48 protein-coding genes and 1 tRNA gene (1 of these 49 only partly in view) are annotated in these 57,671 nt (G+C 57.4%); 17 read left to right on the forward strand and 32 right to left on the reverse strand.

Annotation, left to right across the window (positions count from 1 at the left end):
• The 5 genes from DL88_RS05705 to DL88_RS05725 form a co-directional block, all read right to left on the reverse strand.
• Positions 1 to 239, reverse strand: partial view of an ammonium transporter gene (locus DL88_RS05705; RefSeq protein WP_034993268.1) — the beginning only. 1,294 nt of this gene lie to the left of the window's left edge; 239 of the gene's 1,533 nt are visible here — the first part of the coding sequence; it begins with the start codon at positions 237 to 239; the stop codon falls past the left edge of the window.
• Between the two features lie 433 nt (positions 240 to 672).
• On the reverse strand, positions 673 to 1,011 hold the full coding sequence (locus tag DL88_RS05710; protein WP_034993270.1) for a P-II family nitrogen regulator: 339 nt from the start codon (positions 1,009 to 1,011) through the stop codon (positions 673 to 675).
• 587 nt (positions 1,012 to 1,598) lie between these two features.
• Positions 1,599 to 2,447 (reverse strand): acyl-CoA thioesterase, encoded by an 849-nt coding sequence (locus tag DL88_RS05715; RefSeq protein WP_034993274.1) that lies wholly within the window; start codon positions 2,445 to 2,447, stop codon positions 1,599 to 1,601.
• 256 nt (positions 2,448 to 2,703) lie between these two features.
• Entirely contained in the window at positions 2,704 to 2,949 is a 246-nt protein-coding gene (locus DL88_RS05720) for a Trm112 family protein (protein ID WP_034993277.1), read from the reverse strand.
• 246 nt (positions 2,950 to 3,195) lie between these two features.
• The gene (locus DL88_RS05725) at positions 3,196 to 4,545 is read right to left on the reverse strand and encodes a DUF763 domain-containing protein (protein WP_034993278.1); all 1,350 of its coding nucleotides are present in this window, start codon (positions 4,543 to 4,545) and stop codon (positions 3,196 to 3,198) included.
• Positions 4,546 to 5,269: 724 nt separating this feature from the next.
• Between DL88_RS05725 and DL88_RS05730 the strand changes: the two genes are divergently transcribed.
• The 8 genes from DL88_RS05730 to DL88_RS05765 all read left to right on the forward strand — a co-directional run bounded on the left by DL88_RS05730 (position 5,270) and on the right by DL88_RS05765 (position 14,790).
• The gene (locus DL88_RS05730) at positions 5,270 to 6,697 is read left to right on the forward strand and encodes an alginate export family protein (RefSeq protein WP_084704993.1); all 1,428 of its coding nucleotides are present in this window, start codon (positions 5,270 to 5,272) and stop codon (positions 6,695 to 6,697) included.
• A gap of 313 nt (positions 6,698 to 7,010) precedes the next feature.
• Positions 7,011 to 7,253 (forward strand): aldehyde dehydrogenase, encoded by a 243-nt coding sequence (locus DL88_RS05735; RefSeq protein ID WP_245270647.1) that lies wholly within the window; start codon positions 7,011 to 7,013, stop codon positions 7,251 to 7,253.
• Between the two features lie 450 nt (positions 7,254 to 7,703).
• Positions 7,704 to 9,986 carry a baseplate megatron protein TIM-barrel domain-containing protein gene (locus DL88_RS05740; protein WP_034993697.1) on the forward strand — a complete coding sequence of 761 codons (2,283 nt, stop codon included), beginning with the start codon at positions 7,704 to 7,706 and terminating at the stop codon, positions 9,984 to 9,986.
• Between the two features lie 20 nt (positions 9,987 to 10,006).
• Positions 10,007 to 10,627: a DUF2460 domain-containing protein gene (locus tag DL88_RS05745; RefSeq protein ID WP_034993284.1), complete on the forward strand. Its 621-nt coding sequence runs from the start codon at positions 10,007 to 10,009 to the stop codon at positions 10,625 to 10,627.
• On the forward strand, positions 10,624 to 11,490 hold the full coding sequence (locus tag DL88_RS05750; protein ID WP_034993287.1) for a phage/gene transfer agent baseplate hub protein: 867 nt from the start codon (positions 10,624 to 10,626) through the stop codon (positions 11,488 to 11,490). Before DL88_RS05745 ends, DL88_RS05750 begins: the two co-directional genes overlap by 4 nt.
• A gap of 8 nt (positions 11,491 to 11,498) precedes the next feature.
• Positions 11,499 to 11,963: a C40 family peptidase gene (locus DL88_RS05755; protein ID WP_034993700.1), complete on the forward strand. Its 465-nt coding sequence runs from the start codon at positions 11,499 to 11,501 to the stop codon at positions 11,961 to 11,963.
• Positions 11,960 to 14,047 carry a phage tail protein gene (locus DL88_RS05760; RefSeq protein WP_034993288.1) on the forward strand — a complete coding sequence of 696 codons (2,088 nt, stop codon included), beginning with the start codon at positions 11,960 to 11,962 and terminating at the stop codon, positions 14,045 to 14,047. Before DL88_RS05755 ends, DL88_RS05760 begins: the two co-directional genes overlap by 4 nt.
• A gap of 164 nt (positions 14,048 to 14,211) precedes the next feature.
• Positions 14,212 to 14,790, forward strand: coding sequence for a hyaluronate lyase N-terminal domain-containing protein (locus tag DL88_RS05765; RefSeq protein WP_051955643.1), 579 nt, complete (start codon positions 14,212 to 14,214; stop codon positions 14,788 to 14,790).
• A gap of 183 nt (positions 14,791 to 14,973) precedes the next feature.
• Here DL88_RS05765 and DL88_RS05770 read toward each other — a convergent pair whose 3' ends face one another.
• The 3 genes from DL88_RS05770 to DL88_RS20175 all read right to left on the reverse strand — a co-directional run bounded on the left by DL88_RS05770 (position 14,974) and on the right by DL88_RS20175 (position 17,022).
• A complete protein-coding gene (locus DL88_RS05770) occupies positions 14,974 to 15,423 on the reverse strand; it encodes a hypothetical protein (protein ID WP_034993290.1) in 450 nt (149 codons plus the stop codon).
• Between the two features lie 931 nt (positions 15,424 to 16,354).
• Positions 16,355 to 16,429 (reverse strand) — tRNA-Thr (locus tag DL88_RS05780).
• 110 nt (positions 16,430 to 16,539) lie between these two features.
• Positions 16,540 to 17,022 carry a hypothetical protein gene (locus tag DL88_RS20175; RefSeq protein ID WP_156970959.1) on the reverse strand — a complete coding sequence of 161 codons (483 nt, stop codon included), beginning with the start codon at positions 17,020 to 17,022 and terminating at the stop codon, positions 16,540 to 16,542.
• Positions 17,023 to 17,075: 53 nt separating this feature from the next.
• Here DL88_RS20175 and DL88_RS20180 point away from each other — a divergent pair, with 53 nt between their 5' ends.
• From DL88_RS20180 to DL88_RS05795, 3 genes are all read left to right on the forward strand, one after another.
• Complete coding sequence (locus DL88_RS20180) at positions 17,076 to 17,219, forward strand: hypothetical protein (protein WP_156970960.1); 144 nt, start codon at positions 17,076 to 17,078, stop codon at positions 17,217 to 17,219.
• 153 nt (positions 17,220 to 17,372) lie between these two features.
• Positions 17,373 to 18,668, forward strand: coding sequence for a UDP-N-acetylglucosamine 1-carboxyvinyltransferase (murA, locus tag DL88_RS05790; RefSeq protein ID WP_034993301.1), 1,296 nt, complete (start codon positions 17,373 to 17,375; stop codon positions 18,666 to 18,668).
• Between the two features lie 316 nt (positions 18,669 to 18,984).
• Entirely contained in the window at positions 18,985 to 19,431 is a 447-nt protein-coding gene (locus DL88_RS05795; RefSeq protein WP_034993304.1) for a host attachment protein, read from the forward strand.
• 30 nt (positions 19,432 to 19,461) lie between these two features.
• On the opposite strand, the gene hisA is transcribed toward DL88_RS05795, so the two are convergent.
• From hisA to hisB, 4 genes are all read right to left on the reverse strand, one after another.
• Entirely contained in the window at positions 19,462 to 20,190 is a 729-nt protein-coding gene (gene hisA / locus DL88_RS05800) for a 1-(5-phosphoribosyl)-5-[(5-phosphoribosylamino)methylideneamino]imidazole-4-carboxamide isomerase (protein ID WP_034993307.1), read from the reverse strand.
• On the reverse strand, positions 20,187 to 20,837 hold the full coding sequence (gene hisH, locus DL88_RS05805) for an imidazole glycerol phosphate synthase subunit HisH (RefSeq protein WP_034993708.1): 651 nt from the start codon (positions 20,835 to 20,837) through the stop codon (positions 20,187 to 20,189). The genes hisA and hisH overlap by 4 nt, the downstream gene beginning before the upstream one ends.
• Before the next feature lie 80 nt (positions 20,838 to 20,917).
• Positions 20,918 to 21,523, reverse strand: coding sequence for a DUF2628 domain-containing protein (locus DL88_RS19250; RefSeq protein ID WP_051955644.1), 606 nt, complete (start codon positions 21,521 to 21,523; stop codon positions 20,918 to 20,920).
• A gap of 117 nt (positions 21,524 to 21,640) precedes the next feature.
• Positions 21,641 to 22,228 carry an imidazoleglycerol-phosphate dehydratase HisB gene (gene hisB / locus DL88_RS05815; protein WP_034993310.1) on the reverse strand — a complete coding sequence of 196 codons (588 nt, stop codon included), beginning with the start codon at positions 22,226 to 22,228 and terminating at the stop codon, positions 21,641 to 21,643.
• Between the two features lie 592 nt (positions 22,229 to 22,820).
• Between hisB and hslV the strand changes: the two genes are divergently transcribed.
• Both hslV and hslU read left to right on the forward strand, forming a co-directional pair.
• Positions 22,821 to 23,414, forward strand: a complete 594-nt coding sequence (gene hslV / locus DL88_RS05825; protein ID WP_034993319.1) for an ATP-dependent protease subunit HslV — start codon at positions 22,821 to 22,823, stop codon at positions 23,412 to 23,414.
• A 57-nt stretch (positions 23,415 to 23,471) separates the two neighbouring features.
• Positions 23,472 to 24,779, forward strand: a complete 1,308-nt coding sequence (hslU, locus tag DL88_RS05830) for an ATP-dependent protease ATPase subunit HslU (RefSeq protein WP_034993321.1) — start codon at positions 23,472 to 23,474, stop codon at positions 24,777 to 24,779.
• 174 nt (positions 24,780 to 24,953) lie between these two features.
• On the opposite strand, the gene DL88_RS05835 is transcribed toward hslU, so the two are convergent.
• From DL88_RS05835 to typA, 3 genes are all read right to left on the reverse strand, one after another.
• Positions 24,954 to 25,586 (reverse strand): hypothetical protein, encoded by a 633-nt coding sequence (locus DL88_RS05835; RefSeq protein WP_034993323.1) that lies wholly within the window; start codon positions 25,584 to 25,586, stop codon positions 24,954 to 24,956.
• 204 nt (positions 25,587 to 25,790) lie between these two features.
• Positions 25,791 to 26,564 (reverse strand): L,D-transpeptidase, encoded by a 774-nt coding sequence (locus tag DL88_RS05840; protein ID WP_034993326.1) that lies wholly within the window; start codon positions 26,562 to 26,564, stop codon positions 25,791 to 25,793.
• A gap of 347 nt (positions 26,565 to 26,911) precedes the next feature.
• Positions 26,912 to 28,732: a translational GTPase TypA gene (typA, locus tag DL88_RS05845; RefSeq protein WP_034993330.1), complete on the reverse strand. Its 1,821-nt coding sequence runs from the start codon at positions 28,730 to 28,732 to the stop codon at positions 26,912 to 26,914.
• 208 nt (positions 28,733 to 28,940) lie between these two features.
• On the opposite strand from typA, the gene DL88_RS20185 reads away from it, so the two are divergent.
• Positions 28,941 to 29,405: a hypothetical protein gene (locus tag DL88_RS20185; protein WP_156970961.1), complete on the forward strand. Its 465-nt coding sequence runs from the start codon at positions 28,941 to 28,943 to the stop codon at positions 29,403 to 29,405.
• Between the two features lie 732 nt (positions 29,406 to 30,137).
• Here the strand turns inward: DL88_RS20185 and DL88_RS05850 are convergent.
• The 5 genes from DL88_RS05850 to DL88_RS05870 all read right to left on the reverse strand — a co-directional run bounded on the left by DL88_RS05850 (position 30,138) and on the right by DL88_RS05870 (position 37,314).
• Positions 30,138 to 30,974 carry a Cof-type HAD-IIB family hydrolase gene (locus tag DL88_RS05850; protein WP_034993335.1) on the reverse strand — a complete coding sequence of 279 codons (837 nt, stop codon included), beginning with the start codon at positions 30,972 to 30,974 and terminating at the stop codon, positions 30,138 to 30,140.
• 28 nt (positions 30,975 to 31,002) lie between these two features.
• Positions 31,003 to 32,571 (reverse strand): glucose-6-phosphate dehydrogenase, encoded by a 1,569-nt coding sequence (gene zwf / locus DL88_RS05855; protein ID WP_034993338.1) that lies wholly within the window; start codon positions 32,569 to 32,571, stop codon positions 31,003 to 31,005.
• Positions 32,568 to 33,776 (reverse strand): phosphogluconate dehydrogenase (NAD(+)-dependent, decarboxylating), encoded by a 1,209-nt coding sequence (gene gnd / locus DL88_RS05860; protein ID WP_280949195.1) that lies wholly within the window; start codon positions 33,774 to 33,776, stop codon positions 32,568 to 32,570. The genes zwf and gnd overlap by 4 nt, the downstream gene beginning before the upstream one ends.
• A complete protein-coding gene (gene tkt / locus DL88_RS05865; protein ID WP_034993343.1) occupies positions 33,676 to 35,769 on the reverse strand; it encodes a transketolase in 2,094 nt (697 codons plus the stop codon). Before tkt ends, gnd begins: the two co-directional genes overlap by 101 nt.
• A 1,239-nt stretch (positions 35,770 to 37,008) precedes the next feature.
• Positions 37,009 to 37,314 (reverse strand): hypothetical protein, encoded by a 306-nt coding sequence (locus tag DL88_RS05870; RefSeq protein ID WP_034993345.1) that lies wholly within the window; start codon positions 37,312 to 37,314, stop codon positions 37,009 to 37,011.
• A 109-nt stretch (positions 37,315 to 37,423) separates the two neighbouring features.
• On the opposite strand from DL88_RS05870, the gene DL88_RS05875 reads away from it, so the two are divergent.
• Positions 37,424 to 37,984 (forward strand): hypothetical protein, encoded by a 561-nt coding sequence (locus tag DL88_RS05875; protein WP_034993347.1) that lies wholly within the window; start codon positions 37,424 to 37,426, stop codon positions 37,982 to 37,984.
• A 301-nt stretch (positions 37,985 to 38,285) separates the two neighbouring features.
• Here the strand turns inward: DL88_RS05875 and DL88_RS19255 are convergent, their stop codons facing one another.
• Positions 38,286 to 39,839, reverse strand: coding sequence for a hypothetical protein (locus DL88_RS19255; protein ID WP_051955645.1), 1,554 nt, complete (start codon positions 39,837 to 39,839; stop codon positions 38,286 to 38,288).
• A 380-nt stretch (positions 39,840 to 40,219) separates the two neighbouring features.
• Between DL88_RS19255 and DL88_RS05885 the strand changes: the two genes are divergently transcribed.
• Positions 40,220 to 41,236: a ribose-phosphate diphosphokinase gene (locus tag DL88_RS05885; protein WP_051955646.1), complete on the forward strand. Its 1,017-nt coding sequence runs from the start codon at positions 40,220 to 40,222 to the stop codon at positions 41,234 to 41,236.
• Here the strand turns inward: DL88_RS05885 and DL88_RS05890 are convergent.
• Positions 41,223 to 42,287: a hypothetical protein gene (locus tag DL88_RS05890; protein WP_051955676.1), complete on the reverse strand. Its 1,065-nt coding sequence runs from the start codon at positions 42,285 to 42,287 to the stop codon at positions 41,223 to 41,225. The two genes, DL88_RS05885 and DL88_RS05890, sit on opposite strands and share 14 nt — an antisense overlap.
• 812 nt (positions 42,288 to 43,099) lie before the next feature.
• Between DL88_RS05890 and DL88_RS05895 the strand changes: the two genes are divergently transcribed.
• The gene (locus tag DL88_RS05895) at positions 43,100 to 44,914 is read left to right on the forward strand and encodes a hypothetical protein (protein WP_156970962.1); all 1,815 of its coding nucleotides are present in this window, start codon (positions 43,100 to 43,102) and stop codon (positions 44,912 to 44,914) included.
• Between the two features lie 40 nt (positions 44,915 to 44,954).
• On the opposite strand, the gene pncA is transcribed toward DL88_RS05895, so the two are convergent.
• From pncA to DL88_RS05945, 10 genes are all read right to left on the reverse strand, one after another.
• Complete coding sequence (gene pncA, locus DL88_RS05900) at positions 44,955 to 45,617, reverse strand: bifunctional nicotinamidase/pyrazinamidase (protein WP_156970963.1); 663 nt, start codon at positions 45,615 to 45,617, stop codon at positions 44,955 to 44,957.
• Positions 45,614 to 46,972 carry a nicotinate phosphoribosyltransferase gene (locus DL88_RS05905; RefSeq protein ID WP_034993351.1) on the reverse strand — a complete coding sequence of 453 codons (1,359 nt, stop codon included), beginning with the start codon at positions 46,970 to 46,972 and terminating at the stop codon, positions 45,614 to 45,616. The genes pncA and DL88_RS05905 overlap by 4 nt, the downstream gene beginning before the upstream one ends.
• A gap of 143 nt (positions 46,973 to 47,115) precedes the next feature.
• Positions 47,116 to 48,702 (reverse strand): efflux transporter outer membrane subunit, encoded by a 1,587-nt coding sequence (locus DL88_RS05910; protein WP_245270648.1) that lies wholly within the window; start codon positions 48,700 to 48,702, stop codon positions 47,116 to 47,118.
• Positions 48,703 to 48,709: 7 nt separating this feature from the next.
• Positions 48,710 to 49,786: an HlyD family secretion protein gene (locus DL88_RS05915; protein WP_034993353.1), complete on the reverse strand. Its 1,077-nt coding sequence runs from the start codon at positions 49,784 to 49,786 to the stop codon at positions 48,710 to 48,712.
• Positions 49,787 to 49,798: 12 nt separating this feature from the next.
• The gene (locus DL88_RS05920; RefSeq protein ID WP_245270649.1) at positions 49,799 to 51,487 is read right to left on the reverse strand and encodes an MFS transporter; all 1,689 of its coding nucleotides are present in this window, start codon (positions 51,485 to 51,487) and stop codon (positions 49,799 to 49,801) included.
• A 138-nt stretch (positions 51,488 to 51,625) separates the two neighbouring features.
• Complete coding sequence (locus tag DL88_RS05925) at positions 51,626 to 52,570, reverse strand: LysR family transcriptional regulator (RefSeq protein ID WP_210165275.1); 945 nt, start codon at positions 52,568 to 52,570, stop codon at positions 51,626 to 51,628.
• A 121-nt stretch (positions 52,571 to 52,691) separates the two neighbouring features.
• A complete protein-coding gene (locus DL88_RS05930) occupies positions 52,692 to 54,359 on the reverse strand; it encodes an OFA family MFS transporter (protein ID WP_051955648.1) in 1,668 nt (555 codons plus the stop codon).
• 138 nt (positions 54,360 to 54,497) lie between these two features.
• Positions 54,498 to 55,163 (reverse strand): winged helix-turn-helix domain-containing protein, encoded by a 666-nt coding sequence (locus DL88_RS19260; protein ID WP_051955649.1) that lies wholly within the window; start codon positions 55,161 to 55,163, stop codon positions 54,498 to 54,500.
• Positions 55,164 to 55,321: 158 nt separating this feature from the next.
• A complete protein-coding gene (locus tag DL88_RS05940) occupies positions 55,322 to 55,792 on the reverse strand; it encodes a DNA polymerase III subunit chi (RefSeq protein ID WP_034993360.1) in 471 nt (156 codons plus the stop codon).
• A gap of 234 nt (positions 55,793 to 56,026) precedes the next feature.
• Positions 56,027 to 57,649, reverse strand: coding sequence for a leucyl aminopeptidase (locus tag DL88_RS05945; protein WP_034993363.1), 1,623 nt, complete (start codon positions 57,647 to 57,649; stop codon positions 56,027 to 56,029).
• Between the last annotated feature and the right edge of the window lie 22 nt (positions 57,650 to 57,671).

Below are 57,671 nucleotides of genomic sequence, written 5' to 3' on the forward strand. Positions count from 1 at the left end.
TAGAACAGGGCGAGGCCCGGGATCGACATCATCAGAACCAGAGCGGTGGCCACGATCATCCACGCCGTGTCACCCTTGTTGGGAACCGGAGCAGCGGCCGTTTGCGCAAAGGCCGTTTGTGTCAGAAAGAGACCGGATATCAAGGCCGATAGGGCAAAGCCATGGCGTGGCCCCGCTCGTCGCTGCCCTGATGTTTCCCCGATTGAATGCAGGCGCCAGCGAGGCAAAACAAAATTCATGGCATAAATCCCCCTTTTCCGTGTATCGGGCCTGGCGGTTTCAGGAGCGACGCCGCAAGGATACAGAACTGAAACCGCCAGACCGGACGGGCCGGTTTCATCGACAGACTTAATTGCATACCGGAATAGATCGGCGGCCCGAGGTCCATTTCCGGTTGGGCCGGTCTCGCTTCCGAACGGGCGCGATGAGAACATTCCCATCGGATATAGGCCGGGTGACATTCGGCTGGTCAGCCTGCAATGACATTCCCGTCTTGGCACAGACATGAGGGCGATGCCGTCTTTTCCGGCGTGCCCCCATATCAATTGTCGTACCGCTCAAGCCATTTTCCCCTCCGCTGGACCCGCGTCGTGCTGTCACAGGGTTGAAAAGGCTCTTGTTTGATAAAGCGTCTCTGAAACAGCCTCCAGCGCTCCATCGCGGCTTATGAGGTCATAGCGCGTCGAGATCACGTTCGCCGGTCCGAATCCGCACAGCGGATTCGAGGGCGGTCACGAAGATCTTGCCGTCGCCGATCTGGCCGGTGCGGGCCACCGAAGTGATCGCTTCGATGGTCTTGCCGACGAGGTCCGTCGCGACGGCGACCTCGACTTTCAGTTTGGGCAGGAAACTGACGGCATATTCCGCGCCGCGATAGATTTCCGTATGCCCCTTCTGGCGTCCGTAGCCCTTGACCTCGGTGACGGTCATTCCATGGACACCGAGAGAGGTCAACGCATCCCGGACGTCATCCAGTTTGAACGGCTTGATGATCGCCATCACGATTTTCATGTCACTTACCTGTTTGCGCCGGGTCGAACGGAATTTCCGCGACTCAGGCTAAGGGAGAGAACCGGAAAGGTGGGTTCAGTGCCGGAACGAGCCCGAGAGCTCATCTCACCCGGACATGGCCTTAATTCTTTCGGCGAATCGTTGCGCTCCGCAATCATCATCAGCAACAAACTGCAATGTTCGAGCGCAATCAGCCTTATTATCAATCATGGTAGGTGAAAATGCATACCTTCTCCTCACAGGGAGAACCGCTCCCCGAAAACCGCGGGAGCGGATTGATATTTTTGACCCGCCCTGGCCGATAAGACAAGAGCGGACCCAGTGAATTGTCCCATGATCTCATCCGTGTCATGCGGAAAAGCAGTGGGAATTTATGCCATCAAAGCATTTTCGAGCACTTGGCGTCGCGATGCGACTCCTCATCTAGGAGAATGCTTTGGGGCATGCTGTTTTCAGGCCATCTTCCAGATATTTTCCAAGCTCAAGCTTTAGCAAGCCCGGAGGGTTGCCGCAATCGGACAATCTGATGGTCCCACACCAAACTTCTGAATCCAGGGACGGCTTGCATGGAGAATGCCTTATGAGGCTCATCGGCTGCGCTGGCGCATCAATCCTTCCTGGGTGACGCTGGCGACGAGTTGACCATTTTCGCTAAAGATGAAGCCCCTGCTGAGGCCACGGCTATGGCCGGTGAAAGGGCTTTCCGGCGCGTAGAGCAGCCATTCGTCGGCGCGCAAAGGCTGATGCAACCACAGGCCGTGATCGAGACTTGCTGCCTGGATCGTCGGCTCGAACAAGGCCAGGCCGTGGGCCGCCATCGCAGTATCGATGAGAGCGATATCGGACATATAGGCAAGGGCGGCATAATGGATCGCCGGATCATCGGGCAATCGATGTTTGACCCGCATCCAGATGAAAGGAAGATAGTCGCGGGTCTTGCGATTGAAATAATGTTCCGGATCGATAACCCGGATCTCGATCTGCTGTTCGGGAGCGAACCAGAAATGTGCCGCTTTCGGAAGTCCCGGTCCATATTGAGCGAGCAATTGCCTGGGATCGGGCAGCGCTGCCGGTGCCGGGACGCGGGGCATTGCATATTGATGATGCAGTCCCACCTCCGGGGTCTGGAACGAGGCCATGCCGGAAAAGATCAATTGGTTGTTCTGGAAACAATCGACACGCCGCGTCGTGAAACTGCCGCCGTCGCGCAGACGCGTGACCCTGTAATCGAGTGGCGTCGGTGCTTCTCCGCCAAGCAGGAAATAGGCATGGAGCGAATGCGGCGTCCGTCCGGGTGCCGTACGCAGACAGGTGGCGAGGGCCTGCGACAGAACGAGGCCACCGAAAACCCGGTTCCAGCTCGTTTGCGGGCTTATGCCGATAAATCTGTCCGGCTCGATCTCCCGGGGGCAGAGCCAATCGACGAGTTCGGTCAAAAGGAAGAACCTCCCTTATGCGGGCGGGGACGGGCGCAAGGCTGCTTCGACCCGCGGAATGCAAGGCGATGTAAGGGGTGAGGTCGTCTCGCTCGCAAAGAAACGGTCTCGATCCAACCTTACGGTAAGCGAGCGTCGGAACTCCCGCGTCAGGGCTCGTGCCTCATACCGACCGAGGATTGTAGGCGTCTCAGTCGCTTGATCAAGACATCGGCGGTTTCAGGAGCCCGTCGCCATCAGATCGAGAAACAGAGGCTCATCGGGCGATTGCCTCGTCTTCGAGCGGCCGTGCCTCCTCGGGCAGCATGATCGGGATGCCGTCACGAATCGGATAGGCGAGCCGGGCCGCTCGGGAGATCAATTCCTGACGCGCGGCATCATATTCGAGCGTCGTCTTCGTCAGCGGGCACACCAGAATTTCGAGAAGACGCGGATCAATACGCGTCGGCTCGCTGCCAGCTTCGGGCTGTTGCCTTGGTTCCTTGTCGTCGTTTGTTTGCATGAGCCTGAACGAAATTGATTAATGCGTTGCATCAAGGAACGGCTGTCCGCTGAATGCGGCTCCTTTCCAGAGCGGGGCATCGGCGCGGATAGTCTTTGTGCACTGCAATTTTTCTATCGGCTCACGTGGCCAAGGGCAAGGGCAGTGAGGGGTGGATGTGGAGCCTGTATGTTTGCTCCCCCTGTCGAGCGTTTCTATACATTCAAATCCAAAGCGGATGTTTCATCTCGAAAGGCTTCGATTGCTTTATCGACCTCGTGAACGCCGTGCCTGGGGTGTGCGCGCTACTCCATCGGCCTCCTCGGCCTTGGACTGGCTCTTTTCCGGCTCCCTTTCCCAGCCAAAAATGCTGCGGCCACCGTAATTCCAGGCCTTGTCCCGTTCCTGACTGAAAAGCTCGTCGAGCGCCGGCCCGGTCGCGCTTTTTTCGAAACGCCGCGTCTGGTGATCGAGGCGGCGGATGGCATCGAGCTTTTCGTCATTGCCCAATTTCGCCTTGGCAATGGCGGATTTCAAAACCTCGATCGTTTGGTCATAAACCTTGGTGGGAACCGGGAAAGGGTGTCTGTCCTTCCCGCCATGGGCTATGGAAAAGCGCGCCGGATCGGTGAAACGGCAGGGCGTGCCATGAATGACTTCGGCGACCAGGGCAAGCGCGCGCATGGTGCGGGCGCCGACGCCCGGCACGAGCAGCAGTTCGCTGAAATCCTTCGGCCCGCATTCGGCGGCGGCGGCAAGGGCACCATGCAGGCGTGGCAGCAAGACATCCTTGGCACGGACATCATGATGTGCGGGCATGACGAGGTGTGGCAGGAGCAATTGTTCCGGCCGATCCGACTGGATGTGATTTGAAGCGGCGGGGGAGGCGGCAAGGCTCGAGGGTAAGCGATGATGTTCAAGTGCCGCCATTTCGCGGGTGATCCGTTCCGGGCCTTCGCGGAGCAGAACGAGTTGCCCGCGCCGGGAGGCTTCCGCTCGCTGATCGACGAGATTGATGATTTCGCCCTGGTTGGTGCCGTCGATGGCCGAATGCGGAGTATCGACAAAGCTGGCGAGGGTTTCGGAAAGCCAATGATAACGCCTTGCTTGCCGTAAATCTCCATTCATACCCTGCTGCACCACGACCCAACGGCCGTCGTCAGTGACGATGAATCCGTGCAGATAGAGATCGAAACCATCCTGAACGGCGGCGCTGTCTACCTTTGCGACCAGCCGGCTCGCCTGGGCGAGCGCCGCGCCGTCAAGGCCTTTGCGCTCGCCGATCGCGATAAGTTGGCCGGGTGTCTCGCGCGAATGGCGTCCGCGTCCGCCGCAGACATGGATCCCGAGTTCATTTGACAGCGGTGTGAGGCCGCGTTTCAGCGCGCCGATAACACTCGTCGTGATGCCCGAGGAATGCCAGTCCATGCCCATGACTGAACCGAAGGATTGGAACCAGAAAGGATGCGCGAGCCGGCGCAGCAATTCGTCACGGCCATAATGATGAACGATCGCTTCGGCGATGACAGCACCGAGGCGCGCCATGCGCTCGCCAAGCCAGGCCGGAACCCGGCCGTTATGCAGTGGAAGATCGGCGCTGCCGGACCTGCGAACCATGACATCCTTCCTTGCCCTCCCGAACCCGGGCGAGGGCGAACCAGCCAACTGGAAAGCCCGTCTATATCAGGTCTCCTTGATCCCGACTGTCGGGATCAAGGAGACCTGACGGGAAGCCGCCCTCCCCGCAGTCGCGGGAAGCGATGCGCTTTGCGCGATGGCGATGTGATCATTTCATGGACCATGGCTTGCCGGTTTATGCGGGTGGTCACGTTATGCGGGCGGATATCTGGTAATGCCTCCCTGATGCGGATGTGCAGACGCTTCCGTTTGAAAATCGGCTAAAGCTGTAAAATATAGAACACAGATAAAGCTGCAAAATTCCCTGCAGATTATTGCGTTCTGGACGCCCTGATATGGAGTGGCGTGGACGTTTCTTTACCTTGAATGCGGCGTTTCACATAAATGTGAAGCCATACTTCGGCCTTTATTCACAGGCCGATCAAGGCTTTTTGCATGGGGTTCCAAGGTGATGGAGACGGAGTGGTTTCTTTTCTGAAATCAAAAAAATTTGAAACTAAACAAGAAGTTAAAGATGATCAACGGGTACCCGCGGGTCATTTCTCGGATGGTGTTTTTGTCCCACGCGAGGCATTTGTCCTGCAACGGCCGGGCTTGTTATACCGTAGTCTCCACAATATAGCTTGTCTTAAAGCTAAGCTTAAGATATAAATAAAGTAACTCCACAGACTTTATCAACTATACTATCGAAGAGATCCGGGCAATGTCGTCTCATGCAAGAAACTATATAAAGAGTGTCATAAAGCACTCACTGCCTTTCGCTTTGATCTGCCTCTCGCATCAAGCCTCGGCACAATATTTCGAGATCGACAAGGGCCCGTATCCGTTTCAGTTTACTGAGAGAAGCTACGAGTTCCTGCGTAACCCGGATATGCGCCGGACACCCCTCGACCGGATTCATTATATTCCGTTGAACATCACCAATGAATCCTTTGTCAGTTTCGGTGGCACGATCCGCGAGGACGGATGGACCTACCAGAATTCCCGGCATGGCTTTCCGACTGCGCCGCAGAACATGCATGATACGCTTTTGAACTCGCGCATGCTCCTCGATGCCTTCATACATATCGATGAGCATCTGGACGGCCTGGTCGAATTCGGCAGCTTCTACAGCCCCGGCCGCAACCAGCCTTATGGCTCCTCGGATGTCGCTTCGGCGAGGATTCAGCAGGGTTTCGTCGATATCAAAGAGAAGATCGGTACGGCCAATGTTTCGGCGCGATTGGGCCGTCAGGAATTCTTCTTCGGTTCCGGCACCTTCTTCTGGATCGCCAATCGTCAGAATATTCCGCGCAGCTGGGATGGTGCCCTTTTGGATGTCAAATCCGAGGGGAATCGCTTCCAGTTCTTTACTGGCCAGGAAACAGCTCCTGCCTTCGACCCCTTCGTCGAACACACTCATCCTTCCGATGTTACCGGTACACATATAACGACGCCGATTCTCGAGAAGACCTTGAGTGTCGATGAATATTATTATCATATCCATCGGCGTAATCAGACCTATGGTGGCGTTTCCAAGGCGACGGAATTCGGCGATCTGATCGGAATTCGACCTAACGGCCAGGTCGGTAATTTCAAATATGATGCGGATGTCGGCTATAAATTCGGCACGCTGGGGAGCAACCGCATCTCCGCCGTCGGTGCAATGGTCAATACCAGCTACATGTTCAAGGATGTCGATCTGCAGCCGATCCTTGGCCTTCAATTTGGTTATTTCAGCGGTAATAACGGCTATAACACGCATACGATCAGCACGTTCGTCGCTCCCTATCCGCGTGCTGCGACCTTGAACTATGCGGGCCATAATGCGCTGACCAACCTGATCGAAACGACGCCGTCTTTGATCATTAACCCTTCCAAGGAAGTGGCTTTCAGGATTGCCGGTCAGTTTCTGTGGCGCGCCTCGGTGCACGATTACGTTTATTATCCGACCTCGACCGCTTTGACGGCGACCAAGAACAATACGGCCCGCTACATCGGTACCAACCTGTTGGCCAGTGCATCCTGGCTCATCAATCCCAATACGAGGCTCTTCTTCGAATATTTGCATGAATTCGCCGGTCCCGCGATCACGCTCGCAGGCGGCCGAGGATCCGATATCGGCGTCCTACAGCTCGAATTCAACTTTTAAGCGAGAAATCCATTTCCAGATGGTACCAAGCTGTGCGGCACCCCACAGGGCCGCACAGCTTTGCCGTGTCCGTTCGATGAGCCCGCCGGTACTGCAGGGAATTGCGCCCTGCGCCGAAGTGACCGGGCGCTCCTGATTTCACGGCGATTCCCTCAATCGATAAACTGTTCTAAGACCGTGCCCGACGAAGGAGCGGAGATTCCGCTCCATCCTTTTATTCTGGTCCGGCTTATGCTGGGCGAGACCATGGCTCAGGGCTAAGAGGTAGGACGTGGCCGAGAAATGTATCGTTGACGAATCAAACCAGGACGACATGGGTCGAGTGCTCGGTTACTATGTCTATGCCGATACGGAAGTTTGGATGGAGGATGGCAAGGTGAGCCGCCGGGATGGTCCGGCTGTCATCACCCCGGATGGGATTGATCGTTATTATATCGACGGTAAGGAAATCACTCTCGAGGTCCGCGATTTTTTCGCCGAGCATCGGTGGAATCCCCAAAAGCAGCTGAATAAGCCGGAAAAACTTGCGGCCTTCCAGGAAAAATTCTGCAAATAGGCCATGGAGGACGCGCGGTTCAGCCTGTCCTGATTTGAACCGGCCGCAAAGAACCTTTCAGCTTCATGTCTGGGCGTATGTTTTTCGCTGGGTTCCTGAAGTCCCCTGTTTTTGCTGGGGGCTTTCAATCTCTGTCTAACTCTGTGTCTTGAAAGTCCGGCTTTCACCTTGGAGGATTTGCGAGCGGCTGCGCCGCCGCCTCCCAGGTTGGAGTGATTCTCGATCAGGAACAGAGCGTTCTCACGTCCTGGCATGTTTGATAGGGCGCAACGACGCTTCGCAAGGCATTGCTGAAGCGTATTTGACCGCAAGCGCGCCGCATATCCTTACACGATCCTCCGATCTGTTTGTCTTTTCGCCGTCTCGCGGTCGCTGCGTCCCCTTGTAACATCCTCATAATTCAAGGAAATCTCCACTTCATCGGGCATGGATGCCAAGCTGGGGCGGAGTATGGCTGGAGCGAATTTTGTCAATGGTGTTCATCTCCTCCCGGCGACGGGGGAGTTCGCCTATGATACGATTTCCTATTCTGGCTGCAGGAATGATGAGACGCAGTTTGCACCGCTGAACCTGTTCCATGATCAGTTTCTGGGCGCCAATAGCGGCAAAACCGATTTTTCCTATGCCATCGACCAGCTTCAAGCGGCCTATCCGCAATGCACCAGCGTTTCCCTGATCGCTGCCTGGTTCGGGGATTCGGTCGATGGCTCCACATGCCGCATTTATCCTTCGACGACCTATATCGGCGGTGCCTTCCAGGATAAATCCGGGCAGGCTGATCCCTGGCGTTGTTCTGGCCTGACGCAGCTTTCCGACGGGCTGATCCCGCTGCCCCGATCCGGTCAATCCTATGTCTATGGCGGCACGCCCTCCGATCAATCCTTGGTTCGGGCGATCCGGGCACTCAAGGCCCGTGGCCTGCGTGTCGTTTTCTATCCCTTCCTTCTGATGACGTCCTCCGGTGCGCCCTGGCGCGGACGGATCAGTCTCGCATCTGATCAATCAGAGGCGGCACAAACGGCCGTCACGGCCTTTCTCGGAGCGGCCAGCGCCGATCAATTCACACCGGATGCCGACAGTCTGACGGTCGTCTATTCCGGTGCGCCGACCGATTACACCTTCAGGCGCATGATCCTGCACTATGCTTCCCTCTGCGCTTTGGCAGGTGGTATCGATCTTTTTCTCATCGGATCCGAATTGCGCGGGCTCGAGCAGATACGCGGTCCGAACTGGACGCCTGCCGGTACGCTCGACACGGATGGCCACGCTGTGTGGGATTATCCTTTCGTTGATGGCCTGATCACGCTCGCCCGGGACGTCCGGGCTTTGTTCGATAAGGCGGGTTTGCCGCGTGATGGCGCGGGCAAACATAATCTCATCGGCTATTCCGCCGATTGGTCCGTCTGGATGGGCGTGCAGCACCAAGATGCTTCGGGCAACAATTTCGGCCAATGGCCGCATCTCGATCGGCTCTACGCCGATGACTCGATCGATGTTGTCTCCTTCGACAATTATCTGCCGCTCTCCGACTGGACGAGCGGTGATGGTGGGCTCGATCCTCTGTTTTGGAGCGATCCGCGCGAGGAGACATGGCCGCCATCATCCGATGGAATGAATGCGCTCGGCCTCACCGGCACGCCCATGCTGAAGTCTCTGGACTATCTCAAGGCGAATATTGAAGGCGGCGAGAAATACTATTGGTATTATAATGATGGTGTCAATCTTGGCCGCGGCTTTGTTCCAAAGGGCAGTGGACTGCAGGTTTCGTTGCCAGAAGGCGATCGCCTGGCGCAGCAACGCAAACCCTATTACGCCGGTCAGCAATTGCTTGCCAACAAACAGCTGCGGTGGTGGTGGAACAACACGCATCAGGCGATCTATGCTGACGGTGCAGACACGAGCTGGATTGCACGCGGGGCAATGACACAATGGGTTCCCCGCTCGAAGCCGATCATCTTCACAGAATATGGTTTTCCAACCTGTGATCGTGGCACCAACCAGCCGAATGTCTTCTACGATCCGAAATCGGTCGAGAGTTTCACGCCCTATTGGTCGTCCTGGGAGCCTGCGGAGGGCGGCGTCTATCGTCCGGTTCGCGATGACGAGCTCACGCTTCTCGCCCTGCGCGCGCTGCATGAATATTGGTTCGAGGACGGCAAGAACGAAACCTCTGACGCCGGTGTACCAATGATCGACCAGACATTCTGTCTCATCTGGTCTTGGGACGCGCGGCCATTTCCGACCTTTCCAAATCGGTCGGATATATGGGGGGATGCTACCAATTGGCGGGCTGGAAACTGGCTGGGTGGCAAGGGGCCTTTTCTGACGCCACCGATCGCCGACGAGCCGCCGGTTTTCGGTCCCTATCCGGCTTTTCCGAGCCTCTCGGGGCAGGGGTGGTCGGTGCATTATCAGCCGACCTTCGACACATTGGCGGCGCTGCATGTCGATGGGCGCGAGACCCGCGCCACGCGGCGCGCGAAGGCGCATTATACGATGACATTGACCTTCGATGTCCTGCGCGGCGACGCTTCCGCCGAATTCGCAGCTATGGCCGGTTTCTTCTTGCGTATGCAGGGAACCGACGGCCTTTTCACTTTTCCGATGCCCGAGGAACTCGGTGCGGGCGCAACAATGCTCTGCCGCTTTGCCGATGATATTCAGGACTTCGAGGAATTCATGACCCTTTTGTGGTCTGTCCAAAGCGTCAAGTTACAGACGGCGATGCCTTAAGCAATTTTGTGAGTGATTCAATGAGTGATTCCGCGAGCCTGCCGGTCTTTCCGCAGCTGCCTGGCCAGGGATGGTCTGTACACAAACGGCCAAGCTTTTCGACGCGTACGACCAGCCATGTCTCCGGCCGTGAAGTGCGCATACCGCTTTACACACAGGCTTTATATGAATTCGAACTGACCTTTGACGCGCTGGCGGCGAATGGCGCGTGGCCGGGGCTTGGCGTCAACTCACTGCAGAGTCTCATGGGACTTTACCTGCAATGTCAGGGTCAATATGGCACATTTCTCTATACCGATCCGACCGATAATGCGGCGACCGCGCAAGTGATTGGTGTCGGCGACGGTGCGAGCCTGAGCTTTCCCTTCCAGCGTGTACTCGGCGGTGCCGTCGAAACCGTTTCCTATGTCACCGGTGCCAGCAACATTATGGTGAATGATGTTGTGCAACAGGATGGCTGGTCGGTGACGGCGCCAAACAGCCTTGTTTTCACATCGGCACCGGCGTCGGGGGCCACTGTCAAGGCGGATTTCACTTTCGCCTATGAATGCCGCTTCCTTGACGATCAAAATGATTTCGAAAATTTCATGAATGGATTGTGGACGGTATCGAGTCTCAAATTCCGGAGCGTGAAGGCGTGAAGACCGTTTCGAAGGCACTCAGCGACATGCTTTCGGCCATGCATGCGAGCCGCGATGGGCGCATGCTCGTCGCCGATTGCTTTACCTTCACCCTTTCCAATGGTCTGATCCTGACAACGACCAATGCCGATGTGTCGATCACGCTCAACGGTTCGGTCTTTCGCGCCGATTCGATCCTCGTTGATGGTCTGGCCTATAAAGCAACGACCGGTCTTGAGGTGGATCAGCAGCATATCACCCTTGCAGCGCGTCCCAATGACACGATCGGCGGTGTCTCGATCCTCGCCGCTTTACGCAACGGGCTTTTCGACGGCTGTCGTATTCGCCGCGAACGCGCCTTTCTGACCAGTTGGGGAATGCCGCCTCTCGGCAGTGTCGTTCTGTTCGTCGGCCGTGTCGCCGCGATCGATCAACTCGGCCGGACCAGTGCGGAGATCACCGTCAATTCCGATCTTTCCTTGCTTGATATACAGATGCCACGCAATTTCTATCAGCCGCATTGCAACCATGTTCTTTATGATTCCGGTTGCGGTCTCGTAAAGGGCGCTTTCAGCGCCAACGGCACTGTGGAAGCGCAATCGACGGTAATGCAGATCGTCTGGTCCGGCTGTGAGCCTTCCTACCAGCAGGGTCTTGTAAGCTTTACCTCCGGTGTGAATACGGGTGTCACGGCGACGGTCAAATGGGCCGATACCCAGGCTTTCGGCCTCGCTTATCCACTCGATCAGGCTCCTGCGGCTGGCGATCAGTTCACGATCCATCAGGGATGTGACCACACCTTTGCCACCTGCGGATCGAAATTTTCCAATCAGGCCAATTTCCGCGGCTTCCCCTACGTGCCCGTGCCGGAAACGGCCTATTGAGGATGATCATGCCGGAAGCGGAAGAACGCGCGCTTGTCGTCGCCGAGGCGCGGCGCTGGATCGGCACGCCCTATCATTCCTGTGCGGACATACGCGGCGCCGGCGTCGATTGCGGCATGCTGTTGGTGCGTGTCTTCGTGGATACGGGGCTCACCCCGCCTTTCGATCCGCGTCCCTATCCGCCTGATTGGCATCTGCATCGATCGGAAGAGCGTTATCTCGGCTTCGTGCGTGATCATTGCAAGGAGGTCGAGGTGCCAGGTCCTGGCGATATCATCGTCTTTCGTTACGGCCGCTGCTATGCCCACGGAGGCATCGTCACTTGCGGCGATCCGCTCACCTTCGTGCATGCCTATTCGCCAGCGCGCGCCGTCATCGAGGACCGGCTGTCGCAAAATCCGCAACTTGATCAGGCGCGGCGCCAGCATCGGTTTTTCTCCCATTGGGCGCAAGAACGTGAGGTTTCGGCATGAGCTATTTCCGCACCAAAAAATCGGCGGCGGTGACGCCGAATTATACGGGAATGGACATTCAGACCTCGTCGAGTGCGCTGCCGATCCCGATCATCTATGGCACCACGCGCGCCGCGCCGAACATTCTCTGGCACGATGGATTTGCGAGCCACGCGCAACATTCCACGGCAGCGGGGGGCAAGGGCGGCGGTCAGACGGTTTCAAGCTATACTTATTCGACCTGGATCATGCTCGGGGTCGGTGAGGGGCCGATCAAGGCGATCGGCACGATCTACAACGGTCAATCGGTATTGCCCTATGGTGCCTATAATCTGGCACTCATGAATGGCGCCACGCCGCAGGATGTCTGGGGCCAGGCGCAGGGCGCCTTTTCCTATGCCGCGCTGCATTACAATGGCACAGCCTATATGGCTTCTTCCTATTATGATCTCGGTTCCAACGCTTCGATCGGTTCAATTGCTTTCGAGGTCTATGGTCTCTCCGCAGTGGCGACACCGCTCAACGCCTATGATTCCGACCCTGCGGCCATGCTTTATGATTTCCTCACCAATACACAATATGGCGTTGGTTTTCCGGCGGAAAGCATCGATGCCGCGGCGCTTTTCGGAGCCACCGGGGATGCCTCCTATCAGACCTATTGTATGGCGATCGGCATCGGCCTCAGCCCCGCGCTGACGACACAGGAAACGGCATCGACGCTGATCACGCGCTGGCTGCAATTGACCAATGCCACTGCCGTGTGGTCCGGCGGTCTGTTACGGATCAGACCCTATGGCGATGTGTCTCTATCCGGCAACGGATATGATTACATGCCTGATACCGCGCCTGTTTACGACCTCACCGATGCCGATTTCCTCTATGAGGATGGCCGCGACCCGGTCCAGGTGGCGCGCATTGATCCCTATTCGCTTGCCAATATACAACCGCTCGAATGTTTCGACCGCTCCAACCGTTATGCTGCGACGCCGGTGTATGCCTTCGATCAGGATGCGATCGAGCGTTTCGGCATGCGTATGGGCGCAAATATTTCGGCCCATGAGATCTGTGACCTTTCGATGGGTGTTCTCGCGGCGCAACTGATCCTGCAGCGGGCTCTCTACATCCGCAATACTTATACGTTCAAGCTTTCCTTTGAATATTGCCTGCTCGATCCGATGGATATCGTCACCTTGACGGATCCTGTCCTGGGGCTTGATCGCACTCCCGTGCGCATCATCGCGATCGAAGAGGATTCCAACGGCTCGCTGACGGTGACGGCGGAGGAATTTCCTGGCGGCATTGCGACGGCGACGCGCTATCCGGCACAGGGTGCGTCGGGTGCAGTCCTCAATCGCGCCGCCGAGGCTGGTTCGGTGAATGCGCCGGTGATCTTCGAGCCGCCATCGGCCTTGAGTGACGGCTCGTTAGAGGTCTGGGTGGCTTTGTCTGGAGCGCGTAATCAAGCGACCGGAGCGGAATGGGGTGGTGCTTTCGTCCATGTCTCTCTCGACGGCGCGAGTTACACACAGATCGGTGAGATTTCCAGTCCCGCGCGGCAGGGACTGATGACAAGCGCGCTTACCAGCGCAATGATAGATGGGCTGGATGTCACGCTCTCGCAGGGAACGCTTGCGAGCGTTTCCCAGGACGAGGCGAGGAATGTCGTGACCCTGTGCTACCTCGATGGGGAATTGCTCGCCTATACGAACGCGACGCTCACCGCATCTCAGAGTTATGCACTGTCGGGTCTCGTGCGGGGCCTGTTTGGCACCATGCCGATGGATCATGCTGTGGGCTCTGCTTTCGCACGGCTCGATGATGCCGTGTTCAAATATAGCGCTCCGCCTGGCTATATTGGCCAGACGATCAATCTAAAATTTCAAAGCTTCAATATCTTTGGCGCGGGCGTACAGGATCTGAGCGATTGCGCCGTCTATAGCTATCATCTGTCCGGTAACGGCATACGTGGACCGGTGACGGCGGCTTTGTTGCTGGGGACGAGCCTTGATTATGGGGTGATCGCCGCTGGTATTGGCGAAGCCGATGATTTCGGGACATTGTCGGAAGCATCCGTGACGATCATCGCCCTTGGATCCCTGCCGTGAGGCTGCCGCCCGCATGCGGCTATTCTACTCGGGGTGCAAAAAGTCTGATGTCCCGATGATTTCGGCGGACTTGTCCAAAGTATCGACGAGACGTGGATTCTTATCCGTTGCCGGCGGCCGAGGGCGCGCCGTCCACGAAGTTGCGGAGATCGGGAGCAAAAAGCATGGCGGTTCAGGTTCAATTGCGGCGCGGTGCGGCCACGGATATTGCCTCGTTTCGCGGAGCGCCGGGAGAAATCGTCGTCGATACGACGAACAACAGGCTTGTCCTGTGCGACGGAGTGACTGATGGCGGTGTTCCGCTCGCCAAATTGTCGGAGGTTGGCCAGGTGCCGGTCACCGCATCCGCAATCGTTGCGCAATCACAGCACGGTGCCACCACGCGTTTCGATGTCGCGGAAGAGCTGGTGACGCTGTCGGGTGCTACGAGCCAGTCCACGATCGTCATTCCCGAGCGGGCAATCGTCTTTGCCGTCAGCGTGCTGGTGGTCTCGGCCATTACCGGCGTGACGGGCTTTAATGTCGACGCGGTCATAGCTCCAGGTGGCAGCACGGATACGCCGTCGGGCCGTTTCGGCGTGGGCATCGGAATAGCCGCCGGTTCGAGTAATTCGGGTGTGATCGGCCCCACAGCCTGGTATCAGGCTTCCGCGATACAGCTTACCGCGCAAGGAGGAACATTTGCCGGGGGGACGGTCCGTGTTGCCATCCATTCCCTGACATGCGGCGTTCCTCAATCATGATCGCGAGAATGCGTTTCGCTGTTTTCTAATTAGGGAAACCGGGTGCAATACCAAATCCTCCGGAAAATACAGCTTTTCCGGAGGATTTTGCCGTCGTTACGATTGGCAGGAAACAGATGAGGTTTTGGATGCCTCAAAAAGTTCTCCGGCTATCGGGAGCTATCAAAGGACATTGAAACGTTTTTAGCGTTTCTTGAGACCCCATTGATTATCCTTAAGGGCGACTTTGCCTGCCTTGCGCAGCCGTTGCAGGGAAACGGAAATCGATTGCTTGCCGACATCACGATCACTCCGGATCGCATCTTCGATCGCGGCACGTGGCAGGGCGCCTTTCTCCGTGAGCAATTCGAGGACGGCTTCGCCGATAGAGCCTTCACGGACACCCGAGGGAGCGCTGGCCGCTGCCTTCGGCGCGGGGCCTCTCGACGTCTTGGTTTCCGCCTTGACGGCGGTACGAGAAACGGCGCGCGCGATAGTCTTGGAAGGCGTCTTGCCGGCGGCTTTGCCGCGTTGTCCACGCCCGGAGGGCTCGGCATCTTCGAGCGACGACAGCACGTCCTCGACGGACCGCAGTTTATCGATACGCGCTTCGAGTGCGACGATTTCGTGGCGAATTTGATCGATTGGTTTCATGATGCGATCCCCGTTTAACCCTCTCCTGGCAGGACGATTGCGAGACGCAATCGTCCTGAAGTCTGAATTCGCGTATCCGGTTGCAGGAAATCTCAAAAATTCCCACCGGAGCCGCGAACCATTCCGTGAAATGTTCATGGTGATCATGATCGGCAGAGGAGTTCTATCGAAGGTCTTCACGGCTGACGAACGGATGATCAGGATCACTGATTCGTTCACAATATATAGGATATATGTTTCTGTGAAGCAGGAATTGTCAATCCGATTGATGGAGCGACTTGTAATGAATACGTCAGCGATGCTGTAGTAAAAGGCGTATGTTACAATCAGTTTCTAGAAAAAGAATCTTTCGTCAACATCCCGCCTGCTCTAGCCGAAAGGATGATCCTGATCATCACCCACCGGTTCATTGAGACTGTGTGAATCAGGAGACATCGGAATTTCGCCGGTATGACACAGAGGTCACTCCCGAACGATTGGCATCGATCGGACAGAGTGCCGACGCATTCGACCCATGGCTGATAATACATTGACGGTAATAATATCTTTGGCGCGGGCTGGAGGGTCGCAGATTGAGCGATGACGCTTTTCAGCCGAGGATCGCGTCTCAGGTGCTGTCATTGTCGGAGAGGCGTTTCACGCCCTCATGCGCATGGGCTCTCCAAAAAGCGGACTGGATGGTGATCCATCGAGACGATGCCCGGTGTGGCGGATACGCCATCACGGATGCTGCGCCGGCATTGATCGCACGAGGATCTTTCGACCAATCAGGGTTGTCTCGGGCGGAATAAGGTGGGAGGCCTATCGAAGCGGGACCATGGGGCTGGACGCCGCACGAGTTATTCGTGTGTGGTCTGGCTGTTTTTGGTTGATTTGCTGGATCATCGACGCCGGGTCGCTACTCAATCATCTAACAATTCAGTTGGTTAGATGGTGCTGCCAGAGAGGATCGAACTCTCGACCTCTCCCTTACCAAGGGAGTGCTCTACCACTGAGCTACGGCAGCCGATGTTGCGGGGCATTGCGCCCGGCAGGCGGCTATGTGCCATAGGTGGCGGCGTTAGGCAAGCGGCCACCGCTTGTTTCTGCGGTTTACGGCCCGTAAAAGAATTTCCTTCAAGTTGCGCGGATGCTTGATCGCCTTATGGCGGAGGCTGTGTGGAGCGCGGGTTCGGCGGCTGCCTGTCCGCGATTCAGGCCGGCGTGCGGTGCTGCAAATAAGCCTGAGAGCGCGTTCGGACACTGGTGCTTTAGCGCATTTGCGCTAACCTTGAATCGTTTCATGATGCTATCATATTGAAAATACTTATATTTTTTTAGAGGGGTGTTTCTGGATATATCTGAAACACTCCAGGATGAGATTGCGGCCGGGGTCTGTCCATGGGGAAGCAAGGAGATCTTGAACAAAAATCCGACCGTGATGTTCGGGGCACCACCGCCGTTGCGGCGGAGGCTCGAGGCCATGAAACGGGTCCGGAAACCGGCGAAAGCATAGGTAAGATTGAACGGCAGCAAAGGCTTGCGGCGGCCTTGCGGCAGAACCTGCAGCGCCGCAAGGCACAGGTTCGCGAGCGTCGGAGCCTTGCGGAACAGGATCATTCCGAATCCGAGAGTCTTAATCCGGCCATGGAGACATCCCAAGAGAAGTCGCCGTGAGCGAGGCACTTCGTCGATGGTTACGCGCCGATGCGGTCTTTGTGTGGAAGCGGCGATCCGGCGCGCGCGCAGAGGAAGCGCATTGCATCGTTTGGCACGGCATGGAGTTTTTCCTCACGGAACGGTGGGACGGTCTGTAAGGCAAGATGTCTTGACCAAGCTTGTGCTTGTAGTGAAAAGGATTCCGGAAGCTTTTCGCCGTCGGCGAGTTTGTCTGGTACGGCCGAAAAACGCTCTGACTAAAAGCACTTTGACCAAAAACATTTGGACGATCAGTAAGAAACGGGGATTGGATGGATCGTATTCGCATCGTGGGCGGACCGACGCTCGAAGGAACTATCAAAATTTCCGGTGCGAAAAACGCCGCCTTGCCGCTGATGATCGCCTCGCTGCTGACGCCCGAGACGCTGACGCTTGAAAATGTGCCCGCGCTCGCCGACGTCAATATGCTCCTGCGTATCCTTGGCCATCATGGCGTCGATTATTCGGTCGATGGACGCCGGACCGGGGAGGATCCGCATGCGAGCCGGGCGATTCATCTGACCGCGCGCTCTATCGTCGATATTATGGCTCCCTATGATCTCGTCTCGAAAATGCGGGCGAGTTTCTGGGTCGTCGCGCCGCTTCTTGCGCGGATGGGAGAGGCGCGGGTGTCACTGCCGGGTGGCTGCGCCATCGGCACGCGGCCCGTCGATCTTCTGCTGATGGTGCTCGAAAAGCTCGGTGCCAGCGTGGAGATCGAGGCTGGTTACGTCCATGCCCGCGCTCCGAAAGGTCTCAAGGGAGCGGAAATCACCTTCCCTAAAATCACGGTCGGGGGGACCCATACAGCTTTGATGGCGGCCTGTTTGGCCGAGGGTCATACGCTGATCACCAATGCCGCGCGGGAGCCGGAAATCGTCGATCTCGCGGATTGTCTCACCAAGATGGGTGCGAAGATCAAAGGCGCTGGCCAATCAATTATCGAGATTGAGGGCGTGGCGAGGCTCGGCGGCGCGAGCCACCGGGTTCTTCCAGACCGTATTGAAGCCGGAACCTATGCGATTGCCGTGGCGATGGCTGGTGGCAATGTGCTTCTCGAAGGCGCTGAAGCCCATCTTTTGCAAAATGCGCTCGATACGATTGAACGGGCGGGCGCGGGCATTTCGGTCACCAATGAAGGCATCAGGATCAAGCGCAACGGGGCGGGCATCGAGGCCGTGGACGTGACCACGGCGCCGTTCCCGGGTTTTCCTACCGATCTTCAGGCGCAATTCATGGCACTCATGACCAAGGCCAAAGGGTCTTCCGTCATTACCGAGACGATTTTCGAAAACCGCTTCATGCACGTGCAGGAACTGGCCCGGCTTGGCGCCCGCATCCGCCTCGATGGTGATTCTGCCATCGTCGAGGGGGTGAGTACGCTGCAGGGCGCGCCGGTCATGGCGACCGATCTGCGTGCCTCAGTGTCCCTTGTCATCGCGGCCCTGGCAGCGGAAGGAGAGACCATGGTCAATCGCGTCTATCATCTTGATCGCGGTTTCGAACATCTCGAGGAAAAGCTCGGGCGTTGCGGTGCGATCATCGAGCGCATCACCAACGCCGCTTAAGGCGTTCCCGAGGGCTCTTGCGGCATTTCATATACCGCTATTGCGAAGGAATGAGTGGTACATTCTCACAAATCATTGGATTGACAGGATTTGCGAGAACGGAACCCGGAATTGCTGCGGAATTCGGGCAGGCCGGTCTCAATGAGCCGATTCATCGAGACTGGCATAAGAGCAGATGCGCTGTTTTGCAGCGGTCTCCTGCGCCAAAAGACTTGTTTTCAGACAGAACCGGAGCGCCTGCCGATCGTTCTTCTCCTGACGATTGCCGCCGTCTTCCACCCGAAGCCGGTGCCCAGAGGTAAGTCGGAGAAAGTCTATGGAAGAGATCAGGATTCCCCGCTCGAGCTGGATCTTGGTTTGCGACGGTGCCAAGGCGCAAATCCTGTGCAACGAGGGTGAGGCGAAGCGGCTCGATCTCAAGGAGGTCGAGGATTTCACGCTGCCGCAGGCTCCCGCCCGTGATCTTGGCACTGACCGACCCGGGCGCGTCTACCAATCTCATGGATCGGCGCGCAGCGCGACCGAGGAAACCGATTGGCATGAACGCAACGAAATCGATTTTCTGAGCGATATAGCCGATCTGCTCGACAAAGTGATTCAGGTGCGCGCCGTCAAAAATCTCATCGTCGTCGCGCCACCCAAGGCGCTTGGCATTCTGCGTGAGCGGCTTTCACCGGCGACCCGTGAGATCGTGACGGCGGAAATCGACAAGGACCTTGCCCATCTCCCGGCAAGGGACATTGCCGCTCATCTTTCGGCCTGATTCCAGCTACCTTGATCGGTTCCGCGCGGATTATGCCGCGCGGAGCAGGGCCAAAGCCGCGGCCGGATCGATCCTACCGTCATAGAGAGCCCGGCCGCTGATCGCGCCCGCGAGAATGGCGCAATCGGGCGCGGCAAGCCTTTCGATGTCGGCGAGCGAAGCGAGGCCACCTGAGGCAATGACGGGGATGCGCACAGCCTTTGCCAGCGCCAGTGTCCCCTCGATATTGAGACCGGCGAGCGCGCCGTCGCGGGCGATATCCGTGTAGATGATGGCTGCGACGCCGGCATCCTCGAATTTCTTGCCGAGTTCCACTGCCGAGAGTTGCGAGGTCTCGGCCCAGCCCTCGACGGCGACGAAACCGTCACGCGCGTCAATACCGACGGCGATTTGGCCGGGAAAGCGCCGGGCCGCGCGGCGCACGAGATCGGGATCGCGTACTGCTGCCGTGCCGATGATGACACGGGCGATGCCTTTGCCGAGCCAGGCTTCGATGGTCACCTCGTCGCGGATGCCGCCACCAAGCTGCACCGGCATTTTGACCCTGGCGAGAATGGCGTCAACGGCGGCCGCATTCATCGGCTTGCCCGCGAAGGCGCCATCGAGATCGACGACATGGAGGGCTGAAAAGCCCTGCGTTTCAAAGGCGGCGGCCTGCGCCGCCGGATCGTCGTTGAAGATTGTGGCCTTCTGCATGTCGCCCTGCAGGAGACGCACGCAGCGCCCTTCCTTCAGATCGATCGCCGGATAGAGAATCATGGCTGCCATTTCAGGAAATTGCCGATCAGGGCGAGGCCGAGCGCCTGGCTCTTTTCGGGATGGAATTGTGTTCCGGCCATATTGGCCTCGCCGATCATCGCGGTGACGGGCCCGCCATAATCGGTTGTCGCGATGAGGCTTTCCTGCCGTTCGGGACGGAATGCATAGGAATGCACGAAATAGGCGTGGAGGCCTTTTTCGCCCAGGGGAATGCCGGCCAGAAGAGGATGTGGCCGCGCGAGTTCCAGCGTGTTCCAGCCCATATGGGGAATTTTCAGGCTCTTGTCGGCGGGCGTCAGCGCCGTGACTTCACCCTTGATCCAGTCGAGCCCCTCGGTCGTTTCATGCTCGAGCCCGCGCGTCGCCATCAATTGCATGCCGACGCAGATACCGAGAAAGGGTTTGCCCGCTTTATGCACGGCCTCGGTCATCGCCTCGATCATGCCCGGCACGGCGGCAAGGCCGCGCTTGCAATCGGCAAAGGCGCCGACGCCCGGCAGAACGATGCGATCGGCGCGCAACACGGCGTCTGGATCGCTGGTGACGACGATCGAACCGGAAAAACCGGCCTCGCTGGCTGCGCGTTCGAAGGCCTTATGGGCCGAATGGAGATTGCCCGAGCCGTAATCGACGATGGCGACGCCGATGTGGGCGGGGGAGGTCGCGGCTGTGGATCGGCGCGGGTCGTCGTGCGATTGCGCTGACGGCGGCGGTTCTGGAATCATGGTCACTTGCGCGAACCTTCCGAGGGGAAAAGACCGAGAAGGTCGCGGCTGGTTTCACCCTCACGTGGCGTCATGGGTGTCGTCGATGGTCCGGAAGCGCCCGCCTGAGCCGGACGTGTGCGGGAGGTGGGAGAAGCTGCCGGGGGTGATGCGAGTGCAGGGATGACACCTGTTTCCTCAGCGGTTCGCGCTTTCGCTTCGATCAGGGAGAAGAAACGGGCTTCACCAGCGTCGCGATCCGACGCGACGACGATGTCGTCAAGGTGAAAACCTTTGCGGCGCAGCCGTTCCTCGCAAAGTCCGAAACCTTCAAGGCCGAGAAGCAGGGCAAGCAGAATCATGAAAGCAAAGAGCAATCCCTCGCCAAGGCCGGCGATCCTGATGAGGATGAAAAAGGTCAGAACGGCGAGGAACCAGATGCCGAGCGTGAGCCAGAGGCCGCGATAGGCAAGCCACAGCGGACCGAGCAAAAAGGCGCCGAAGGAAAAGCCTTGGCGGACGAAACGCACGCCCGTCAGACGTTCGATCCGCACCATCGCCAGTTCATCCTCCGTGGCATGCAGAGGCTCTTTTCTCGCGTGGGGGAGATAAATCGCGTAGATGGCCAAGGCCGCCTCCTCAATTCAGCATCAACCGGAAGATGTTACCGCATTGCGGACGAATTCGATGTGTTTCCAATGGATGGAAGAACGCATTCGGCTCGGGCGAATCCAGCGACGCCCGGTTTACAACACGCCCTTGGTCGAAGGAATCTCGCCTTTTTGGCGTTCATCGAGCGTCACCGCCACACGCAAGGCCCGCGCAAGGCCCTTGAAGGAAGATTCGGATATGTGATGGGCGTTTTCGCCATAAAGGGTTTCGACATGGATATTGGCGCCGACATGGGTGGTGAAGGCTTGAAAGAATTCACGCACGAGTTCCGTGTCGAAGGTCCCGATCTTGTCACGCAGAAAATGCGTACGGAAGACGAGAAAGGGACGGCCGGAAACATCGATGGCGACGCGCGTCAGCGTTTCGTCCATCGGCAGGAGGACATCGGCATAACGGGTGATACCGGCACGGTCGCCGAGCGCCTGACGGATCGCCTGGCCCAGCGCGATGCCGGTATCCTCGACCGTATGATGATCGTCGATATGGAGATCGCCCTTCGCGTGGATCGTTATATCGATCAGGGAATGCCGGGCGAGTTGTTCGAGCATGTGATCGAAAAAACCGATGCCGGTCGAAATTTGCGCAATGCCGCGTCCGTCGAGGTCGACGCTGACCTCGATTGCGGTTTCCTTGGTCTTGCGCGAAACGGCGCCGGTACGCATGCTGCCTCGTCCTCACTTCGTCAGACTCTGGTGCGTTTCGGATCTCTCTGAAATGCACCCGCCAAAAACAATGGATTTTCCAACCAATGGAATCGCGACGCGATTCCATTGGTTGGAAAATGCCCTCGAGCAGACCGCCGATCTTCCTCGGAGGCAGATCGGCTCCTTGCCGACTTCTAGCCCATCATGCCGTTCAAGGGGAAGGTTCAAGTGTGAAGTCAAGTAGAAATACCAAGCTCAAAAGTCCAGAAGAAGAATTGTTTCGATCGTGCCAGCGGTTACCTGATGCTGATGGTTTGCGCGACACGGTGCGACGAAAAATACAATGAAAGAAAAGACGCGGGCTCATTTCGCGGAGAAACGCGGCAATGCGGATGGATCCCGATAGGCCATTTGGCAAAGGGCAGTCTCGGGCACCGCTCGCTGACGATTTTCTCGTCGCCGGAAGCACTAGCGGGATTGGTCCAGGAATTAGCTTCGAGCTGGACTTTGGCCTTGCGGAAGACAGGCTCTTCCGGATCGACCCCTTGCGCAGCTCGCCGCTGCCTCATAGATGAGATTTTCTTAGCGACGACGAGGTTCTGGAGTTTCGATGCGCGATTATCCGCCTTTTTCGGCCGCTTTAGCGGGCCAGGGGCCTGAAAGCTGGCATGGCACGACCATTTTGATGGTCAAGAAAGGTGGGCGTACGGTGATCGGAGGCGATGGCCAGGTGACGCTTGGCCAGACGATCGTCAAGGGCAATGCGCGCAAGGTCCGGCGGCTTGCCAAGGGAGATGTCATTGGCGGCTTCGCTGGCGCCACGGCGGATGCCTTCACTCTGTTCGAGCGGCTTGAGGCCAAGCTGGAGCAATATCCCGGACAATTGATGCGCGCCTGTGTCGAACTCGCCAAGGACTGGCGCACCGACCGCTATCTGCGCCGGCTTGAGGCGATGATGCTCGTCGCCGATAAACAGGCGGGGCTCGTGCTGACTGGGAATGGCGATGTTCTCGAACCCGAAACCACCGGGAACGGGAGCGTCATGGGCATAGGATCGGGCGGCAATTATGCCCTGGCGGCTGGCCGAGCCTTGCTTGAGACGGAAGTGGACGCGGAAACGATCACCCGCCGGGCTTTGGAAATCGCCGCGGATATTTGCGTCTATACGAACCGCAATCTGATTATCGAAACGATCGAGGCCTAAGAGCTCCGAGCTGTTTCGGCGTCCGGTCTTTCCTCTATCTCTTACATTGTTGGCTTCATGTCCGATTTTTCCCCGCGTGAGATCGTTTCCGAGCTCGATCGTTATATCGTCGGCCAGCATGATGCCAAACGCGCCGTGGCCGTGGCGTTGCGCAATCGCTGGCGTCGCCTGCAGCTCGAAGGTCCGATGCGCGACGAAGTTTTGCCGAAAAATATTCTGATGATCGGTCCGACCGGCTGCGGCAAGACCGAGATAGCCCGGCGTCTGGCGCGGCTCGCCAATGCGCCATTCCTCAAGGTCGAGGCCACGAAATTCACCGAGGTCGGCTATGTCGGCCGTGATGTGGAGCAGATCATCCGTGATCTCGTCGAAACGGCGATCATCATGGTCAAGGCGGAAAAGCGTAAATCCTTCGAGACCAAGGCGCTCCAGGCAGTCGAGGAGAGATTGCTCGATGCTCTTGTCGGCGCCAATGCCTCACAATCCACGCGCGATGCGTTCCGCAAGAAATTGCGCGATGGTGAATTGGAAGACAAGGACGTCGACATCGAACTGGCGCAGCCCTCGCCCAACCTGCCGATGTTCGATTTGCCGAATATGCCGGGATCTGCCATCGGCGCCATTTCGATTGGCGATATTTTTGCGAAATCTCTCGGCCGTTCGACCAAAAGGCGGCGCAGTACGGTAAAGGACGCGCGCGAACCTCTGCTTGCGGAGGAGAGCGAAAAGCTGATGGATCAGGAGCAGATTGTCGCCCAAGCGCTCCAGGCAGTTGAAAACAACGGCATCGTCTTCCTCGATGAGATCGACAAGATTTGCGCGCGAGAAGGACGCGGCGGCGCCGACGTCTCCCGTGAAGGCGTTCAGCGCGATCTTCTGCCGCTCATCGAGGGTACCAGCGTTGCGACGAAGCACGGTACCATCAAGACGGATCACATTCTCTTCATAGCTTCGGGGGCTTTTCATGTCTCGAAGCCGTCAGATCTCCTGCCGGAATTGCAGGGACGCCTGCCCATACGCGTCGAACTGCAGCCCCTGAACGAGGACGATTTCAGACGTATTCTGACGGAAACGGAAGTGAGCCTCATAAAGCAATATGAAGCTTTGCTCGCGACGGAAGGCGTCTCGCTGATCTTCACACCGGAGGCTGTCGGGAGCCTCGCCAAGGTCGCGGTGCAGGTCAATTCAAACGTCGAAAATATCGGCGCGCGGCGTCTGCAGACCGTCATGGAACGCGTGCTCGATGAAGTCAGCTTCACTGCGCCCGATCGCGCGGGGCAGACAATTACGATCGACGCGGATTTCGTGGAAAAGAATATCGGCGATCTCGCGCGTAACACCGATCTGAGCCGGTTCATCCTTTAACGGCGATCCGGCAAGTCGGCGCCGTGTGAGGCAAGGCATTCACAGAATGTCCGTGACCGCGACGATAAAGCAATAAGGAAGGAAAGAAATCGCTGCTGAAGCAAACTGCTGTGGAACAATGAGGAGGCGATTAAGGCGGGCTACACGATTCCGCATCCCGCCATCACGCTGGTTTCATTGTTTTTCCTGCAGCTTTTGTTCCTGTTGTTGTTCATAGCGATCAAGCTTGCGGATTTCTTTTTCGCGTTTCTTCTGTTCCTCTGCCGCTTTGCTGTCTTCCTTCGCCGTTCCGGGAAGTCCGCTCTCGTGGTCCTGATGCTCCGTCTTTGCGCCTTCCTCGCGCGCCCGCTCATAACGGGAGGAGATGTCGTCTATACTCGGGACCGTGGTGGCATCCGGATTATTATTCTGTGTTCCGGAATTGACCGGCCATTTCTGCAACGGTTGGAAGGTCGTCATTTCACCTTCCTGGTTCATTTCGAGGCAAGTCAGCACTTCGACATAGCTCGGCATCACCGACGCGCTGGAGGCGACGCAATGTTCCCGGTCCTTCGGCTTGAATTTATGCCACATGGACTTCAATTGCTGGCGGGCCTGCATCTCGTCTTCCATGCAGCCGCGAAAGGAGCGTTGCATGTCGTCGCCGCTATAATTCTTGGCTTCGTTGCAGGTCGATTTGATGTCGAGCACGGGGACGCCGTCATTGGAATCGACGCTCTTGCGCTTTGCCGCTGAGGCCGGCAAGACCGGACAGGCGAGCAGGAGAATGGCGGTCAGGATCGTGCTACGCGACAGATAGGCTGGCATAAGATTCTCCTCCACACCTCGGACGACGAGGGGGAACCGGTACAATAAGGTGATGCGTCTAAAGCATCAAACCGGCAAAGAGAAAATATCGGTTTGATGTTCCACTTTCATGATGAAGCGTGGAAATGCCCGCTTCTTCCGACGCTTGTCCCACCATGTGCCAAGCCACTGAATCGGCTCCAGCCTGGCGGAAGGAGCCGTTCATCAGAGCCCAGCTACCTTGGCCGGCTGTTTGCTGCCGAGGACGACGACGCGCGCACCGACGGAAACGCGCTGATAGAGGTCGATGACGTCCTGATTGATCATGCGGATACAGCCGGACGAGACACTCTTGCCGATGGTCCAGGGCTCGACCGTTCCATGGATACGATATAATGTATCCTTGTTGCCCTGCCACAGATACATGCCGCGGGCGCCGATCGGATTGCCGGGACCACCCGCCATGCCGAGCCCGCTCTGCAATTGCGCCATCTTCTTTTTGAGTTCGGGTTGGCGCTCGTACATTTCCTTCGGCGGATACCAATCCGGCCATTCGCGCTTGAAGTTGATGGTCGCCTCGCCGGACCAGCCAAAACCTTCACGCCCGACGCCGACGCCGTAACGCATGGCCTTGCCGTCTTCTTCGACGAGATAGAGATAATGATGCGGCGGATCGATGACGATCGTCCCGACAGGCTCTTTCGTTGAGTAAGTGACTTCCTTGCGCAGGAAATTCGGATCGACAGTAGCGACCTTAATGCCTGAAACCGGGAATTTTTCGTCTTTGATCGGACCATACATGGAATCATAATTACCGGCCTTCACGACCGGATGTGACGGCTTATCCGAGCTCTCCGCCACTTCATCAGCGGGAACAGCTGGCTGGCTGGGGAGCGCCGCCTGCAGATCGGGTTCTTCATCATCGGCACAGCCGCCGAGCGCCAGGGCACCGAGTGCTAGGGAACCGATCAAAAGCAGATGGCGACTGGACATAAGCATGGGCGCAACGTCTAAGCTGGATGATGGACGCCTACAAGTAGAAAGAAACCGCTCCACTCGATAGTGCCAAGGAGACACAGAGAGGACTTTTATGTGTCGCTCCAGCGCAATTTGGCAAGTCTTTCTCTTGCAAACCTGTCTCTTGTGCGCGTGTTCCCGGCAAATCTTCCTCCCGGAAGTCTTTGCATGGTGAAATAAAGATAAGGGGAAATTGTTTCGCGGTGCGCCGGGAGCGAAACCCGCTCATCCGATGGCGGATCAACGGAATTTCCCTCTTGAGCGCGCCAGCACGCAGTCGCGGAGCGGAAGGGCGATGATCGAGGCTCATCGCCCTTTGATATTGGCGATTACGCGCTTTCTTTGGAGCGGGTGGCGCGCTTGCGGTCGTTCGGATCAAGCAGCGTCTTGCGCAGCCGGATCGATTTCGGCGTGACCTCGACGAGTTCGTCTTCCTCGATATAGGCGAGCGCCCGTTCGAGCGTCAGCTTGATCGGCGGCGTCAGCTTCACGGCCTCATCCTTGCCAGCGGCGCGGATATTGGTGAGCTGCTTGCCTTTCAGCACGTTGATTTCGAGGTCATTGTCGCGGGTATGTTCACCGACGATCATGCCGCGATAAACCTTTTGGCCCGGATCGATCATCATCGGACCGCGATCCTCGAGCTTCCACATCGCATAGGCGACGGATTCACCCTGATCGTTGGAAATCAGGACGCCGTTGCGGCGGCCGGTGATCTCCCCGCGCCATGGGGAATAGGAGTGGAACAGGCGGTTCATGATGGCGGTGCCGCGCGTGTCCGTCAGCAATTCGCCCTGATAGCCGATGAGGCCGCGCGTCGGCGCATGGAAGACGAGACGCAGGCGATTGCCACCCGAGGGGCGCATCTCGATCATATCGGCCTTGCGCTCGGACATTTTCTGGACGACCACGCCGGAATGTTCTTCATCGACGTCGATGACGACTTCCTCGACCGGCTCCAGCAATTGCTTGGCATCCTCGTCGCGCTGATAGACAACCTTGGGCCGGGAGACGCCGAGTTCGAACCCTTCGCGGCGCATGGTCTCGATCAGGATCGCGAGCTGCAATTCGCCGCGTCCCGAAACGATGAAGGATTCACCACCGGGAGAATCCTCGACCTTGAGCGCGACATTGCCTTCGGCTTCCTTCAGGAGACGGGCGCGGATCATGCGGCTCGTGACCTTGTCGCCTTCGGTGCCGGCAAGCGGCGAATCATTGACGAGGAAGGTCATCGACAGGGTCGGCGGATCGATCGGCTGCGCTTGCAGCGGCTCGCTGATTTCAGGAGCGCAGAGCGTGTCGGCGACGTTGAATTTCTCAAGGCCCGCAATGGCGATGATATCTCCGGCCTCGGCTTCCTCGATCGGCGCCCGTTCAATGCCGCGGAACGCGAGGATCTTGGAGACGCGGCCCTGCTCGACGACATTGCCGGCGCGGTCGAGAACCTTGACCGCCTGGTTGGGCTTCACCGAGCCAGAGAAAACCCGTCCGGTGATGAGACGGCCAAGATAGGGATTGGATTCGAGCAGCGTGCCGAGCATGCGGAAGCCGCCCTCGCCAATCGTTGGCGGTGGCACGTGTTTGATGACGAGATCGAACAGCGGACCCATGCCGTCTTGCGGCCCTTCCGGGCTATCGGCCATCCAGCCCTGTTTGGCGGAGCCGTAGAGAATTGGAAAATCGAGCTGTTCGTCAGTGGCATCGAGGGCGGCGAAGAGGTCGAAGACTTCGTTCACCACTTCGCTGATGCGGGCGTCGGGCTTGTCGACCTTGTTGATGGCGACGATCGGCTTCAGGCCAATCTTCAGCGCCTTGCCGACGACGAATTTGGTCTGCGGCATCGGGCCTTCCGCCGCATCGACGAGCACGATGGCGCCATCGACCATGGAGAGAATGCGTTCAACCTCACCGCCGAAATCGGCGTGGCCGGGCGTGTCGACGATGTTGATCCGGGTATCCTTCCAGGCGATCGAAGTCGCCTTGGCCATGATCGTGATGCCGCGTTCCTTTTCCAGATCGTTCGAATCCATGACGCGCTCGGCGACCCGCTGATTTTCGCGAAAGGCGCCGGATTGTTGCAGGAGACGGTCGACGAGGGTCGTCTTGCCATGGTCGACGTGGGCGATGATGGCGATATTCCGCAGATCCATATGTGATTGTTCCAAATGAAAAGATCGAATCGTGACGCCGTTGGGGCGGATCGGAAGCAAGTAGCGTGGCGCACTTCAAGAGGATCGGCCGCCGGTCCATTCCGCTTGTGCGGGCAAGGTGCAGAGGACATACCCTATCGCGCCCATATATCAAACGAATGATGTCTCAAACAGGCGGCGTAGGCACCCTGGGCTCAGGGAATGTCGCGTGTCGCAGGTTCCGATGGCCGAGGCGGTTCCTCGACAAATGAGAGCCTTTCCAATGCTCTGTTTTTCTGGTGACGCTAGAAAACCAGATTTGCACTCCACGGGCCGGAGCTGGATGCGAGAGTCCAGACCAGTTCTGTTCCGGCAAGCAGGATCAGATTTTGGACCGCATGGCGGGACATCGCCTTCGGCTCTGAACGTCAACGAGGCATGGGAGAAGAGACAATCCCCCATTGATGCTGCGCCGGACAATTTGTGCAACGCGGCAAACCGACAGCAATATTTATGCCATAAATTGATCCCTGCAAGGGTTTATGGCTGGATCGATTCAACCGAGAGGGTTTTTGAAGAGCGTTTTTTTGTAAAGTTGAATCGCTTCATGTCCAAATGCTCGAACAAATTCAGACTCGTTACAAAGAATCTGGTCTTTTGCGAAGCTGCTTGGAACAAATTGCGCTACTCTTGAATGGAAACAGGATTTCCCGTTGAAACAAACGGAACCCCTGCTGAGGGATTGTTAATTTCGAGCATTCTCGATTTGGATAGACTTAACAGAACGGTTCAAAAAACTTGAAAATGCCCGCATGTCTTAAGGAATCTGTTCGGCAATATCCGAACATGCCAGCTTATGCGGCAATATCGGCGTAAGAACAGGATCATCGCGCCAAATGATCCTGTCCTATAGCCTTAATGCCGTTTGTTTGTTCTGGCTTGCGTTTGTTCTGGCTTAAATGTCCGCGTGCAATCACTGACATTTGCCAAACACTTCTGCCGAAACAGGTTCTGCAATGAAACCGGCTGATCAGGAGATCCTGCTCCGGTTATGCGAAGCTGACGCGGCTCTGACGCATCAGAACCGCCCAGCTGCCATCCTCCAACTCGGGTCCACGGAGTCGACGGAAAGCCCTCAATCGTTGCGCCAGCTTATACTGTAAACGAATCGACTTTGGAAGCCTGCTCAAGCGGCACAAAGGTATTTTTATGAGCGTTGCCGTATTTTTGTGCATTCTATCAAGGCTTCAGGGCTCTCGCCTGTGGATCATCGCTTTTCCGCATTTCGCGCATGCGGCTGAGAATCAGTTGGCTCGGGAGATGAGGCTGATGACCTTCCCTTAGCGACGAATCGGAGCCAACAGGAACGAGATCGTCGTTGGCGGCTTTCGCAGCATCTTGAAAATTCGTCTATTCGGCTCCTCCGTCAGTGGGCGGAATGCCGTTTCAGACGCGGCAGGATGAAGGTTTCAACGGCGCGAGCGAAACCCTCGTGCCGATTGTCCGCTGCGACAGCATCTGCTTTCGCTTTCACGGCTTCGGTTGCATTGCCCATGGCAATTGAAAAGCCTGCCTTGGCGAACATCGCGAGATCATTCGCCATATCGCCGATGACCGCGACCTCGGAAAGCGGCACGTTGCAATAGGCGGCGAGCTTCTCGACCGCATGGCCCTTGTCCGCATCGCGCGGCGTGACATCGACATAATAGGCTTGTGAGCGATGCGCATTGGCCTTGCCGGCGAGATTAGCTTCGAGGATCGCCTCGCAAGCGGCGACCCTCGTAAAATCCCGCGATGAACCGACGATTTTGGCTGCCTGGCCGAAGAGGCCGGAAAAATCGGCGACGGTGATCGGAGCCACTCCAATGGCGTGCTGCTCATGGGCGACATAGGCACCTTTGTCGTCGAGGAGGTACCACTTGTCCTGTGTGAACAGCCAAACCTCGAGATCCTGCGCCAGAATCGTGGCAATGGATTCCTGCGCGCAAGCTTCCGGCAGGAGATCAAGGGCAAGACATTGGCCGTGTGGGTCGACGATCATGCCGCCATTGAAGGCAGCGAAGGGCAATGTCAGGCGCAACGGCTCGATCAGCGTGCGAAAGCCCTGCGGTGGCCGGCTTGATGCCAGAGCGAAGGGCAGCCCGTATTCTTTGAGGGTGTTCACGGCGGCGATGGTGGCTGGAGTCAGCCTTTTGTCGGGGGTGAGCAGGGTGCCGTCTACATCCGACACGAACAGCGAGATCGGTGCTTTCGCCTCTCTCATGGCGATTTCCGAGCGGGAACGTTACAATTCATGCAAGTTCGTGCCAGAGGTGTCCGCAACGCGCCGCAAGCGCCGCCGCCCCGGAGGGACCTTGGCTTCCCGCCGCATAGATTTCCAGCGGGCTAAGCCGGCCAAGCGCAGGATCGGCGAAACCATCGAGGAAAGGCTGTACTACCGCCCAGCCTGCTTCCACATGATCGGCACGCTGGAATAATGTCGGATCCCCCGTCAGGCAATCGTAAAGCAGGGTTTCATAGCCGGTACTTGGGCGGCTTTTGAAAGCATTGGCATAAAAGAACTGCATTTCCGCATCGGTGAGCACGATCTGGCGGCCGGGATGCTTGATGACGAAACGCAGACTCAGCCCTTCGTCGGGCTGAATTTTCAAGATCAGCCGCCCGGGGGAAAGGTCACATGCCGGAATGTGGCGAAACAACACGCCGGGCGCTTTCCTGAAGTGAATGACGGCTTCCGTGCGCCGGGCCGCCAGAGCTTTGCCGGTGCGGATGAGAAACGGCACGCCCTGCCAGCGCCAATTGTCGATCCAAAGCGTCAATGCGACGAAGGTTTCGGTCTCGCTTGCCGCATCGACGCTCGCATCGGCGCGGTAGGCCCTCTGTGCGGCACCGGCGATCGTGCCCGCGCCATATTGCCCGCGCACAGCATTGGCCATCGCTTCTTGAGGGCTATAGGGGCGCACGGCTTCCAGAACCTTGGCTTTTTCCGTGCGGATGGCTTCGGCATCGAAGGAATTGGGTGGTTCCATGCCGATCATCGACAGCAGTTGGAACATGTGGTTCGGCACCATGTCGCGTAGGGCGCCTGCGGTGTCGTAGAAACGTCCCCGGCCTTCGACACCGACGGTTTCCGCCGCGGTGATCTCGACGGCATCGATATGGCTGCGATCCCAGATCGGCTCGAACATGAAATTGGCAAAACGCAGAACCATGATGTTCTGCACAGTTTCCTTGCCGAGGTAATGATCGATCCGGTAGATTTGTGTTTCGGCGGCGACGCGCAAAATCGCCTTGTTGAGAGCCTGCGCCGACGCCAGATCGCGGCCGAATGGTTTTTCGATGATGATCCGGCGAAAATGGCCGTCTTCCTCCCGTAGCAGACCGGCCTGGCTGAGGAGATCGATGATGGTTTCGAAGAAACGGGGGGCAGTCGCGAGATAAAAAATCGCATTGCCACAGGATTTCTTTTCGGTTTCCGCATCCGGCCGGCTCTCGGCGCGTGCGTCTGGACACGGTTCCGGCAAATGCCGCGCGATTGCGTCGAAGGTCGCGGCTGCGGTGAAATCGCCGCGCTGATAGAAGAGACGGGAGCGAAGAAAATCCCGGGCGCCGTTGCTTTTGTTGTCATGGCATGCGGCGAGAACGGCGTTGCGAAAACTTTCATCATCCTCCTCATGATGATCGACGCCGAGAATGCGTGTGTCCTTCGCAAGCAGGCCTTCGCGTGCGAGATCGAGGAGGGCCGGGATGAGAAGGCGATGGGTCAGATCGCCGCGCGCGCCGAAAATGACGATGAGACAGGGCGGCGCGGCGTCCGGCGGCGTCGGTGGACAGTGGGGAGCCGGAAGGACTTCCGTCATTTGGCCTGTTCTCTCGCCGTTTCCTTGATCTTTCCTTCCTGATGGCCGCCAAAGCCGAACCGCATGGCGGAGAGCAATTTTTCGCTGAACCTGTGCTGGCTGCGTGAGCGAAACCGCGCGAATAGTGAGGCGGCAAGGACATTGGCTGGCACGGCTTCCTCGATGGCTGCCTCGATGGTCCAGCGGCCCTCACCGGAATCGGCGACATCGCCTTCAAAGCCTTTGAGATCGCCATCCTCGGCGAGGGCGCGCGCGGCAAGGTCGAGCAGCCAGGAGGAAATGACGCTGCCGCGCCGCCAGACTTCGGCGATATCGGCGACATTAAGTGTGTAGCGTTCCGCCTCGGGCAGGTCTTCCGAGGCCTTGTTGCGCAGAATATCGAAGCCCTCGGCATAGGCCTGCATCAGGCCATATTCGATCCCGTTGTGAACCATCTTCACGAAATGACCGGCGCCCGCCGGACCGGCGTGAATATAGCCTTGTTCTGCGCGTGGATCGGCATTGCTGCGGCGTGGTGTGCGCTCGATTTCGCCCGATCCTGGGGCAAGGGTCCGGAAAATGGGATCGAGCCAGGAGATGATGTCGGCGGGGCCGCCGATCATCATGCAATAGCCGCGTTCGAGACCCCAGACGCCCCCTGAGGTGCCGACATCGAGATAATGGAGGCCGCGCTCGCCGAGTTTGCGCGCGCGGCGGATATCGTCCTTATAGAAAGTATTGCCGCCGTCGATCAGAATATCGCCCGGGGCAAGAAGATCGGAGAATGCCGCAATGGCTGTCTCCGTGACGTCGCCTGCTGGCAGCATGAACCAGAGAATACGCGGCGGGGCCAGCGCTGCGACGAGAGCGGCGGGGTCGGCGGCGCCGCGCAGGCCTTCTTCTGCAAGAATTTCTATGGCTGCGGGCCGCGCGTCATGGACGATGCATTGATGGCCACCTCGTGCGAGGCGCCGCGCAATATTGCCGCCCATGCGGCCAAGGCCGATAATGCCCAATTGCATGGCTCTCTCCTCAAGAGCGGCGCCGGTGGTTTGTCTTTTACTCTCCCTCTCGTGCTCGGTTTCCAAGCGCGTTGGTGAAATGCCGTCATTTCCGCCTTGAGGGTCAGCTTTCCGTATGGGCGAGCTGCTCCAGCGCCGCCTCCGCCAAGTGATCGGCCGTGAAGCCAAACCGTTCCTGCAAAACCTTGTAGGGGGCCGAAGCACCGAACGAATTCATGGCGATGATGGTTCCGCTTGGGCCTGCATAGCGTTCCCAGCCGAGGCTGCTGCCTTGTTCGATGACGACGCGCGCGGTGAGGGCAGGGGGTAGGACCTTATGCCGGTAGGCTTCTTCCTGTTCCTCGAACAACTCCCACGAGGCCATGCTGACGACGCGGACGCTCTTGCCATCCTTTTTCAGACGCTCGAAAACTTCAACGCACAATTGCACTTCGCTGCCGCTGGCGATGAGAATGACCTTGGTGTCATCGCCTTCGGTATCGGCAAGGATATAGGCGCCTCGCGCGAGCCCATCGGCCGGCGCATAAATTGTCCGGTCGAAGGTCGGTAATGCCTGGCGGCTCAGGATGAGGGCTGATGGGCGGCTCGTCTGCGCAAGGATGACCCGATAAGCTTCGACGACTTCATTCGCATCGGCGGGCCGCAAGGTAAGAAGCCCTGGCATGGCGCGCAGGCTGGCGAGATGTTCGACCGGCTGGTGTGTCGGACCGTCTTCGCCGACACCGATGGAATCATGCGTGAAGATGAAAAAGACCGGCAATTCCATGAGCGCGCCCAGGCGGATCGCCGGGCGCATATAATCGCTGAAGACGAGGAAAGTGGCGCCGAAGGCGCGCAGATCGCAGAGGCCGAGACCATTGACGATCGCGCCCATGGCATGTTCGCGAATGCCGAAATGCATGTTTCGTCCGCCAGGCGTGGCGGCTTCGAGCGTTCCCGCGCCCTCGAAGGTCAGTTTGGTCTTGTTGGAAGGCGCGAGATCGGCCGATCCGCCGACAAGCCAGGGACAATATTCCGCGATGGCATTGAGGACCTTTCCGGAGGCATCGCGCGTCGCCATGCCTTTGGGATCGGCCGGGAAGGTCGGGAGCGCCTTGTCCCAATTTTCCGGCAATTCACGCGCAAAGAGGCTGTCGAGTTCCACCGCCGCCTTGGCCTCGGTCTGACGATAGCCGTCAAACAGGTTCGTCCATTGCGCATAAAGCGTCTTGCCGCGCTGGCCGAAGGAGGCGGCGAAATGATCCACGACACCATCCGGAACCAGGAATTGAGCGTCTTCCGGCCAGCCGTAAAAGCGTTTGGTGAGTTTCACTTCCTCGACACCGAGAGGATCGGAATGGGCCGAGGATGTATTCTGTTTGTGCGGCGCGCCATAGCCAATGATTGAGCGGACGATGATCAGCGTCGGCTTGTCGGTTGTCTGTTTGAAATTGGCGAGTGCGACTTCCACGGCGAGCAAATCATTGGCATCGGCCACAGTGAGGACGTGCCAGCCATAGGCTTCGAACCGTTTCGCGACATCTTCGGAATAGGCAAGATCGGTCTTGCCTTCGATGGTGATGTGGTTGCTGTCATAGATCCAGCAAAGATTGTTGAGGCGCAGATGACCGGCGAGTGACGCCGCTTCGCAGCTGACGCCTTCCATCATGTCGCCATCGCTGCACAGCGTATAGACATCATAATCGAACAGGGTCTGTCCCGGGCGGTTGTAGCGGGCCGCCTGCCAGCGGCCGGCGATCGCCATGCCGACACTGGTGCCGCAGCCGGCACCGAGCGGCCCGGTCGTCGTCTCGACGCCAATGGTGAAACCATATTCGGGATGACCGGGGGTGCGGCTCCTGTTCTGGCGGAAATTCTTGAGGTCTTCCAGGCTGACCGCGGGCTCCTGCTTGCCGGGCACGCGGACATTGGTGAGATGCAGCAGGGAATAGAGCAGCATCGAGGCATGACCGACTGAAAGCACGAAGCGATCACGGTTCGGCCAGAACGGATTGGCTGGATCGTAGCGCAGGAATTTCTGCCACAGAACATAGGCAACAGGCGCCAGCGCCATGGGTGCGCCCGCATGACCGGAATTGGCCTTCTGAACAGCATCGATCGTCAGGGTCCGGATCGTGTTGATGCACAGCTGGTCCATGGCCGCTTTGGCCTCCTTGGACGTATTCGACTGTGCGGCAAGGTTCTGATCACTGGACATGAGACGCTCGATTTGTAGGGGAAGGTGAGCAGCGGAAGCGGTTCAAGGCATGTTTCATCTGCCTTTAAAGGTTCATCAGGGTTCGAACAAGCCGCAGTCCGGAAGGGCCAAGATGGGAAAGGAATGGGGGGAGTGTAGTGGTGATCTGCACTTTGCGGGCTCAATGGGGCATCGCTAGGGACACAATGGCTATTCAGCTATATCTCATTGAAACACTGTATATTTTATCGAGGGATCAGAAGCCGGAAGGCTAGTGTTAAGGCCGCATTGATCTTCCGTGAGGTTTGCCGGAGACAGGCGGATCTCGAAGGTAATGCGCTCACGGATTAAAATGATCCGAAGAAATTTTGATGTTTTGGTGTGATGCCGTGACCAGGACAATGGTTCCCCGAATGGTTTCACATGGCCGTGATCGCGTTCCGCGATCTTGAACCTGCGACACTCACACACGCTTCATGACCACGGTCATGGTCGGACCGACAGACGCATCGTTTCCTGTGCCATTTAAGGGGAAGACGGTGCCTTTAAGCCAAATCTCCAAGCCACACTTTATTGAGCCCGAAGAGAGGAATTGAAAAGTTCCGCGTCAGTAAAGCTATAGCTCTGTTTATTGTAAGCATAGGCTATATAAGTAAGTTTTTCCTATAAATTATTCCGAAGTTACCATTTTATCTCATATAATATACAATGCTTGTTTGTATGAGAAAAACTGCATTATATGATAGTGTATCCCGGTATGTAACGGGTTCGATCCGTGAGCGGCAGACTTTCGCGGCGCCATTCTCATTGGATTGGATGCTTCGAGATGGGATCAAAGCGTCTCTCAGCCGGCACAAGGCGTTTAGGTGCGGCGGGTTCAATTTCGGCGATCTTGAAGCCTTCGGAGTGACAAAAATCACTCCACCGGCTTGGGTTTCCGCCAAATTTCTTTCCGGTGATGATCGCGCTTATTGATTCGTCAAATCGACCCGGACGAACTACTCATTTTTGAGTTTGATGCTCTGGGAGAACCGGTTTGGGACGTTCTTGGGGGCGATTGCTCATCGTTCAAACCGTGGAGCAATTCCACATTCTTGAATGGTATGACTTTTCTCTTCAGATCGGAGACGTTCGGGACCGAAGCCGATCCGCAAACCAATTCTCCGGGATGCCTCTTCTTCCCGACATTCGGGGAATCCTGGCTCTCTTCATCCGGAATTTGTGTTCGATCTGGAGAATGTCCTGCAAGACTTTGTTCTGTCAGGCCGCGCTGCAATTGGTTCCAATGCGAATGCCCTGCTGCATGGCAATGGTGAGTTTCACCTTCCGCCAATGAGCCGCGGAGCGACGATCTTCCAGACATTTTCCACGCGCACGGTCGCGCGCCTCGCGATAGGCTTGGTCCTGATAGCGGCTGATGAGGGAGAGAGCGTCTTCCTGGACCAGCTGGGCCTGTATCCTGCGTCCCAAAGAGAGGGAGCCCGCAAAAGGAAGAAGATTGCGGATTTTCGCGAGCGAGGACATAGTGAACAGGCTCCGGCCTTCATAGGTGAATAAAGCGAACATAAAACGAACAAATCGGGATCGCAAGGTGTTTGTTCCTGTTTTATTCTTTTACGGCATTGCCGAGCCCGAGCATTCCATCGCGATCTTTTAAAGGCGGATGTCTAAACAAATGGTTTCTCTCGAAAAAGCGCGAAGCGCATTGGCGGCGCATCCGCTTCCGGAAAGTCCCTGGATCGAAGTGACCGAGGATGCAATCCTCATCAAGGCAGGGTTCAGTGAACAGATTTTGCAGCTTTTGCGCTGGGTTCCACGCGTGCAATGGCGGCCCGACAAGCGTCATTGGGTCGTGCCTTTGACTGGCGCCGAAACGGTGCGGACTGTTCTGCCGGAAATCATGCGCCTTGCGGAATTGACCGCGCCGGTCAAAGCGGAGACAGTCCGTGCGGAAAATCCTTCCTCAGCTGAAGAGCCGGAAGCGTTGTTTCGCAACGCCGGCCGTTCCCTCTTTGGGGCCGAATGGCAACGTGAGACTGCGCAAGCTTTGGGCCGCAACGAGACGGATTTGGCGCGTTGGCTTCTGGGGGACCAGCCCATTGAAAATCCCGACGTAATTTTAAACGATCTCCTGCTTTTCATGCGGCGCAGGGCCGCGAGCATAGCGGAAGAAGCCGAGCGCCTGGCTGCGGCTCTGGAACGGCGAAAGGCCGTTGGGCAAGACACCAAGGCCTGATTTTCATATACGCGCATTCATCAGGGGACTGATCTGTATCCTTTACAATGAAACACGCAGAATGATTGCGGTACCGTCGCATTTGTCGGTTTTTCGCGGACAAATGAACCTCAAGATTCATGTCTCCAAATGATCCGGAAGAGGTACGATCCTCCGGCTAGCAAGTTCCGATGGAAATCGCGAACTGACACTGCGGAGAACCCAAATCCGGATCGATGAAGCGCATCATCACTCATCAAGATCAGAGAATTGGCGGGAACAATTTCGGAATTGCCGCGAAGCACCATCAATGACGCATGTCTCAGAATAATTGTGCGAGACAGGCGGATTGCGGATGAGCATGGATATGCCTGTAGCCGTTTGTGGCAAGACTATGCCGTTTTTCGGGATCATTGGCGAGTGTGACGCAGGTTTCAACGAGATCTTCATAGCGGCAAAGGGCAAGACCGTCAGCGAAATCCTGTACGTCGGGATCGTCCGTTGAACCTTCCGAGACGATACAGATCCGGTTGGTGAGCAGATAGAAGACGCGAACGATCTCGAAGATTTTCGCATCGTAGAAGTGGAGATTGAGGACAATTTTCGCCCGAGCGATCAGAGCGTCCCGATCCTGCCCGTAAACACCAAACAGATGCACGACGGTGAGCCCGCGGTCTTCGAGCGCCTGCAGAACGAGGCGGCGCCTTTCGTTCAATGAACCATAGAAGAGAATATCGATATCCTGCTCGGCCACAGCATGAATGCGCTCAAGTCTTGATGTGTATCCAAGCTTGAGCAGACGAATATGGTCCATCCCGAGCGCATTCAGCTTGTGGATATTGTCCCGGCTGTAATCAAGAACCGGATGCCGCGACAGGAGCGCGCAATAGCTTTCAGATGTCCATGAGCTTTTATCGTCGATCTGTTCCAGATTCACGATGATACTGTCTCTGGGCAGGGTCGCGCTAATATCCTCCGGCAAGAGATGGGCGCCGAAAACGATTGGCACGCGATCGCCGCATTCCCATTGATGGCGAACGATTGGCGCCGATCCTCCGAGTTCCTCGAAAGCGGCGCTCAAGGCTTCGGTGATTTCATCGAAGGCGTGGGAATGAGGATAGTTCTCCGGTGTGACGACCCAGATACAATGACGATGCCGATGGTATTCGAACCCCTCGGCGAACGGGGGAGAAATGGAGGCGCCTGCCGGCATTGGCGAAAGCGTAGAGCCGAAGTCGCGCTGTGCCGGCCGGATGGTCTCGACCATGCCGCTTTCCTGCGCCGTCAACGGGATTTTGCGGAGAACGACTTTCATCGCGTCAATGGCGCGGGGCGTGCGGCTGATCTCTTCGAGATTCTTGCCTTCGGCGATGAGGGTGGCCCCGAAAGGACTTGGCACGAAGGTGAGGGCGTCCAGCGTGAAACGGGCATCGTTCCAGCCGAGATACCAGAACCAATCGGTATAATAGAGCCAGCTTCGTTCATTGAACGCACGTATATGCGTCGGATCCTGCCAGGCGCCGAAGGAGAGATCATAAGGGACCTGAATTTCGAAAAGACCGCCGAATTCGAGAAGCGTCAGGCAATTGCGCATCAGCATCGGCAAGTGTGCGACATGTTCGAGAACGTCCATCGCGATGATCGATGTCAATGTGCAGGGCATCAGCCGGATCCGCCCAAAGCGCTCCGTCGTGAGCACAAGACCCTGCTGACCAATCTCCTGCGTGCAAAGGTCGACCACAGCATCAGGTGTCCAGCGGCCGTCTATGTCTATATTCAGAAAATCAGGCCGGAAATCCTTTCCCGAACCGAGATTCAGCCGTTTTGGGAAATCGTCTGCGGCGGGAGAGAATGCTGGGTTTGTCTTGGCATACATTGAGATCGGGACTCCTTGTCAACCGCGTGTCGACCCGGACGGAAAAGCGGCAGGCAAGGAAGTGTGACGCTCTTACCCTGCGCGAAGCTGATCTCGCCGAAGATCACGCGCGTTTGGCTGCCGATCCCTTCTTCCCGACGGCGTAACAGATCGGCTTCAGGCTTTTATATGGGCCGGCGGAGAGAAGCCCTTCAACGAACTCTGCGCCCGGCGCGGCGTTTGTCTGTATTCCGAATGGAGAGAGGCCGGCCCTCGCAAACGCTTCGCTTCGGCTCTGTCTGGATGGTTTGGTTCTCTGCGCCGCTTTATAATGCGAGACTTTCAGGGCCGGACGATCGCGCGATGATCGGGTTCAATCCGGAAGACTCGAGGAGATGAACATGCAATCTCCAGCCTCCTTGATTTCGCGCCCCGCTCCCGGCGCTCCGCTTTTGTTTGTCCTTAGCGGGAGCGATGAACTCGGCACTCTGGTCGCCGGGCATCTCGGGCTTGATCGCGCAGCGCATGAGGAACGGGAGTTCGAGGACGGCGAGCATAAGGCTAGGCCGTTGACGGCTGTCGCCAATGCGGACGTCTACATCCTGCACAGTCTCCATGGCGGACCACAGGCCAGCGCCAACGACAAGCTTTGCCGCCTGTTGTTCTTTATTGCGGCGGTGAAGGACGCGGGTGCGGCGCGGGTTACTGCGATCGCACCCTATCTATGCTATGCGCGCAAGGATCGCCGCACCAAGCCGAATGATCCAGTCACGACACGCTACGTCGCCGCGCTGTTCGAGGCTTTGGGAACGGATACGCTGGTCACGCTGGAAGTTCATAACGAGGCGGCGTTCGAGAACGCCTTTCGCCGGCGCACGGTGGCGCTGACGGCGGCGCCGATCCTCGTCGCCCATATACGGCCGCTGATCGGTGATGAGCCAGTGTGCGTGGTCTCGCCCGACCTTGGTGGGGGAAAGCGCGCGGATCTTTTTCGTGAGGTGCTGGAGGCGGAGCTCGGGCGGCCAGTCGGCAAGGCCTTTGCCGAGAAGCATCGTAGCGCCGGTGTCGTCTCAGGCGATTTGTTCGTCGGTGACGTGCGCGATGCGACATGCATCATCGTTGATGATCTCATCAGCACGGGCGGTACGCTGGTGCGCGCCGCCCGTGCGGCTTTGCGGGGCGGTGGCCGGAGAGTCATCGCCTGCGTCGCACATGGTCTCTTCATGGAAGGGTCCGCAGAGACCCTCGCGGATTCTGCGATCGAACGTATCGTCGCGACCGACAGCGTGCCGCCCTTCCGCCTCCCTGCCGGGCCGGTGCGCGATAAGCTCGAAATCGTGAGTGCCGCGCCATTGATCGCCGAGACCATCCGCCGGCTGCATGATGGCGAGCCCTTAACCGATCTCATGGTTTTCTGATGAAATGTTCAAGCCCGACAGCGTCTCTTGCCGCGAGTCTGATATAGGCATGCGCTCGCCTTGGCCATTTTTCCGGCGTGCGTGGCCGCTCATCCAGCAGATGTGCGATCGAAAGCCGTGCCCGTAGCAGGGCCCGCTGGGTCCGATAGAAGAGAAACAGGCCGGAGCTGCGTGGCTCGCCTAGCAGAGTGGCAAGCCGTCGGCGGATGCGCTCGCCAGCCCAGCAGGCACCCAGCCTTTCGCATTCCAGGTGCAGGAAGGCGATCTCATCGAGCGGATCGAGCGCGCGAAGGCGGGCGTCGAATTCGAGGCAGTCGATGATCCTTATGGGACGGGTCAGCCAGATATGTTCCGGGCGCAGGTCGCCATGGGCATCGATGATGCGCCCATTGCGCGCGCGCTTGGCGAGCACTTCGCCATGCTCGGAAAGAAATCGCTGCTGGAGGCCGAGGATCCGGCCAATCGGTCCAAGTGGCAGGCCAAATCGCTTATCGCAAAGCACGCTACGATTGAGAGCAGTCGCGCGTCGCCAGTCGGCGAGGAGGTGCTCTGCCGGCATCAGCACCGGGCGGGCATGGCGATAGAAGGCCTTCAGCGTGGCCGCGACGCGATCGACTTGCCATATTTTCAGTTGCCCCGTGAGCAGGACCGTCTCGAAATTTGTGGCGGGGTCAAGCCGGCGCATGACGACAAGCCAGTCGACCGTTTCGCCTGAACCACCGATGGCGAGACCGGAAGCATCGATCGTCAACGGCAGAACGCCCTCATACACATCGGGTGCGAGCCGCCGGTTCAGCGTATCCTCCGCGCGGCAGGCGATCTCCCGGCGTTCCAATGTAGAAAAGTCGAGATAGGGAAACCGGACCGGCTTCTTCAGTTTATAGACGCGGTCCTCTGTCAGGAACACCCAAGACATATGGGTCTCGTGCATCTCGACACCACGAACCACTCCCGGGAAATGTCGCGCGTCTTTGAGGAACGCCAGCTTGTCCTCGCTTTGGACGGTCGGATTAAGCGTTGCCACGCTGCGGGTTGGGGCCGTGTCAATCATCCGCAAGACTTCGAAATCAGCGACTTGCTCATAGATGCAGGTCAATATCGTCTGTAGCCAGGATACATATCATGTCGCTATAGCATCAAACGGTGAAGTGGGTATTTTCTTTTGGAAAAGGAATTTCATTCTGCCGTGAGCCGCAGAGCTTTCGGTACGGAAAGATCATCTTGGCTTCCTGCTTCTAATTCTTGCTTCCGCATGCGTGATGGTAGGGGCGTCATACGGAATTATAGAAAGCGATCATTGCCCCGATGATACGAAGACGCGCAAGAGCCCGTTAAGTCTCTCCTGCTTGTGCTTGGCAATACATCACAACACTTTTGTCTTTCCTTTGGCTTGACATTTTGTCCCCATTGCCTTGTCGCGTATGTGTAAATTGAGCAGTTGGAAAAAGATGACAATCAATTACTTGGGTATGACGGCATCAAGACCGTTGCCGTGATGAAGAGACGCCAAAAAGGTGTGTTGTTTCTGGTTTCTCGACGAGAATGATTTACTGGCCTTATCCTTGGCCTCAAGTACGCGACGAATTTTCAATAATTTGCGAACGTCGGATAGCGTGCTTTCCTTTCGCGATTGGATTTAGGCCCTACACGACGCCGGCTATATCGCTCACCATCATGCCGCTCTATATCATGGAACTCAATTACACTGAAATTATTTTGTGTGTATGTAAAAATCGGTGGCGTCAAGATGCCAGTGAGTGAAAAAATTTGGATGAAAGTCGTATCTGAAAGTGACTTGCGGAGGTTACAAAAATAACACAATCTCATCGCGGTAATTTTTAATATCATCATGTAAACATTCTTTTGCATATAACGTTATTCGCCTGGGTCTTAGTATTTCGCGATATATTTGATAAAAATCGCCAGTATGTATTTGTCCTGTTTTGGATCTTAAGTGCCGTCATTATCACGGAAATCTGGCGCATACGAATCAGTCTGGCGATTGGCTCAATTGAAGAATGGGATGGGGGTACCATGCGTAAGATTATGCGAAATTGGCCCATTCTGTGGGCTGGCACCGCAGCCGGGATGGTAGCCGGAACTATTTATTTTCCAATAGGTGTCGCCGAGGCTCAAACGGCTAATCCTGACACCGTCAATTCTCTCATTACGACTTTACCTGCAAAACCGCCGAGCTGGTTTCCTCCGGTATTGTATCAGGCATTCAGTATTCCCACGGCGACGAGCGTGGCGACTTCACCGGGAACGCTGCCACCAAAGGTGATTCCGCAAAGTAGTCAGGACCAAAATTCCACGGGTTGGCTCGGCAGCTATCAACCAGGTGGCTCGACACAGACATCGGGGAACGCCTTTTTCCAGTCGCTTGGGAGTAACGGACGCACATGCTTTTCTTGTCACCAGCCCTCAAGTGGCATGAGCGTCAGCACGGGCCTTCTTCAGCAGATATTTTCCGCCAGTCTGGGACGCGATCCCGTCTTTGCCGCAGTCGATGGCGCCGATTGCCCGAGTCAACCAAGTAATCACGGACTTTTATTGAATAGAGGTCTATTCCGAATCTTTCTGCCGATTCCCGCCAATGCAGAATATACTCTGACAGTGTCGAATGACCCGAATGGGTGCAACACGCTGTCAGCCTACGCCACGAGTGTCGATCCAACGACCGGCAAGACCGTGCAGATGGCCTCCGTCTACCGCCGTCCGGTCATGTCGACCAATCTCAAATTCGTAACCCAAACGGGTGCTAATCCGAATGGGGCCATCCCCGGCAACACTTTCCTGTGCGCGGATGGAATCACCGGAGCGCAGCAGCCGACCGATCCCTTTACCGGTCTTTGCCAAAGCGGCAATATCATGTGGGATGGTCGCGAGCCCACGCTGCAAAGTCAGGCCATCAACGCGACTTTAGGGCATGCGCAAGCAACTCAGGCACCCACCAACACCCAGCTTGCACAGATCGTTGCCTTTGAAACTGGCTTTTTTAGTGCGCAATCCTATGATTATTCGGCGGGTAGTCTCAATGCTGACGGTGCGCTCGGTGGCCCGGTCAATCTCTCCCAACAGACGGCTGGCAATTTCCCCGTGCTCAATCCGGCCTTCAATATCTACAATGGCTGGAGCGCGGCTACCGGCTCACAGGCGCAACAGCGGGCATCGATCTACCGGGGAATGAATCTCTTCAATAATCGGCAATTTACCATCAACAATGTCGCGGGACTCAACAATATTGCGGCCGTGGGGAATAATTTTTCCGGAACCTGCTCCACCTGCCACAGTCAGCGTAATGCTGGAACCGACACTTTCGTCACGGCGCAGCATGACATCGGAACAGTCGGCGATTCGGTGAGCGACAATGGGCCGGCGCCTTCGACCAAACTTCCGATTTTCAAACTCACGTGCAAAAATGGCGCGTCCACTGCCTATCATGGCTCGGTGGTCCTTACCAATGATCCGGGTAAAGCGCTGATCACCGGCAAATGCGCTGACATCGGCCGGACCTCAGTGCCGCCGCTGCGGGCCTTGGCGGCGCGTGCGCCCTATTTCTCCAATGGGTCTGCGGCAACATTGGGCGATGTCATTTATTTCTATAACAAACGTTTCAATATTGGGCTGACGACCCAGGAACAAAAGGATCTCGTGAATTTCCTCAATGCGCTCTGATATTCTGAGGGAAAATAAGTGCGGGGAACAGTCTCCGCACTTATTGCCGGTTCTCCCTCTGTGTGGCATCGATCGCGGCCGATTGGATACACTCTATGCCAAGCTCGCGGAATCGATTCCGGGTCTCCGCTTCCGAGCCGTCGATGCCTATGCTGCGGCATCCATCCTCGATGATGACAACATCGAACCCTGCCTGGAACGCATCCTCTGCCGTATAGCGGATACAGAAATCGAAGGTGAGGCCGGCGAGGAAGAGCCGGCGGAAGCCGCGTTCGCGGAGATATCCGGCTAATCCTGTGGCTGTCTGATGGTCATTCTCATAGAAGGCCGAATAGGAATCGATATTGGGACGGTAGCCCTTGCGCAGGATGAGCTCGGCATGGGGAATGGCGAGATCGTACCGGAATCCGGCGCCTTGCGTGCCTTGCACGCAATGGTCCGGCCACAGGATTTGCTGACCGTAGGTGGCTTCGATCGTGTCGAGGCATTGCATCCCCGGATGCGCACTGGCGAAGGAGAGATGCCCCGGCGGATGCCAATCCTGTACGAGGATGACATGCGCAAAGCGTTTTGCAATCCGGTTGATGACCGGCACCACCTCGTCACCGCGTGGAACCGCCAGCCGGCCGCCCGGGCAGAAATCGTTCTGGACATCGACCACTAGAAAGATGTCATGTTCACCGGGAAGGATGTTGCCCTTCACGGCATGGTTTCCTTCATTTGCGCCACGCGCCGGTCCACTTCATCGGCGGCTTGCCGGAGCAACCCGGCGATCTCGACGGGATAGGCTCCGGCTGGATCAAGTGACGCAAGCGGTTCCGGCAGGCGTGCAAGATCACGTGCCGCCCGCTCCCGAATCTGTCTGAGGCTCGGCGGTTCGGCGATGCGGCGTCCATTCTTCATCACGCAATCGATCAAAGGTTCTCCTTCATGGGCATCCATATCGAGTGACACGATGTCGCCCGACATGCGGCCGGCGCCGTCATAGCGCCGCCATATCTGTTTGCGCCCCGGCCAGGTGGCTTTTCCGGCGGATCGTTTGCGGCGCGGTAATCCTGCATATTCCTGGAGCTTGTAGGCGCAATCGAGAGCCGGTGCGTCGGAGGAGGTCGTCAGGCTTGTGCCGATACCAAAGCCGTCGATCGGTGCGCCTGCTTCCATGATCCTCGCGACGTCGTCCTCGTCGAGGCCGCCGCTCACGAAGATCGCGACATCGTTGAGGCCGCCATCATCGAGAATGCCGCGAACGCTCCGTGCAAGCGCGATGAGATCGCCGCTGTCGAGACGAACGGCGTCGATATGAAATCCCTGTGCGGAGAGCCGTGGTGCAAGCTTGACCAGTCTGCGTGCCGCCACTTCGGTATCATAGGTATCGATGAGCAAAGTGAGCTTGCCGGGGCAGGCTTTGGCGAAGCTCTCGAATGCGATGTTTTCGTTGTCGAACGCCTCGATGAAGGAATGCGCCATAGTACCATAGGCCGGAATGCCGAAATCATGTTCGGCGAGCAGGGTCGCGCTTCCTGCAAAGCCGGCGATGAAGGCGGCGCGGGCGGCCATCAACCCGGCATCGGCCCCATGCGCCCGGCGCAGGCCGAAATCAACCATCTGCCGGCCGGGTCCGGCCAATATCATCCGCGCGGCTTTCGAGGCGATCAGTGTTTGATAATGGAGAATGTTGATGATGCGGGTTTCGACGAACTGCGCCTCGGGCATTGGTGCCGTAATGCGCAGGATCGGCTCGTTTGGAAAGAAGATTTGTCCTTCCGCCATAGCATGAACATCGCCGCTGAAACGAAAGCCTGAGAGGTAATCAAGCAAATCCTTGCTGAAACGTCCGGTCTGGGCGAGCCAGGCGATCTCCTCAGGCGAGAATCGCAGGTTTTCCAGACAATCCAGGACCTGATGCAGACCGGCTGCGATGAAAAAGCCGCGCCGTGGCGGAAGCTTGCGGACGAAAAATTCGAACACCGCAGTCTTCGTTTCGCCGCTATCCAGATAGGCCTGGACCATGTTGATTTCGTAGAGGTCCGTCAGCAAGGGGGAGGTCAGCGGATCCATCGGTCGTTGTTCCCTTCGAGCGCATGAGCCGGAAAAACTGTTACCTCACTCGCGAAAATGATCGTCCAAGGGAATCATATGTTCGTCGTTTTCGGCACATCAAGGAGGGCGGATGCAGCCATCCGTCACTCTGTTTCAACTGTTCATTGAAGGGCGGTCTTGAGGGGCGCGGATTGTTCCTGTGGCTTTTCTGATGCCTGTGCCGTCACCGGATGCGCTGCCGGAAGATGCTGTTCCCAGCCGCCGCCGAGCGCTTTGTAAAGCTCTGCCACGGCTATGGCCGTGTCGGCCGAAGCCTGTAACAGCTGGCTCCTTGTCGAGAGCAGCCGGTTCTGTGCCGTCAGCACATTCAGAAAATCGGATGAGCCTTGCGTATATTGTGTCTGCGAGGCGGTGAGGGCGATCTCATTCTGTTTTGCGGCTTCTGCAAGTTTCGCGCGCCGAGTCTCGGCGACATGATAATCGATCATGGCGTTATCGATCTCATGCCAGGCGTTCAACACTGCGCGGCGGTAGAGGACGGCAGCCTCCTTCTGCTGCTCGGTACGCAATTCGAGCTGGCCGCGCAGACGCCCACCCTGAAAGATCGGGATGGAAACCGTGGGACCGATGCCATATTGCCGCGAGGCCCAGGTGCCGAGACCCGAGAAGGTGAGAGCCTGAATGTCGAGGCTGCCGGAAAGGGTGATGCGCGGGTAGAATTCGGCAACCGCCACGCCGATATTGGCGACGGCAGCATGCAGCCTTTCCGTCGCCATGCGTATGTCGGGACGGCGTTCGGCGAGCTCTGCCGGCACGCCCATCGGGATTTTGGGCGGGACCACGGGGATCTTCCGCTTCGGCCCAAGCATCGCGGAGAGCGCGCGGGGCTCGGCGTCGACGAGGAAACTCAATGCGTTGACGAGATGGCATTCCTCCCGCTCGAGCACCGGCAGATAGGCTTCGATCGTTGCGAGCTGCGCACTGGCATTGGCGACGTCGAGATTCGTCGTCGCGCCTTGGGTGAAACGCATCCGTGTCAGGTCAAGCCCATGCCGGGCGATCTCGATATTCTGTTTCGTGAGGACGATCTGTGCCTGGATCGAGCGCAGTTGAATGTAATCATGCGCGGTTTCGGCAAAGAGCGTGATATAGACATCGCGCATCAAATCCGCCATGGCCGCGTAATCGGCATCCGCCCCCTCGACCTGACGGCGGACGTGCCCCCAGAGATCGACTTCCCAGGACGCATCGATGCCATATTGAAACAGATTGAACGGCGCGCCTGCCGCACCCGGCAATTTCGCGGGGCCAAAGCCCTGCGCGCCATTGGCGATCTGGCCCGGCATTTCCTGTTCGAGCGTCCCGAGAAGGCCGAGCACGCCATTGGGGCTCGCCCGTTCACGCGCATAAGAGGAGTTGCTGTTGATCGAGGGGAATTGCGAGGCGGCGGCAACCTGCCGTGAGGCGCGGCTTTGGCCCAGCCGGTGCGCTGCAGCCTTGATGTCGAGATTGGCGTTCGCGACCATTTGCTCGAGCTTGTTCAGAACCGGATCACGATAGATCAGCCACCAGTCGGGTTCGACGGATTGGGTTGTCGGCCGGCCATCGCCACGGCCTATTGCTGTCTGCGACCAGGATTTCGGTGCATCAAAGGCGGGAGATTGAAAATCGGGACCGACAGAGCAGCCGCCCATATTGCCACAGCAGATGACGGCGGCGAGAGTGCCCAAAAAAAATGTATAGTTCACGCGTGCCTCACCGCAATACGTAACGGCCATCATTGGCATGTGGGCCGTCGGCCTTGCTGGCCGTATCGATCTCCGCCTCGACGGACATGCCGACCCGTACCTTGCGGGCGAGGTCCTGATCCGGATCGAAGACGATCTTTACCGGCAGACGCTGCACGACCTTGGTGAAATTGCCGGTGGCATTGTCCGGCTGGATTGGCGCGAAGGCGACTCCGGTTGCCGGCGCGATGGAATCGACATGGCCCTGGATCTTTGTGTCCGGGAAAGTATCGACATAGATCAACGCCTTTTGTCCCGGCACGACATGCGTCAATTGGGTCTCCTGAAAGTTGGCGAGCACATAGGCTTCCTGCAGCGGAACGACGGCGAGCAGCGCGGTACCGGGATTGACATAGGCGCCGACACGCGCGCCGCGCGCGCCGATCATGCCATCGACAGGCGCGCGTATGGTCGTATAGGAGAGATTGAGGTCCGCCTGATGCCGATGGCTTTCGGCGCTTTCCAACGCACCCTGCGCGCGCGCCTTTTGTGCTTCGAGTACGGCGACCTGCTTTTCGGCAGCGACGACGGCGGCTTCGTCGCGTGTGAGCGCGGCGAGGCGCTGACGATATTCGGATTCCGCGGCCTGTTTCTGTTCCACCGTGCCGGCGCCGCCTTTCGAGAGATTGTGATAACGCTGGGCATTGGCCTTGGCGAAGTCGAGCGCCGCCGCATCGGCTTCGACGGCCGCTTTTGCTTGCGCGATCACCGCCTCCTGACGAATGATCTCGGCCGCGAGATTGGCGATATCGGCCTTGGCGGTCGTGATTTCGGCTTCAGCCGCCATCAACGCCGTGCGGTAATCGTCATCCTCTATATGGGCAAGTTCATCACCCTTGCGGACGCGCTGATTGTCCTCGACCATCACCTGATCGATGCGGCCTGAAACTTTTGGTGCGACGACGGTGAAATCGGCGGTGACATAGGCGTCATCGGTCATCTGGTGTATGCTATCGCCGGATACGAGCCGATCCATATGCCAGGCAAGTGCGGTGAGGATGACGACGCCGCTTGAGGCGAGCAGCAGAGGTTTCTTGATGGGCATGGGAATTGGCCGTTAATGAGCCGCCTGCGGCAGAGCGACATTGGCGGAAAGGGAAGGTGAAGGCGCGTCGTTGGAGGCGGGAGAAGCCTCGGGTAATGGGCGTGGTGGATACACGCGGCTGGGCAGGATTGCGTCCAGAATGACAAAGGCGACGCAGACCCACATGAGAATAAAATAGAGATCAGCAAGCGCCAGGACCATTGACTGCTCGTGGATATAGGTATGGAAGATCTGCTGCGCATTTTGGGCGATGTGTCGTGTATCCGGGTTCAGGGGAGCGATCTGTTCGTCGATCCTGTTTCCGAAGCCCTGGAGCGTGAAGCGGTGCGTGCCGTAATGATCGAGCAGTATGACCGAATGATAGTGCTGGCGGACCCGCAACAGCGTTTCGAAAAGGGCGGCGGCGATGGCATTGGCCATGCCTTTCAGCATATTGACCATGCCGGAGATGAGCGGGCCATCGGCGGGCCCAAGCCCCATTGTCGCGAGCATCAGGGTTGGAATGACGACCATCGGCTGGCCGAAGATCTGCAGGATTTGCAGGAGATAGAAATTGTCGCGTACCCAATCGGGCGTCAGCCAGGTGCCGAGCCAGCAGGCAAGCCCGAGGAGACTCATGCCGATGGCCAGCACATAACGGCAATCCACCGCCCGGATGTTGCAGAGCGCGGCGGTGGCCGGCAGAAGGATGAGCTGTGGCAGGGCGACGATGAGGGCGATGGGCGCGGTCTGGATCGGACGGTAGCCGCGAATTTCCGCGAGATAGGCCGAGGGGATGATCATCAAAAGCCCGCACAGGATCAGCGAGGCGACAAGAGTGAGCAATGACATCGCTATATTGCGATTGCCCCAGAATTGTATGCGGAAGAATGGACTGTGATGAAACCATTCATGGATGAGAAAGCCGATGAACAGGCCGCCGCCCCAGAAGGTCAGATGGACGATCAGCGGTGAATGGAACCATTCCAACCGTTCGCCATGATAGAGGACGGTGACAACGGCGATGATCGATGGGGCGCCGAGCAGGAACCCTTTCCAGTTGAAATTGCGGAAGCGCTCATAATGCGGCGGGTCGCGCGGCAGCCCATAGGCCATCATGCCGATGGCAATGAGACAGAGCGGCAGGGCTTCCCAATAAAGCCATTGCCAGCCGATATGTTCGAACCATAGAACTTCGAGAGGGCCACCGAGATTGGGGCCGAATGTGGCGCTCATCGCATAGCCGCCAATGCCGAAGACACGGATCTGTGGCGGCAGATATTTCAACATGACGGTCATCAGGATCGGGGGCAAACAACCGGCGGCAAGGCCCTGCACCGCCCGCAGCATGAGGAGCGAGGGGAGATCCGGCATGAAGGGAAGCGGAATCGCCAAAAGCCCGAGCAACGCCGTCATGAAGGCGACGAAGCGATAGATCGAAAAGGTCATGTAGAACCATGGCGTGAACGCCATGGCGGCTATGTTGAAGGATTCATAAACAGAGATGAACCAGATGCCTTCATCATATCCGAGATGCATCTTGCCGCGAATGTCTGCGAGGCCGATTTCAGTAATGTGTTCGTTGAACCCGGCGATATGCACGGCGAGCAGCACGCCGACGAGGCCGACGACGGTGCGCGGACCGAAAGGCGGAATATATGAAGGCGCGCCCGGCGGATGTGCGGGCATGGCCGCTATGGGAATGGTGGCGGAAGACGACAAGAAAAAGCCTCGCGGGGAGATGCGAGGCCAATGTAAGCGACGTCTCGGAATAGCGGAATTGCATTGATTCTATTCATTCGATGCGTTTAACGCACTGATCAACGGATGCAGCAGCATCGTTCGCATCCCTGCTTTTGCTTATCCCTCTCCTATCGGGCGCCCGTCCCGCGTGGTGGCGAGGACTTCCTGACGCAACCAGCGATGCACGAAATCCCGATCATCGCGCGGATGCCAAGCCTGAAACAAAGTGACGGGTTCGATGGGAAAGGGCAGATCGACGGCTTTGAGCCCGATCGTGTCGAGTGGCAGATTCCGCGCGACAATATCGGGCACGGGCATGATCATATCGGAAAAACGCAGGGTCTCGATCATCGAATAATAGGTGGGCACGACAAGCGCGATGGTCCGCGCAAGGCCCATTTCACCAAGAATGCGGTCGATGGGGCCGGTCCATCGGCCGAGCCGGGAGACGACGATATGGCCGTGGGCGACGAGGCTTTGCGGCGTAATGTCCGTCGCGAAAACCGGATGGCCGGCGCGCGCCAGCACCTGAAAGCTGAGGTTGAAAAGCGCCTGGGTGCGGATTTCCGGCTTCAGTGCGATGGTTGCGCCGATATAAAGATCAATGCGACCTTCACGCAGCATGTCGAGGTCATCATCACCATCGGGCGCGAAGCGAAGACGGCAACGCGGCGCCTTGCTCTGGAGCCGGCCGAGCAACGCCATGCCGAAAGCGCCAATGAACAGATCGTTGGTGCGGATCGTGAATTGGGGCTCCAAGGTCGCGAGATCGATCGGCTTTTCAGGCCGGAACAGATCGGAGGCCGCGCCGACGATCTCATGAAGACGCGCGCGCAAGTCCAGCGCATAAGGCGTCGGAACCATTTTACGCCCGGCCGAAACGAGGATTGGGTCGCCGAAAGCCTCACGGATGCGGCCGAGCGTGCGGCTCATTGCCGGACCGCTCAGATTCATCCGCCGCGCGGCGCCCGCAACGCTGCCTTCCTCAAGCAGAATGTCGAGTGCAATCAAAAGATTGAGATCAGGCCGTTTCAGGATCGCTACTCCTTGGCGCCTTTTCAAAATAAGGGAATCGCGAAGCGATTCAATATTATCGGAAAATGCTCCAACGCCTGGGCCAGCTTGGGGGATCAGCGAGGTTCGGCTTGAACACCGCTGCTCCCTGATTGCGGGCCATTCTTTGTTAGCGGAACAGAGCGAGCGATTTTGTGAGCGTGATCCACACCCCCCAGACGAGCGGCAGCCCGACCGCCGTCCAGGCGAGCGCGGCGGCGAGATCCAGGCCGCCCTTGCCAATACCAGAGGTGGCGTGCGCTTTTGCCGGGGCGGCGGCAGTTTCGGTCTGTGCAGCCTCTGCTTGTGTCGTCTCGGCAAGGACCATGTCCATGAACCGGTGCTTGGCGACAGGGCGGATGGCGAGATTGGCGATGAAGCCCAACACGAGGAGGCCGGCGAGCACATACATTGTGCGGTCATAGACTTCGGCGCGCGGCACGCCTGCCGCAAGCTGCGCCTCGCGGATGTAATTGACGAGAACGGGTCCGATGATGCCGGCCGTCGACCAGGCCGTGAGCAGTCGCCCATGGATCGCGCCGATGAAATGCGTGCCGAAAAGATCGGCGAGATAGGCCGGTACGGTCGCGAAGCCTCCGCCATACATCGACAGAATGATGCAGAAGAACGCGACGAACAAAGCGAGTGCGCCATGATGCGCGGCCCAGGGCGACAGGCTGTAAAGGATAGCGCCGAGACCGAAGAAGAGTGCATAGGTTAGTTTGCGGCCGAGTTTGTCTGACAGTGAGGCCCAGAAGAAGCGTCCGCCGATGTTGAATAGAGAGAGCAGGCCGACGAAAGCCGCCGCGATCGTCGCGATCTGCTTTTTCTGGGCGGGATCGAGGGCACCGAAGGCAATCTCCGGATGGCCGATGAGCCGGCCGGCGAAAATCTCCTGCAGCATGGGCGAGGCCATGCCGATGACGCCGATGCCCGCGGAGACATTGAGGCAGAGAACGATCCAGACAAGCCAGAATTGCGGTGTCTTGTGAGCGTCTTTCAGATGGACATGGCCGTCGGTGATCATGCCGCGTTTGCGTACCGGTGGCGTCCAGCCATCGGGGCTCCAGCCGGAGGGCGGTATGCGATAGCCGAAAGTGCCTGCCATCATGAATACGAAATAGATTGCCGCAAGAGCAATGAATGTCTGCCAGACGCCGACGGAACTCGCGGTTCTGAACTGATTCATCAGCATGTCGGCGAGCGGCGAGCCGATCATCGCGCCGCCACCGAAGCCCATAATTGCCATGCCGGTGGCCATGCCGCGCTTGTCGGGAAACCATTTCAAGAGGGTCGAAACCGGAGAAATGTAGCCGAGGCCAAGCCCGATGCCGCCGATGACACCTGAACCAAGCCAAAGCAGCCAGAGCTGATGCAGAAAGATGCCCAGCGCCGCGATGAGAAAGCCACCGCACCAGCAAAGGGTGGAGACGAAAGCGGCCCGGCGCGGGCCGACACGTTCGAGCCAGCCACCCCAAAGGGCGGCTGAAGAGCCGAGCAGGACGAAGAAGAGCGTATAAGTCCAGCCGAGATCGGCGACTTTCCAATCGCAGCTCGTGGTGACGAGCGTGGCAAACAGGCTGGTGCCCTCGGGGCAGGGGATCGGCTTGGTGATGCCGAGGGATTGGCTCAGTGGCAGCCAGAAGACGCTGAAACCATAGGCCATGCCGATGCACAGGTGAATGCAGAGCGCAGCAGGCGGCACGAGCCAGCGATTGAAGCCCGGCTTGGCGACGATGCGCTCGCGGTCGAGCAGACCGATTGTGTGCCGTGCTTCCATCCCTTGCGAAATGCCCATGGTTTTTCCCTTCGGCGATATTTTTGTGGAGCCTTTGGCTCCATCTTGCGAATATAGGAGTGATCAGTATCAGCTTAGTCTATGGATGAGAACGGGATTATGACAAGAGAAATCTCCTATGCCAGCCGCTAGCTAAAATTATTGTTCTTTTCTTTTCTTGATTGCTGCCTTCAAAGCGTCAATTGGTATCAGTCCATTCCGATGGATGATCCGATGGCAGTTCGCACATAAGGGAACGAGATCACTTAATCTCGTTTTCATTCCAGTGACGAGTGAAGCTACTGGGATAGTGTGGTGCGCTTCGATGTATCCTTGTCCTAATTCTCCGTATGTTGCTTCAAAATCGAAGTCACATACTTGACAGACGTAATGATTTAATCTTTGTTTAAACGCATTTATCAGTGTACTCGATCGTTCATGAAGAAAATGAGTGTGGAGTATTAACTGTCCCTCCTCCATTTCCATGAAGAGGTTACAGCCATCCTGAATGGTGTCCGGTGAAATGGAGGCTGCTGCGTCAATACTTCGTTGAGCAGCTATAGATCTTCCAAGGTCACTAAGATTCCATAGACCTCGAACCGATTTATCTATAAGCCCTTTGTTTACTAATCGGAGTCTTGCCCACTGAATAAGGTTTTGCCAAGTATTTCTTCCATCTTTGCGCGTAATACTGTATTCTTCATCTGTAAGTTCAAATTTCTTGGCAAGTGCATTATACGTATCTTTAGCCCTAACTGGGCGAGAGGCTTCAAACAATAAATCAAGTAAAGCATTTTCGACAACGGCTTGAGGTGGAATGGGCATTGAGCTCACCGTATAGTTTTCATGTTTTTAGATTGATTCCTGTTTGTTGTATATTGTTGTGATAAGTTTTCGTGTGTAATAGTAGTTTAATTTCTGTATTATAATTCAGTTGGATATAGACGTGTAAATCTATAATAATTTTGCTACCCTTTTTGTCATCACGCCTTCTTCTCCCATCGGTCGGCATCATTTTGCTGCCAATAGGTCAAGGGCAAAGCAAGCGCCTTCAGATCTTGCCATTGCCTGCGGGCGATCGTCAATTCCTCGTTATCATGGCCATTGAACAGGACGATCATGCGTTTGTAGGCGGCGCTGTCGCATTCACGAATATGACCGACGATGTCGGCGCCTTCGATGAACAGGCGCAGAGCGGAGCCGTTCGGATTGTCATGCTCCGTCGTCAGAAACACTGGCTGCATGTCGCTGTCACCATCGCAGGCGCGCCCATGGGCGAGAAAACTCGCATCCGAATAGGTCCACAAAAGCTGATCGAGCGCCACAAGCCTTTCCTCGCTGCGCGCCTGGACGGTGGCGCGCCAGCGATTTTCCAGCGACTTTTCGAGAAGTTTCGGCAGGACGCCTTCGATCGGCTGGCGTTGCAGGTGGTAGAACCAGATCTCGGCGCTCATGAACTTGCAGCCTTTTCACGGTGCGGAGACATGCCGCCGGAGAGGAACGCCCTGAAAAGGTCCCCGTTCGTTACTGGCAAGTCGCAATGCGAATGACCCATCAGGCATTCTCATTGCGACTTGACCCCGCGACTGCGGGGCGGCGGTTTCCCGCCGGACCTCATTGACCCCAACCTGTTGGAAGTCATGAGACTTGGCATGAGAGAGACGGCCGGATCGCTCCGGCCGTCCAAATCACGCCTCGTAATGATCGGCTACGAGCCGGTCGAGCAGGCGCACGCCGAAGCCAGATCCCCAGCTCTGATTGGTTTCATTATGCGGTGAATTCATGCCGGTACCGGCGATGTCGAGATGCGCCCAGGGCGTATTGTTGACGAATCGCTGCAGGAATTGCGCGGCGGTGATGGAACCGGCATGCCTGCCGCCGGTGTTTTTCATGTCCGCGAATTTCGAATCAATCATCTTATCATAGGCTGGGCCCATGGGCAGCCGCCAGAGTTTTTCCCCGGTCGCCTTGCCGGCTTCCAGGAGATAGTCGCTCAATTCATCATTGTTCGAAAAGAGGCCGGCATGATCCTGGCCGAGTGCGACGAGAATCGCTCCGGTGAGGGTCGCGAGGTCGATGATGAATTTCGGCTTGAACTTGTCCTGCACATACCAGAGCACGTCGGCGAGAACGAGCCGTCCTTCCGCATCCGTATTGATGACTTCGATCGTCTGACCCGACATGGATTTCACGATATCGCCGGGACGCTGAGCTTTGGGGCCGGGCATATTCTCGACGAGGCCGATCGCGCCGATCGCATCGACCTTCGCCTTGCGCAAGGCGAGTGTCTGCATCAGCCCGACGACGCAGGCGGCGCCGGCCATATCGCCCTTCATATCCTCCATGCCGGCTGCCGGCTTGATGGAAATGCCGCCGCTATCAAAGCAGACGCCCTTGCCGACGAAAGCGATGGGCCGGGTCTTGGTATTTTCCTTGGCGCCTTCCTTCGCGCTCTTGCCGCCGCGCCAGCGCATGATGACGATCCGGCTTTCGCGCTCCGATCCTTGTCCCACGCCGAGGATGGATCCCATGCCCAATTCGCGCATAGCCGTCTCATCGAGAATGGTGATCTCGACGCCGAGCTTTTCCAGCGCTGCGGCGCGGCGGGCGAATTCTTCCGGATAAAGGATATTGGCGGGCTCATTGACGAGGGAGCGTGCCGTCAGAATGCCTTCACTCAAAGCCTCACGGTTTTTCGCTTCCCGGCGCGCGGCGGCAGGTTCGTCGACCGCCAACATGATCTCCGTTGGTCCCTGAGTTTCGGGCCCATCCTTCTTCTTGGTTTTATAGAGATCGAAGCGATAGTCACGCAATTGCAGGCCGAGCATGAAATCGGCAGCTGCTGCGGCCTTGTTCTCCGGGATCGAGGGGGGGTCGAAGACGATGAGGGCACTCGCGCCCTGGCCGAGCTTGCTGATGACGGTGCCGCCGAGGGCAACAAAATCGTCCGGTGCGGCGGTTTCTTCCTTTTCCGGCGTGGCTTTCTTCTTGTCCTCTTCCGGCGATTTGCCACCGGTTCCAAGCAGCAGCAGGCGGTCGGCGGCGAAGCCTGCGGGCGCCAGAATTTCCAGCGTGCCGAGCGATTTGCCTTTGAATCTGGCAGCTTCCGCTGCGCGTTTGATCATGGCTTCGCCTTCCGCGCCGATCAATTCCTTGGTTGCGTCGCCGAAGGTGAGGTCGCGGCCAGTCAGGATGACGAGGGTCTGGCTTTTCTTCAGTTTTCCGCTCGTCTTTTTTGCCGAAGCTTGGGCCGTTGATTGTGCGGTCAACGGGGAGAGCGCGACGAATTCGATTTTCATGGGCTCCGACATTTGGTCCTCAACATGCCAAACA

It is taken from the genome of Beijerinckia mobilis (assembly GCF_000745425.1).
Classification (GTDB): Bacteria; Pseudomonadota; Alphaproteobacteria; order Rhizobiales; family Beijerinckiaceae; genus Beijerinckia; species Beijerinckia mobilis.

What these genes read in the sequence shown, in the direction of transcription:
- DL88_RS05710 (WP_034993270.1), bottom strand. Translation starts at nt 1,011, where the DNA reads ATGAAAATCGTGATGGCGATCATCAAGCCGTTCAAACTGGATGACGTC.
- DL88_RS05720 (WP_034993277.1), bottom strand. Translation starts at nt 2,949, where the DNA reads ATGCAAACAAACGACGACAAGGAACCAAGGCAACAGCCCGAAGCTGGC.
- DL88_RS05725 (WP_034993278.1), bottom strand. Translation starts at nt 4,545, where the DNA reads ATGGTTCGCAGGTCCGGCAGCGCCGATCTTCCACTGCATAACGGCCGG.
- DL88_RS05730 (WP_084704993.1), top strand. Translation starts at nt 5,270, where the DNA reads ATGTCGTCTCATGCAAGAAACTATATAAAGAGTGTCATAAAGCACTCA.
- DL88_RS05735 (WP_245270647.1), top strand. Translation starts at nt 7,011, where the DNA reads ATGGGTCGAGTGCTCGGTTACTATGTCTATGCCGATACGGAAGTTTGG.
- DL88_RS05740 (WP_034993697.1), top strand. Translation starts at nt 7,704, where the DNA reads ATGGCTGGAGCGAATTTTGTCAATGGTGTTCATCTCCTCCCGGCGACG.
- DL88_RS05745 (WP_034993284.1), top strand. Translation starts at nt 10,007, where the DNA reads ATGAGTGATTCCGCGAGCCTGCCGGTCTTTCCGCAGCTGCCTGGCCAG.
- DL88_RS05755 (WP_034993700.1), top strand. Translation starts at nt 11,499, where the DNA reads ATGCCGGAAGCGGAAGAACGCGCGCTTGTCGTCGCCGAGGCGCGGCGC.
- DL88_RS05760 (WP_034993288.1), top strand. Translation starts at nt 11,960, where the DNA reads ATGAGCTATTTCCGCACCAAAAAATCGGCGGCGGTGACGCCGAATTAT.
- DL88_RS05765 (WP_051955643.1), top strand. Translation starts at nt 14,212, where the DNA reads ATGGCGGTTCAGGTTCAATTGCGGCGCGGTGCGGCCACGGATATTGCC.
- DL88_RS05770 (WP_034993290.1), bottom strand. Translation starts at nt 15,423, where the DNA reads ATGAAACCAATCGATCAAATTCGCCACGAAATCGTCGCACTCGAAGCG.
- DL88_RS20175 (WP_156970959.1), bottom strand. Translation starts at nt 17,022, where the DNA reads ATGATCCTGTTCCGCAAGGCTCCGACGCTCGCGAACCTGTGCCTTGCG.
- murA (WP_034993301.1), top strand. Translation starts at nt 17,373, where the DNA reads ATGGATCGTATTCGCATCGTGGGCGGACCGACGCTCGAAGGAACTATC.
- DL88_RS05795 (WP_034993304.1), top strand. Translation starts at nt 18,985, where the DNA reads ATGGAAGAGATCAGGATTCCCCGCTCGAGCTGGATCTTGGTTTGCGAC.
- hisA (WP_034993307.1), bottom strand. Translation starts at nt 20,190, where the DNA reads ATGATTCTCTATCCGGCGATCGATCTGAAGGAAGGGCGCTGCGTGCGT.
- hisB (WP_034993310.1), bottom strand. Translation starts at nt 22,228, where the DNA reads ATGCGTACCGGCGCCGTTTCGCGCAAGACCAAGGAAACCGCAATCGAG.
- hslV (WP_034993319.1), top strand. Translation starts at nt 22,821, where the DNA reads ATGCGCGATTATCCGCCTTTTTCGGCCGCTTTAGCGGGCCAGGGGCCT.
- hslU (WP_034993321.1), top strand. Translation starts at nt 23,472, where the DNA reads ATGTCCGATTTTTCCCCGCGTGAGATCGTTTCCGAGCTCGATCGTTAT.
- DL88_RS05835 (WP_034993323.1), bottom strand. Translation starts at nt 25,586, where the DNA reads ATGCCAGCCTATCTGTCGCGTAGCACGATCCTGACCGCCATTCTCCTG.
- DL88_RS05840 (WP_034993326.1), bottom strand. Translation starts at nt 26,564, where the DNA reads ATGCTTATGTCCAGTCGCCATCTGCTTTTGATCGGTTCCCTAGCACTC.
- typA (WP_034993330.1), bottom strand. Translation starts at nt 28,732, where the DNA reads ATGGATCTGCGGAATATCGCCATCATCGCCCACGTCGACCATGGCAAG.
- DL88_RS05850 (WP_034993335.1), bottom strand. Translation starts at nt 30,974, where the DNA reads ATGAGAGAGGCGAAAGCACCGATCTCGCTGTTCGTGTCGGATGTAGAC.
- zwf (WP_034993338.1), bottom strand. Translation starts at nt 32,571, where the DNA reads ATGACGGAAGTCCTTCCGGCTCCCCACTGTCCACCGACGCCGCCGGAC.
- tkt (WP_034993343.1), bottom strand. Translation starts at nt 35,769, where the DNA reads ATGTCCAGTGATCAGAACCTTGCCGCACAGTCGAATACGTCCAAGGAG.
- DL88_RS05870 (WP_034993345.1), bottom strand. Translation starts at nt 37,314, where the DNA reads ATGTTCGCTTTATTCACCTATGAAGGCCGGAGCCTGTTCACTATGTCC.
- DL88_RS05875 (WP_034993347.1), top strand. Translation starts at nt 37,424, where the DNA reads ATGGTTTCTCTCGAAAAAGCGCGAAGCGCATTGGCGGCGCATCCGCTT.
- DL88_RS19255 (WP_051955645.1), bottom strand. Translation starts at nt 39,839, where the DNA reads ATGTATGCCAAGACAAACCCAGCATTCTCTCCCGCCGCAGACGATTTC.
- DL88_RS05885 (WP_051955646.1), top strand. Translation starts at nt 40,220, where the DNA reads ATGCAATCTCCAGCCTCCTTGATTTCGCGCCCCGCTCCCGGCGCTCCG.
- DL88_RS05890 (WP_051955676.1), bottom strand. Translation starts at nt 42,287, where the DNA reads ATGATTGACACGGCCCCAACCCGCAGCGTGGCAACGCTTAATCCGACC.
- DL88_RS05905 (WP_034993351.1), bottom strand. Translation starts at nt 46,972, where the DNA reads ATGGATCCGCTGACCTCCCCCTTGCTGACGGACCTCTACGAAATCAAC.
- DL88_RS05915 (WP_034993353.1), bottom strand. Translation starts at nt 49,786, where the DNA reads ATGCCCATCAAGAAACCTCTGCTGCTCGCCTCAAGCGGCGTCGTCATC.
- DL88_RS05930 (WP_051955648.1), bottom strand. Translation starts at nt 54,359, where the DNA reads ATGGGCATTTCGCAAGGGATGGAAGCACGGCACACAATCGGTCTGCTC.
- DL88_RS19260 (WP_051955649.1), bottom strand. Translation starts at nt 55,163, where the DNA reads ATGCCCATTCCACCTCAAGCCGTTGTCGAAAATGCTTTACTTGATTTA.
- DL88_RS05940 (WP_034993360.1), bottom strand. Translation starts at nt 55,792, where the DNA reads ATGAGCGCCGAGATCTGGTTCTACCACCTGCAACGCCAGCCGATCGAA.
- DL88_RS05945 (WP_034993363.1), bottom strand. Translation starts at nt 57,649, where the DNA reads ATGTCGGAGCCCATGAAAATCGAATTCGTCGCGCTCTCCCCGTTGACC.